Origin of the sequence: Paraburkholderia sp. Tr-20389 (assembly GCF_017104565.1) — a bacterium.
Classification (GTDB): domain Bacteria; phylum Pseudomonadota; class Gammaproteobacteria; order Burkholderiales; family Burkholderiaceae; genus Paraburkholderia.
Genome location: NZ_JAAGPD010000001.1, coordinates 572872 through 628744 on the forward strand (window position 1 = coordinate 572872; position 55873 = coordinate 628744).

At 64.2% G+C, this 55873-nt stretch carries 59 protein-coding genes (2 of these 59 running past the window's edge); 29 read left to right on the forward strand and 30 right to left on the reverse strand.

The window, feature by feature from the left end:
- The 3 genes from G3N95_RS02540 to G3N95_RS02550 all read right to left on the reverse strand — a co-directional run.
- Window positions 1-1220, reverse strand: partial view of a four-carbon acid sugar kinase family protein gene (locus tag G3N95_RS02540; RefSeq protein WP_205968368.1) — the 5' portion only. 40 nt of this gene lie to the left of the window's left edge; 1220 of the gene's 1260 nt are visible here — the first part of the coding sequence; it begins with the start codon at window positions 1218-1220; its stop codon lies beyond the left edge, outside the window.
- Window positions 1217-2215, reverse strand: a complete 999-nt coding sequence (locus G3N95_RS02545; RefSeq protein ID WP_205968369.1) for a 2-keto-3-deoxygluconate permease — start codon at window positions 2213-2215, stop codon at window positions 1217-1219. The genes G3N95_RS02540 and G3N95_RS02545 overlap by 4 nt, the downstream gene beginning before the upstream one ends.
- A gap of 296 nt (window positions 2216-2511) precedes the next feature.
- Complete coding sequence (locus G3N95_RS02550) at window positions 2512-3291, reverse strand: alpha/beta hydrolase (protein ID WP_205968370.1); 780 nt, start codon at window positions 3289-3291, stop codon at window positions 2512-2514.
- A gap of 151 nt (window positions 3292-3442) precedes the next feature.
- Here G3N95_RS02550 and G3N95_RS02555 point away from each other — a divergent pair, with 151 nt between their 5' ends.
- Window positions 3443-4915 carry an HD domain-containing phosphohydrolase gene (locus G3N95_RS02555; protein WP_205968371.1) on the forward strand — a complete coding sequence of 491 codons (1473 nt, stop codon included), beginning with the start codon at window positions 3443-3445 and terminating at the stop codon, window positions 4913-4915.
- A gap of 5 nt (window positions 4916-4920) precedes the next feature.
- Here the strand turns inward: G3N95_RS02555 and G3N95_RS02560 are convergent, their stop codons facing one another.
- On the reverse strand, window positions 4921-5253 hold the full coding sequence (locus G3N95_RS02560) for a DUF2322 family protein (RefSeq protein WP_205968372.1): 333 nt from the start codon (window positions 5251-5253) through the stop codon (window positions 4921-4923).
- A gap of 297 nt (window positions 5254-5550) precedes the next feature.
- On the opposite strand from G3N95_RS02560, the gene G3N95_RS02565 reads away from it, so the two are divergent.
- The 5 genes from G3N95_RS02565 to G3N95_RS02585 all read left to right on the forward strand — a co-directional run bounded on the left by G3N95_RS02565 (window position 5551) and on the right by G3N95_RS02585 (window position 10267).
- Window positions 5551-6099 (forward strand): RNA polymerase sigma factor, encoded by a 549-nt coding sequence (locus G3N95_RS02565; RefSeq protein ID WP_205968373.1) that lies wholly within the window; start codon window positions 5551-5553, stop codon window positions 6097-6099.
- On the forward strand, window positions 6096-7028 hold the full coding sequence (locus tag G3N95_RS02570; RefSeq protein WP_205968374.1) for an anti-sigma factor: 933 nt from the start codon (window positions 6096-6098) through the stop codon (window positions 7026-7028). Before G3N95_RS02565 ends, G3N95_RS02570 begins: the two co-directional genes overlap by 4 nt.
- A gap of 164 nt (window positions 7029-7192) precedes the next feature.
- On the forward strand, window positions 7193-8137 hold the full coding sequence (locus G3N95_RS02575) for an anti-sigma factor (RefSeq protein ID WP_205968375.1): 945 nt from the start codon (window positions 7193-7195) through the stop codon (window positions 8135-8137).
- A 52-nt stretch (window positions 8138-8189) separates the two neighbouring features.
- Window positions 8190-9242: a catalase family peroxidase gene (locus G3N95_RS02580; RefSeq protein WP_205968376.1), complete on the forward strand. Its 1053-nt coding sequence runs from the start codon at window positions 8190-8192 to the stop codon at window positions 9240-9242.
- 305 nt (window positions 9243-9547) lie between these two features.
- Window positions 9548-10267 carry a response regulator transcription factor gene (locus G3N95_RS02585; protein ID WP_205968377.1) on the forward strand — a complete coding sequence of 240 codons (720 nt, stop codon included), beginning with the start codon at window positions 9548-9550 and terminating at the stop codon, window positions 10265-10267.
- A 251-nt stretch (window positions 10268-10518) separates the two neighbouring features.
- On the opposite strand, the gene G3N95_RS02590 is transcribed toward G3N95_RS02585, so the two are convergent.
- Window positions 10519-11463, reverse strand: coding sequence for a phage tail tip lysozyme (locus G3N95_RS02590; protein ID WP_205968378.1), 945 nt, complete (start codon window positions 11461-11463; stop codon window positions 10519-10521).
- 221 nt (window positions 11464-11684) lie between these two features.
- Here G3N95_RS02590 and G3N95_RS02595 point away from each other — a divergent pair, with 221 nt between their 5' ends.
- Window positions 11685-11999 (forward strand): hypothetical protein, encoded by a 315-nt coding sequence (locus G3N95_RS02595; protein WP_205968379.1) that lies wholly within the window; start codon window positions 11685-11687, stop codon window positions 11997-11999.
- The gene (locus G3N95_RS02600; protein ID WP_205968380.1) at window positions 11996-12499 is read left to right on the forward strand and encodes a lytic transglycosylase domain-containing protein; all 504 of its coding nucleotides are present in this window, start codon (window positions 11996-11998) and stop codon (window positions 12497-12499) included. The genes G3N95_RS02595 and G3N95_RS02600 overlap by 4 nt, the downstream gene beginning before the upstream one ends.
- A gap of 54 nt (window positions 12500-12553) precedes the next feature.
- On the opposite strand, the gene G3N95_RS02605 is transcribed toward G3N95_RS02600, so the two are convergent.
- Window positions 12554-13279 carry a hypothetical protein gene (locus G3N95_RS02605; protein ID WP_205968381.1) on the reverse strand — a complete coding sequence of 242 codons (726 nt, stop codon included), beginning with the start codon at window positions 13277-13279 and terminating at the stop codon, window positions 12554-12556.
- Here G3N95_RS02605 and G3N95_RS02610 point away from each other — a divergent pair.
- The 4 genes from G3N95_RS02610 (at window position 13269) to G3N95_RS02625 (ending at window position 16059) form a co-directional block, all read left to right on the forward strand.
- Window positions 13269-13409 carry a hypothetical protein gene (locus tag G3N95_RS02610; protein ID WP_205968382.1) on the forward strand — a complete coding sequence of 47 codons (141 nt, stop codon included), beginning with the start codon at window positions 13269-13271 and terminating at the stop codon, window positions 13407-13409. The genes G3N95_RS02605 and G3N95_RS02610 overlap by 11 nt on opposite strands.
- Before the next feature lie 188 nt (window positions 13410-13597).
- A complete protein-coding gene (locus G3N95_RS02615; protein ID WP_205968383.1) occupies window positions 13598-14056 on the forward strand; it encodes an HrpB1 family type III secretion system apparatus protein in 459 nt (152 codons plus the stop codon).
- A gap of 5 nt (window positions 14057-14061) precedes the next feature.
- Complete coding sequence (locus G3N95_RS02620; protein ID WP_205968384.1) at window positions 14062-14694, forward strand: DUF3455 domain-containing protein; 633 nt, start codon at window positions 14062-14064, stop codon at window positions 14692-14694.
- A gap of 120 nt (window positions 14695-14814) precedes the next feature.
- Complete coding sequence (locus tag G3N95_RS02625; protein ID WP_205968385.1) at window positions 14815-16059, forward strand: FAD-dependent oxidoreductase; 1245 nt, start codon at window positions 14815-14817, stop codon at window positions 16057-16059.
- 22 nt (window positions 16060-16081) lie between these two features.
- Here G3N95_RS02625 and sctC read toward each other — a convergent pair whose 3' ends face one another.
- The 10 genes from sctC to G3N95_RS02675 form a co-directional block, all read right to left on the reverse strand.
- Window positions 16082-17887, reverse strand: a complete 1806-nt coding sequence (gene sctC / locus G3N95_RS02630; RefSeq protein WP_205968386.1) for a type III secretion system outer membrane ring subunit SctC — start codon at window positions 17885-17887, stop codon at window positions 16082-16084.
- 51 nt (window positions 17888-17938) lie between these two features.
- On the reverse strand, window positions 17939-19396 hold the full coding sequence (locus tag G3N95_RS02635; RefSeq protein WP_205968387.1) for a helix-turn-helix transcriptional regulator: 1458 nt from the start codon (window positions 19394-19396) through the stop codon (window positions 17939-17941).
- A gap of 245 nt (window positions 19397-19641) precedes the next feature.
- Window positions 19642-20499, reverse strand: a complete 858-nt coding sequence (gene sctT / locus G3N95_RS02640; protein ID WP_205968388.1) for a type III secretion system export apparatus subunit SctT — start codon at window positions 20497-20499, stop codon at window positions 19642-19644.
- Window positions 20496-20993: a type III secretion protein gene (locus G3N95_RS02645; RefSeq protein WP_205968389.1), complete on the reverse strand. Its 498-nt coding sequence runs from the start codon at window positions 20991-20993 to the stop codon at window positions 20496-20498. The genes sctT and G3N95_RS02645 overlap by 4 nt, the downstream gene beginning before the upstream one ends.
- A 10-nt stretch (window positions 20994-21003) precedes the next feature.
- A complete protein-coding gene (gene sctN, locus G3N95_RS02650) occupies window positions 21004-22398 on the reverse strand; it encodes a type III secretion system ATPase SctN (RefSeq protein WP_241018173.1) in 1395 nt (464 codons plus the stop codon).
- Window positions 22398-23189, reverse strand: coding sequence for a type III secretion system stator protein SctL (gene sctL / locus G3N95_RS02655; RefSeq protein WP_205968390.1), 792 nt, complete (start codon window positions 23187-23189; stop codon window positions 22398-22400). Before sctL ends, sctN begins: the two co-directional genes overlap by 1 nt.
- Window positions 23174-23956 (reverse strand): type III secretion protein HrpB4, encoded by a 783-nt coding sequence (locus G3N95_RS02660; protein ID WP_241018174.1) that lies wholly within the window; start codon window positions 23954-23956, stop codon window positions 23174-23176. Before G3N95_RS02660 ends, sctL begins: the two co-directional genes overlap by 16 nt.
- A complete protein-coding gene (gene sctJ / locus G3N95_RS02665) occupies window positions 23953-24711 on the reverse strand; it encodes a type III secretion inner membrane ring lipoprotein SctJ (RefSeq protein ID WP_241018219.1) in 759 nt (252 codons plus the stop codon). The genes G3N95_RS02660 and sctJ overlap by 4 nt, the downstream gene beginning before the upstream one ends.
- A gap of 41 nt (window positions 24712-24752) precedes the next feature.
- A complete protein-coding gene (locus G3N95_RS02670; RefSeq protein ID WP_205968392.1) occupies window positions 24753-25151 on the reverse strand; it encodes a type III secretion protein in 399 nt (132 codons plus the stop codon).
- 15 nt (window positions 25152-25166) lie between these two features.
- Window positions 25167-25760, reverse strand: a complete 594-nt coding sequence (locus tag G3N95_RS02675; protein WP_205968393.1) for an HrpB1 family type III secretion system apparatus protein — start codon at window positions 25758-25760, stop codon at window positions 25167-25169.
- Window positions 25761-26069: 309 nt separating this feature from the next.
- On the opposite strand from G3N95_RS02675, the gene sctU reads away from it, so the two are divergent.
- The 14 genes from sctU (at window position 26070) to G3N95_RS02745 (ending at window position 38448) form a co-directional block, all read left to right on the forward strand.
- On the forward strand, window positions 26070-27158 hold the full coding sequence (gene sctU, locus G3N95_RS02680; RefSeq protein WP_205968394.1) for a type III secretion system export apparatus subunit SctU: 1089 nt from the start codon (window positions 26070-26072) through the stop codon (window positions 27156-27158).
- A gap of 53 nt (window positions 27159-27211) precedes the next feature.
- Window positions 27212-29296, forward strand: a complete 2085-nt coding sequence (sctV, locus tag G3N95_RS02685; protein WP_205968395.1) for a type III secretion system export apparatus subunit SctV — start codon at window positions 27212-27214, stop codon at window positions 29294-29296.
- Window positions 29297-29304: 8 nt separating this feature from the next.
- Window positions 29305-29871, forward strand: coding sequence for a type III secretion system protein SctP (sctP, locus tag G3N95_RS02690; RefSeq protein WP_241018175.1), 567 nt, complete (start codon window positions 29305-29307; stop codon window positions 29869-29871).
- 65 nt (window positions 29872-29936) lie between these two features.
- Window positions 29937-31082: a type III secretion system cytoplasmic ring protein SctQ gene (sctQ, locus tag G3N95_RS02695; protein ID WP_241018176.1), complete on the forward strand. Its 1146-nt coding sequence runs from the start codon at window positions 29937-29939 to the stop codon at window positions 31080-31082.
- Window positions 31060-31716 (forward strand): type III secretion system export apparatus subunit SctR, encoded by a 657-nt coding sequence (gene sctR / locus G3N95_RS02700; protein ID WP_205968396.1) that lies wholly within the window; start codon window positions 31060-31062, stop codon window positions 31714-31716. Before sctQ ends, sctR begins: the two co-directional genes overlap by 23 nt.
- 29 nt (window positions 31717-31745) lie before the next feature.
- A complete protein-coding gene (gene sctS, locus G3N95_RS02705; protein ID WP_205968397.1) occupies window positions 31746-32009 on the forward strand; it encodes a type III secretion system export apparatus subunit SctS in 264 nt (87 codons plus the stop codon).
- The gene (locus tag G3N95_RS02710; protein WP_205968398.1) at window positions 32006-32968 is read left to right on the forward strand and encodes a hypothetical protein; all 963 of its coding nucleotides are present in this window, start codon (window positions 32006-32008) and stop codon (window positions 32966-32968) included. The genes sctS and G3N95_RS02710 overlap by 4 nt, the downstream gene beginning before the upstream one ends.
- 136 nt (window positions 32969-33104) lie before the next feature.
- On the forward strand, window positions 33105-34415 hold the full coding sequence (locus G3N95_RS02715) for a type III secretion protein (RefSeq protein ID WP_205968399.1): 1311 nt from the start codon (window positions 33105-33107) through the stop codon (window positions 34413-34415).
- 2 nt (window positions 34416-34417) lie between these two features.
- A complete protein-coding gene (locus tag G3N95_RS02720; RefSeq protein ID WP_205968400.1) occupies window positions 34418-34660 on the forward strand; it encodes a type III secretion protein in 243 nt (80 codons plus the stop codon).
- Between the two features lie 75 nt (window positions 34661-34735).
- Complete coding sequence (locus tag G3N95_RS02725) at window positions 34736-34957, forward strand: hypothetical protein (protein WP_205968401.1); 222 nt, start codon at window positions 34736-34738, stop codon at window positions 34955-34957.
- A gap of 85 nt (window positions 34958-35042) precedes the next feature.
- Window positions 35043-35498, forward strand: coding sequence for a CesT family type III secretion system chaperone (locus G3N95_RS02730; protein ID WP_205968402.1), 456 nt, complete (start codon window positions 35043-35045; stop codon window positions 35496-35498).
- 61 nt (window positions 35499-35559) lie between these two features.
- A complete protein-coding gene (locus G3N95_RS02735) occupies window positions 35560-36021 on the forward strand; it encodes an MEKHLA domain-containing protein (protein ID WP_205968403.1) in 462 nt (153 codons plus the stop codon).
- Window positions 36022-36247: 226 nt separating this feature from the next.
- Window positions 36248-38038 (forward strand): nitrite/sulfite reductase, encoded by a 1791-nt coding sequence (locus G3N95_RS02740; RefSeq protein ID WP_205968756.1) that lies wholly within the window; start codon window positions 36248-36250, stop codon window positions 38036-38038.
- Entirely contained in the window at window positions 38035-38448 is a 414-nt protein-coding gene (locus tag G3N95_RS02745; protein WP_205968404.1) for a DUF934 domain-containing protein, read from the forward strand. The genes G3N95_RS02740 and G3N95_RS02745 overlap by 4 nt, the downstream gene beginning before the upstream one ends.
- A 254-nt stretch (window positions 38449-38702) precedes the next feature.
- Here G3N95_RS02745 and G3N95_RS02750 read toward each other — a convergent pair whose 3' ends face one another.
- Window positions 38703-39608: a lipid A biosynthesis lauroyl acyltransferase gene (locus G3N95_RS02750; RefSeq protein WP_205968405.1), complete on the reverse strand. Its 906-nt coding sequence runs from the start codon at window positions 39606-39608 to the stop codon at window positions 38703-38705.
- 150 nt (window positions 39609-39758) lie between these two features.
- On the opposite strand from G3N95_RS02750, the gene G3N95_RS02755 reads away from it, so the two are divergent.
- On the forward strand, window positions 39759-40082 hold the full coding sequence (locus G3N95_RS02755) for a PrpF domain-containing protein (RefSeq protein ID WP_205968406.1): 324 nt from the start codon (window positions 39759-39761) through the stop codon (window positions 40080-40082).
- Window positions 40083-40207: 125 nt separating this feature from the next.
- Here G3N95_RS02755 and G3N95_RS02760 read toward each other — a convergent pair whose 3' ends face one another.
- Entirely contained in the window at window positions 40208-40912 is a 705-nt protein-coding gene (locus G3N95_RS02760) for a hypothetical protein (protein WP_205968407.1), read from the reverse strand.
- A gap of 114 nt (window positions 40913-41026) precedes the next feature.
- Window positions 41027-41389: a hypothetical protein gene (locus G3N95_RS02765; protein WP_205968408.1), complete on the reverse strand. Its 363-nt coding sequence runs from the start codon at window positions 41387-41389 to the stop codon at window positions 41027-41029.
- 21 nt (window positions 41390-41410) lie between these two features.
- On the opposite strand from G3N95_RS02765, the gene G3N95_RS02770 reads away from it, so the two are divergent.
- Window positions 41411-42520, forward strand: a complete 1110-nt coding sequence (locus G3N95_RS02770) for a hypothetical protein (RefSeq protein ID WP_205968409.1) — start codon at window positions 41411-41413, stop codon at window positions 42518-42520.
- Window positions 42521-42778: 258 nt separating this feature from the next.
- Here G3N95_RS02770 and cyoD read toward each other — a convergent pair whose 3' ends face one another.
- Genes cyoD through cyoA form a run of 4 tightly spaced genes read right to left on the reverse strand, consistent with a single transcriptional unit; the run spans window position 42779 to window position 46693 of the window.
- Window positions 42779-43156 (reverse strand): cytochrome o ubiquinol oxidase subunit IV, encoded by a 378-nt coding sequence (cyoD, locus tag G3N95_RS02775; protein WP_205968410.1) that lies wholly within the window; start codon window positions 43154-43156, stop codon window positions 42779-42781.
- Window positions 43153-43767: a cytochrome o ubiquinol oxidase subunit III gene (gene cyoC / locus G3N95_RS02780; RefSeq protein ID WP_205968411.1), complete on the reverse strand. Its 615-nt coding sequence runs from the start codon at window positions 43765-43767 to the stop codon at window positions 43153-43155. Before cyoC ends, cyoD begins: the two co-directional genes overlap by 4 nt.
- A 2-nt stretch (window positions 43768-43769) precedes the next feature.
- Window positions 43770-45770: a cytochrome o ubiquinol oxidase subunit I gene (cyoB, locus tag G3N95_RS02785; protein ID WP_205968412.1), complete on the reverse strand. Its 2001-nt coding sequence runs from the start codon at window positions 45768-45770 to the stop codon at window positions 43770-43772.
- A gap of 5 nt (window positions 45771-45775) precedes the next feature.
- Window positions 45776-46693 (reverse strand): ubiquinol oxidase subunit II, encoded by a 918-nt coding sequence (cyoA, locus tag G3N95_RS02790; RefSeq protein ID WP_205968413.1) that lies wholly within the window; start codon window positions 46691-46693, stop codon window positions 45776-45778.
- A 253-nt stretch (window positions 46694-46946) separates the two neighbouring features.
- Here cyoA and G3N95_RS02795 point away from each other — a divergent pair, with 253 nt between their 5' ends.
- The gene (locus G3N95_RS02795) at window positions 46947-48359 is read left to right on the forward strand and encodes a PLP-dependent aminotransferase family protein (protein WP_241018177.1); all 1413 of its coding nucleotides are present in this window, start codon (window positions 46947-46949) and stop codon (window positions 48357-48359) included.
- Window positions 48360-48583: 224 nt separating this feature from the next.
- Here G3N95_RS02795 and scpA read toward each other — a convergent pair whose 3' ends face one another.
- From scpA to G3N95_RS02830, 7 genes are all read right to left on the reverse strand, one after another.
- Window positions 48584-50689 (reverse strand): methylmalonyl-CoA mutase, encoded by a 2106-nt coding sequence (gene scpA / locus G3N95_RS02800; RefSeq protein WP_205968414.1) that lies wholly within the window; start codon window positions 50687-50689, stop codon window positions 48584-48586.
- Window positions 50686-51501 carry a Pnap_2097 family protein gene (locus G3N95_RS02805; protein WP_205968759.1) on the reverse strand — a complete coding sequence of 272 codons (816 nt, stop codon included), beginning with the start codon at window positions 51499-51501 and terminating at the stop codon, window positions 50686-50688. Before G3N95_RS02805 ends, scpA begins: the two co-directional genes overlap by 4 nt.
- A gap of 2 nt (window positions 51502-51503) precedes the next feature.
- A complete protein-coding gene (locus tag G3N95_RS02810; protein WP_205968415.1) occupies window positions 51504-52796 on the reverse strand; it encodes an MSMEG_0569 family flavin-dependent oxidoreductase in 1293 nt (430 codons plus the stop codon).
- A 66-nt stretch (window positions 52797-52862) separates the two neighbouring features.
- Entirely contained in the window at window positions 52863-53147 is a 285-nt protein-coding gene (locus G3N95_RS02815) for an MSMEG_0570 family nitrogen starvation response protein (protein ID WP_205968761.1), read from the reverse strand.
- 23 nt (window positions 53148-53170) lie between these two features.
- Entirely contained in the window at window positions 53171-54358 is a 1188-nt protein-coding gene (locus G3N95_RS02820) for an MSMEG_0565 family glycosyltransferase (protein ID WP_205968416.1), read from the reverse strand.
- Complete coding sequence (locus G3N95_RS02825; RefSeq protein ID WP_205968417.1) at window positions 54355-55341, reverse strand: sll0787 family AIR synthase-like protein; 987 nt, start codon at window positions 55339-55341, stop codon at window positions 54355-54357. The genes G3N95_RS02820 and G3N95_RS02825 overlap by 4 nt, the downstream gene beginning before the upstream one ends.
- Window positions 55338-55873, reverse strand: the 3' portion of a protein-coding gene (locus G3N95_RS02830; RefSeq protein ID WP_205968418.1) for an MSMEG_0567/Sll0786 family nitrogen starvation N-acetyltransferase. Its footprint extends 28 nt past the window's final position; 536 of the gene's 564 nt are visible here — the last part of the coding sequence; its start codon lies off the right edge, out of view — the gene reads right to left on this strand; it ends in the stop codon at window positions 55338-55340. Before G3N95_RS02830 ends, G3N95_RS02825 begins: the two co-directional genes overlap by 4 nt.

Below are 55873 nucleotides of genomic sequence, written 5' to 3' on the forward strand. Positions count from 1 at the left end.
GTCAGCCACGCGGCGTACAGCGCGTGATCGGTGCCGAATGCGCCCGCCTTCGTCACGACGCCGGGGCAATGCGTGCGCGTGGCATCGAGCGGCCGCGCGACGGCGACGCCCGCTTCCACTTCGGCCAGCAATTGCAGATTGCCGATACGCGCGGCCGCGAGCATCGCGCGCGCGGTCTCGCCGCCCGTCGCGATTACGCCGCCTGTCTTCGTGAAGTGCGGCTCGACGAGCGCGGCGAGCGCCGCCGACAGTTGCGCGCCTTCGGCGGGATCGAATGCATCGTCGCGGCCGATGCGCAGCAGCAGATCGACATCCGCCTTCAGCGATACGCCGATCTGGTCCTGCAGCGCGCGCCAGTCGCGATGCGTCGCGCCTTCGCGCAACACGGCGGGCGGCACGACCAGTTCTTCGACGCCGCCGCGTTCGCGCAGCATCGCGCATTGCCGCTCGCTGACGGCCGACAGGCTGCCGACCAGAATCAGGATCGGGCCACCGGGAAATGTCGTGCTGCCAAGGTCGCGCTCTGCCAGGTCGACCCGCGAATCGAGCGCCGCGATTTCGCGCGCCAGTCCGCCCGAGCCGACCCAGAAAAATGCCGCATCGCTATGCAACGTCGCACGGGCGAGCGCACGTAGCGCCCGCTCGCTTTGCGTATCGACGATCAACGCCTGCACACCGTTCGCGGCCATCGCGCCGATGCACACCGCCAGCGTTTCCGGTTCGTCGGCAAGCGCTTCGGCATCGAGCCGGTCCGTCGCCAGACCCGCTGCTTCGAGTTGCGCCGCGATGCCCGCAGGCAGCCCCGCGTGCTCCAGCTTCCAGGTCGCCGTCTGTTCCAGCGGCTCGCCGTTCACGAACACGCGGCCTTCATGCACCGTGCGCCCCGTGGCCGGAAACGCGGGCGCGACGATCGCCATGCCGGCGAGCGCCTGAAGGCCCGCGACTTCCGCAGCCCAGTTGCCGCGCAACGTCGAATCGATTTTCTTGTAGAGGCGCTGGCCGCGCGCGCTCATCTCCGCATACGCCGCCGACGTGCGCGCCGCCGCATCCTGCGGTGTGAGACGGCGAGTGTCGGTATCGACGGCGATCGTGTCCGCGCCGTCATGCGCCGGCGTGCGTGTCGCCTCCAGCGTGACGACCGTGCGATGCCCGGCGCTCGCGAAACCGATCGCGCAGTCCGCGGCACCCGACAGGTCGTCCGCAATGATCAGAATGCTCATCGTGCCAGCCCTTGGCGATTGCCTGAGCGCGCCGCCTCCTGACGCTGCTGATAGCGCTTCGCAACGGCCGACGTCAGGATCGGCGACAGAATCGCCGTCACGACGACACACGCGGCGACCAGCAGTGTCGCGCTTTGCGCCGCTGCGTTATAGACCGGGTTGGCTGCCGCCACCAGCGCGGGCACCGCGGCCGCGTTACCTGCCGTGTTGGCTGCCGCGACACCGGCTACGCCCGTACCGCCCGTCAGACGATCGGCGAAGTACAGCGGAATGCCCGTCACGATCACGACGGCGATACCGAGGCCGATGCCGAGCAGGCCAGCTTGCCACACCTTATGCAGATCGAGTCCGGCGCCGAGTGCAAGCGCAAAGAATGGAATCATCACGGGCACCGCCTTCGCGAGAAAGTCGCGCATGTCGCGGTCGAGATTGCCGAGCAGCATGCCGAGCGCGAGCGGCAGAATGCTGCCGACCAGTGTCTGCCACGGAAACGCCGACAGCCCCGCCACGCCGAGCGTCACCATCGTCAGGAACGGGCCCGATTCGAGCGACATCAGCGTGTATGCGCCCACGTCTTCCGAGCGGCCGTACTGGCCCATCAACGCCATGTAGAGGCCACCGTTCGTGTCGTTCATCGCGGCGACCACGGCGAGCGTCGAGATGCCCGCGAACAGGCCCGACGACACCGGCTGCTCGCCGATCAGATGACCCAGAACCACGCCCACGATCACGGCCGCGCCGACCTTCGTGACGAGCAGCGCGCCGCCTTTCTTCATCAGATACGGCGTCGCCTTCACGTCGATGCTCGCGCCCATGCACACGTAGAACACGGCGAGAATCGGCAGCGCGCCCGTGAACAGCGCATTGGTGAACGAACCGAAGAACTTCGGCATGCCGGGCAGGAACGTCGCCACCAGCGAGCCGATGAGCAGCGGCACGATCATCATGCCGCCGGGAACGCGCTCGATCGAGCGTTTGATGGGGATTTGAACCATGCGAGTCTCCTGGCTTTATTTGGGCAATGCGCTGGGTTCCGCGTGCTGTCGCGGTTTTGATCGAAATAATCACGATTCGATCGAATCGATCAGTTTGCAGTGTAGCCCCTCTCATCGGTTTGCGCAAACCGATCAACCATTTGAGCAAACCGATCATTTCGAGACGGCGCTAGATTGCTCGACCCCGTGGTGCCCGGTTCCGTCGCATCCGTTGCGCCACCTCCTTTCGCCCAGCAAAAGCGAAAACCGCGACGCGCCTTCCGGCACGTCGCGGTTTCTGGAAGTACAGCGTTCGATTACTGCGCCTTGGCAGCCGCCTCGATGATCGCATTCGCCACCGCTTCGGGCTTGCTCAGCATCGGCACATGGCTGCTCTCGACGTGCGTCACTTTCGCCTTGATCTGCCCCGCCATCGCGTTTTGCAAGCGCGGATCGATCATGCGGTCATGATTCGCGACGACGTAGTACGTCGGCTTCGTGTGCCATGCAGCGTCCGTCACCTTGTCGTCGGTCGCACCGGCGAACCACGGACCTTGCGTTGCCGCGACCACGCGCTTTTGCGCCGGGCTCAGATCCTGCGCGAAGTCGTCGTCGATTGCTTTCGGCGACAGCGTCAGGAAGTTGCCCGAATCCTTCTGCAACTCGCTCGCCCAGGCGGGCGCGGGTTTGCCTTTGAGCATGTCGTTGATCGACTGGCCGCTGTCGGGTGCGAAGGCGGCCACGTAGACGAGCGCCTTCACCTTGTCGTCATTGCCCGCCTGGCTGATCACCGCGCCGCCCCACGAATGGCCGACCAGCACCACGGGACCGTTCTGCGCGTCGATCGCACGCTTCGTCGCGGCAGCATCGTCGGCAAGCGAACTCAGCGGATTCTGCACGGCGACCACATGTAGGCCGCGCGCTTCGAGTAGCGGAATCACCTTCTCCCAGCTCGAACCGTCGGCGAACGCGCCGTGCACCAGCACCACGTTCTTGCCCTTCAGGTCCTGCGGCTGGGCAGCCTGCGCCGCGTGCAACGACAGCACCGAACCGGCCAGCATGACGGAAGCGATGCACTTTCTGATAAGCGAATTCATGAGCGATGTGTCCTTGATGTGTCGCCGATATCCAGCGAGAGGAGCGAAGCATCGCAAACGCCGCCGGCGCCTGCTATCGGTCAAATGACCGATCTCGCGCGCGGACACGCGGGGTATAGTGGGGCTCGACAATCGACCGCTCTACGCACTCATGCAGACTTCGCCGGCCCCCGCCGTTCGCGTGTTCGATGCCGTGAAGGCGCTCGCCTTCATCGGCGATCTGAGCATGGGACAGCCGACCGATCATTCTGTCCGCACTGCCTGGCTCGCGGTGCGCCTCGCGCGCGCCGCCGAACTCGACGCCCCCACCGTCATCGCCGTATGCGAGGCTTCGCTGCTGCGCTGGTCGGGCTGCACCGCGAATGCAGCGGGCTTTGCGGAAGCGACCGGCGACGACATCGCAAGCCGCGAAGCGATGCTCGCGCTCAAGCCCGATTGGGCAGGACCGATCGACATGCACGCCGATCTCGGCGCCGTCATCACGCCGCTCGCACGCATCCATTGCGAAGTGTCGAGCGAAGCGGCGCGCATGCTCGGTCTCGGTCAAGACACGGAGGCCACGTTGCGGCATGTGTTCGAATCGTGGGATGGCAGCGGCTCGCCCGATCACCTTGCGGGCAGCGCAGTGCCGACCAGCGTCTTCATCGTGGCCCTCGCCGGCGAGTTGGAGATCTTCTCGCGCACGTACGGCATCGAACGGGCCCGTGCGCTGATCGGCCAGCGCGCCGATTCGCGCTATCCCGACAAGCTCGCGCATCTCGCCGTCCGGCTCGCGGCGGATTGGCTCGATGAACTCGAACACGCGGACGCGGCGTCCATCGATGCCGCGCTATTGACGCCGCACATGAGCGACGTCACGCCCGTCGAACTGGTCGCCGACATCATCGATCTGAAACTGCCGTGGATGACGGGCTATTCTCGCAGCGTCGCGGCGACGGCTGCGTCGTGCGCCGCGCGCCTGGCGCTCGATGCGAACGCGCAGAATCGCCTGTATTGCGCGGGACTGGTTCACGGCATGGGGCGCGCGGCCGTGCCGAATCCGATCTGGGACACGCCGTCGCGGCTGTCGCAAGCCGCGTGGGAGAAAGTGCGTCTCGTGCCGTACTGGACCTCGCGTGCGGGCAGGCAGACGGGCACACTTGCCGAAGCCGCCGAACTCGGCTCGCACGCGTATGAACGGCTCGATGGTTCGGGGTATTTTCGTGGCGCCGCGGGTGCGGCATTGCCGGTCGAAGCGCGCATTCTGGCCGCGAGCGCGACATGGGTCGCACTGCGCGCGGCGCGTCCGTGGCGCGCTGCGCTGACGGACCACGAGGCCGCGAAGCTGATACAGGAAGAAGCAGCACAGGGACGCTACGATGCCGGCGTGGTCGATGCACTGATCGACGCAGGACCGTCGCAGCGCCGCGTCATCAATCCGCGCGCGCACAATGCGCGCCTGTCGGCGCGCGAAATCGACGTGCTGCGCGGCATTTCGCAGGGCGCGAGCAACAAGGAAGTCGCCCGCGATCTGTCGTTGAGTCCGAGCACCGTGCGCACGCATGTCGAAAGCGTGTTTCGCAAGCTCGATTGCTCGACGCGCGCGGCCGCCACGCTCAAGGCGCTGGCGCTCGGATTGCTGTGACGCGCTCAGGCGGCAGCGATGACCTCGATGCGCAGCGCCTCGCCGCCCGCCGCGATCTCCAGCAGGCGATCCACGTTCGGATGCGCGCCCGGACGATTGCGCGCGTCGGCCGTGTGCTCGGCGAACACGGCGAGACCATGCTCCGCAGCCTTCGCGTCGAGCGTGCCGAAAGCTTCGCGCAAATAGTGGTACACGGCGAGCGAGCCCTGCTTGCCCGGCTTGTTTTCGATGCTCGCGACCACGGCGCCCTTGCGGTCGACGAGATCGATACGCTCGATACCGTCGATGCCCGGCAGTTGCGCGAGGTTGTCCTTGAATACGTTGCCCGGTTGAATCACTGAAAACTCCATCGTTCGGAAAATGACTGGCGGGCCGTATCTTATCCGATTGCCCGCGCAGCCCGCGTTGTTCACCATGTCATGGCCCGCTGCATGGGATTTTCACGCAGCTTTCCATTTCGGACACCAATGGAAAAACGCGCGTCGTTTACCTCGTCAGCAATATTGTCAGATCGAAGTTAAAATTGCCCGCTTGAATTCCGTCCGTATAGCGAGTGCGCCCGACAGTTGCCGCGCACCGGCCGCATTGCCTTCATCGAGGGCAGATCACCGAGTCAGTAGCAAGGAACGACGTCAATGACAGGCGCAGACTTGTCCAGCATGCTGCCCGACATGCTTCCGAGGTTATGGGCTTTCGCATTGCGCATTTCCGGCGATCAGCACGACGCCGAAGATCTCGTGCAGCGCGCGTGCGTGCGCGGGCTGGAACGCGCGCATCAGTTGCAGGCGGACACGGCGCCCCTCAGCTGGATGTTTTCGATCGTGCATTCCACGTGGATCAACGAGCTGCGCGCGCGTTCGGTGCGCAGCCGTTCAAGCATGGAATGGGACGACGACTTCCTCGAAACGGTTGAAGACCCGTCGGCGCGCACGCCCGAACAGATCACGATGAACGCGCAGATCATCGAGGCCGTGCAGCGTCTGCCCGAAGCGCAGCGCGTGGTGATGCTGCTCGTGGCCGTCGAGGGCCTCAGCTACAGCGAGACGGCGCAAGCGCTGGACGTGCCCATCGGCACCGTGATGAGCCGGCTGTCGCGCGCGCGTCAGGCGATCGGCGCGCTGTTCGCGGGCAAAGCGGCCCCGTCGCTGAAAATGGCCGCACTCGGCAAGGACTCGGCGTCATGAAAGTAGACGACCTCATGCTGATGGCCTACGTCGACGGCGAACTCGATATCGAGGAACGCCGCGAGATCGAACGCGAGCTGGATGATTCGCCGGAACTCGCGGAGCGCATCGAACTGTTCCGTGCATCGAGCCTGCCGTTTCACGACGCCTTCACGCAGCAGAAGCTGCCGCCCGTGCCCGAATCGCTGACGCGCAAGATCGCCGAACTTTCACGCACGCATGCAAGCGCAACATCGCCCGTGCCGCCCGGCCCCGCCGCCGATCCGGCCGCGAACGATGCCGTCGCACCCGCCAGCGCCGGCACACCGCCGTCCGCGCCGATCCGTTCACGCATGCGCTTTTCCGCGCCGTGGCTCGCGGTCGCGTTCGTCGCGGGCGTGTTCTGCTGCGGTATCGGGTTGCGTCTGACGCCTGGCCTGCTGCTGGGAAGCGAAAGCACGACGGTTGCGTCCGCACAGCCCGCTTCGCCATGGGTGATGGCGGCAGCGGGCTACCAGGCGCTCTATTCGCGCGACACGGTCGCCGCCACGACGGACCCGTCCGTCTCGGCAAAGACGGTCGCCGATATCCACGAGATCGACGGGCTGCCCGTGCGCGTGCCCGATCTCAGTGCGCAAGGCCTGACGTTCAAGCGTATCCAGCGTCTGCGCTTTCACGACAAGCCGCTCGTGCAGATCGTCTATCTGCCGAAATCGGGCGGCCCCGTCGCGCTGTGCGTCGTGAAGGATGCGAAGCCGGATCAGTCGATCGCGCAACAGAAGATCGACGACATGAACGTCGTCACATGGCGGCAGTCGGAACTGAGCTATGCGCTGATCGGCTCGCAGGGGCAGGTCGATCTCGACAGGCTCGGCAAGATGATCGCCAATCGCGATGTCGACGCGATGTTCAGCCGCGTGTCGGTGCCGGAGCATTCCGTGGCGAGCTGACATTGCAGCGGCGCGCGGATTTGCCTTCGCGCGCACGCACGTCAAATCGGCACATTGACCCTATTGGGCGAGCAGAACGTTATACTGGATAGCCAGCTAGCTGTGACATCGCCGTGACATGATCCCCATTCGTGTTGCGGCACTTCCGACCAGGGCCCGAGCGTATGAATGTCGACGATACCGTGCTGATGGCGTATGTCGACGACGAACTGTCGCCGCAGGAACGTCAGCAGATCGAAGACGAACTCCGCGCACACGCGGAGCTCGCGGACAAGGTCGCCCTCTTCAAGGCGTCGCGCCTGCCGTATCGCGAGGCATTCGCCGAACAAAAGCTGCCGCCTGTACCCGACAGCCTCGTCAAACGTGTCGACGATCTGCTGCGCGCGCATACGGAAGCGGCGAAGCGCGTCACGGCGCCGTCGCCAGCCGCGCAAGACACGAACGAATCCGTAGCGAACGACGCCGTCATCGGACACAGCGCGCAATTGCCGCCGTCCGCGCCCGTGCGTTCGCGTCTGCGTATCGCACCTGCGTGGCTGGCCGTCGCGTTTGTCGGCGGCGCATTCTGCTGCGGCGTCGTGCTGCGGCTTGCGCCCGGCGTCGGCTTCAATCCGGGCGGCAACGCGCCAAGCAATGCGGCCACGGTCGCGTCGTCGACGATGGGCTCGCTGCCGTGGGTGCAGGTCGCGGCGAGCTACCAGCAACTGTATTCGCGCGACACCGTCTCGCACATGTGGCCCGATGTATCCGACGCGCAAAGCACCGTCGACGAAATCCGCACGGAAGACGGCATCGCGCTGCGTGTGCCCGATCTGAGCAAAGCGGGACTGCGCTTCATCCGCGTCCAACGCCTGAAGTTTCATGGCCGTCCGCTCGTGCAGATCGTTTATCTGCCGCAAAAAGGCGACCCCGTCGCGCTGTGCGTGATCAAGGAAGACAAGGCGGACCAGTCCGTCGCATCGCAGCGCATCGACACGATGAACGTCGTCACGTGGCGCGAGTCGAAGCTGGGCTATGCGCTGATCGGCGCATCCAGCAACGGCGATCTTGCACCGCTTGGCAAAGAGATCGCCGGCCGTCATTTCGATCCACTCTTTGGTTCCGTTTGATGCAGCGTGCGCGATGGTGTGTCGTCGCGCGCGCCGCATGTGCCGTCGATTCATGTCCAGATTTCCCTTTCGCACTGTCGCGGGCGGCGCGCTCGCCGTCGTTACGCTAGGCACCTTCGCGGGCGCTTACGCCATCACGCATGGTTTCGCGGGCCTGCTCGGCACGCAGCCTTCGGCGACGCAGATCATCGACCGCTTCGAATCCGTGTCGGGCAAGCACGCCGGCTTCCGGCGCAATCACGCGAAAGGCGTGTGCGTCACCGGCTATTTCGACAGCAACGGCAACGCCGCGCCGCTCTCGCGCGCAAGCGTGTTCGCAGCGGGCCGCTCCCAGGTGGTGGGACGTCTGTCGATCGGCGGCGGCAATCCGGCGCAGGCCGATGGCGCGTCGAACGTGCGCAGCCTCGCGCTGCGCATCGTGATGCCCGACGGCAGCGAGTGGCGCACCGCGATGAACTCCGCGCCGATCTTCCCCGTGCGCACGCCCGAAGCGTTGTTCGACATGCTCGCGGCGTCGCGCCAGGCGCGCGAAACGACCACGTACGGCAGCGACGCAGGCATGGATGCCTTCATGAAAGCGCATCCCGAAACCGCGCGCTTCGAGCAGTGGCAGCACGAGCATCCGCCGTCGTCGGCTTTCGGCAATGCTGCCTATTACAGCGTGTCGGCGTTCCGGCTGATCGATCGCGACGGTCGCGTGCAGAACGTGCGCTGGCGTGTCGAACCCGACGATGCCTATGTACCGCTCGCCGATGCGCAGAAACACGACAGCGATTTTCTCGAACGCGGCCTCGCTGAACGTCTGCAACAAGGCTCGCTTCGCTGGCATATGGTGATCACGCTCGCGCAAGCGGGCGACGTCACCAATGATTCGACGCGTCAATGGCCCGCAAACCGCACCCAGATCGACGTGGGAACGCTCGTCGTGCAACGCGAAGAAGCGCAGATCGACGGTCCATGCCGCGACATCAGCTTCGATCCGCTGACGCTGCCTGACGGTATTGCGCCGTCCGACGATCCATTGCTCCACGCACGTTCCGCTGCGTATGCGGAATCGCATGAACGGCGCGTGCGTGAAGAGCAACACTACACGGCACGACGATAGCCGCAGATCGCCCACATAGTGAGCGGCCTCGTTTTATCGAACGCCGCTTCGTCCTCGCAGAGTATTTTCTTCACGCATGAGCGCAACACGATGCCCACCGCATCGTACGTCGTGCCGCAACCGCTTGTCCCGCAAGCGTTTTTCGCATGCCATCCATCTTCTTCGCGCGATTGGGAATCGGATGGAATAGTCCCTTGCTATCAGGTGTTGTGTATTGGAGAGCGCTACAAACGAAACGGCGCCCACGACCAGAACCACGGGGGATATCGGCGCATCGGCCGCGCCGCGATGGCTATGGAGTACACATGCGAATTGCCTTATTCACTTTCAGCGACGTACTGTTCAAGCAGATCAGCGAAGGTTTCGAGCAGAACGGCACGTCATGCACGCGTTTCACCGACGAGCTTTCGCTGATCCGATTCCTGCAACGCGACTCGGCGGCGCTCGTCATCTTCGATGCAACGCAGAGCCAGATTCCCGCGCTCGCGACGCTCGAGTGGCGCAGTTGCCATTTCCGCACCGATCTGCCCGTGATGATGATCGGCCGCGCGTGGGACAGCGCGGCGGTGATCGATGCGCTGGATGCGGGCGTCGATGAAGTCGTGATCGGCACCGCGAACGTCGACGAGATCATGGCGCGCGCGCGGCGCGTGATTACGCGCTGCCGCGGCTCGCGCATGGTCGACCGGCTGACGGTGGCGGGCTATACGATCGACCGGACGGCGCGCACGGTGAGCTTCGGCGGACGAAAGGTTTCGCTGACGGCGCGCGAACTGAGCCTCGCGTGGTTGCTGTTCATGAACGCGGGCACGCTGATGAGCCGCGAACAGCTGGCGCACGCCGTGTGGGGCAAGGACGCCGATCTTGCGGGCCGCTCGCTCGAACAGCACATCTACAAGCTGCGCTCGAAGCTCGCACTGGACAATCGCGACGGGTCGCAGCTGAAGACGGTGTACTCGCTCGGCTATGTGTTCGTCGCGCGCTCGCAGGAAGCCGTCGAGTGTCAGGAACCCGTCGCCGCGTGAAGCGGTTGCGCGCTCATGCGAAGTCGACGCAATCATGGAAAGATCACACGGAGTGGACGAATGCGGCCCGCGCGGCACACGATGCACGCGCCCGACGATGCGGCAACCCGCCCGCAACGAATGCCCGTTCGCCATGCCCGCAGTATCCCGTGCACCTTGCAGCGCCCGGTTCGCCTCGCGCCCGTTCACGCATGCGAAGCGCCACTCGAGCCCTTCGCGCATGCGTCAACGGCGTGCGAAAGCGGCAGTGCTCACGCGAGAATCTGATTCAGATAGCCGAGACGCGACGCCATCTGCGGATCGGACGGCTGTTCGAACGCGTTGCAGAATGCCTGCGTCGCGGCCTGCGCGCTGTTCGTGCCCTTCACGGCGGCGATTGCGCCCGCTTGCGACGTCTGCAATTCCTGCTTCAGGTAGCCGTAGTTCGCGGCCTCGCTCGACGGATCGAGATTGTGCTGGCGCGCATAGTCGATCAAGCCCTGCTTGCGCGTGCCGCCCCATTGCGCGATACCGTAGCCGTTCGCGTTGTCGTCGGCCATGTTGGAGCCAGGCGAGCCGATCTTGCCGCCCTGGTTGATGCCCGAGTTCATGCCACCGCTCTCGTGCCACAGATTCGCGACGATGCCCGCCGCCTGGTTCTTCGTGAGCCCGAAATCCTTTTGCAGATTGCTGACATAGGCATCGGCGACCTGCTTGCTTTGCGCGGACGACAGCGCCTGCGTTTGCGGTGCGGTGCTGAGACCTTCGGGTGCTGCGCCGGGTGACGATGTGCCGCTGTTCGCCGACGGCGCCGTCGACGTGGATCCCGGCGTGCTCATGCCGCCGTTGCCCGCTTCACCACCCGCAGGCGCTGCATTGCCTGGCATCGCCGTGAAATTGTCGTAGCCGCCGAGGGGCGAGCCCGACGCTGCACTCGCAGATTGCCCGCCTGCACCGCTTTGCGCGCCCGTGCCTTCAGGATCGCCGAGCATGGCGGCGAGATCGGCGAGGAACTGCGACACCGGGTTGCCGTTGCCCGCCGCCGCGCCCGATGTCCCCGCGGCTTGCCCCGCGCCGTTGCCGTCGATCAGCTTCGCAATGTCGTTCAGCAGATTCGCGATCGACGCATCCTGCGACGAGCCGTTGCCCTGCATGCCCGAAACGGGCGACAGCCCCGATACACCACCCACGCCGTTGAAAAGAGAAAGAGAGTTCATCCGAGTCCTCTGAAGAGATGGCCGTCCAGGTAGCGTCACGATACGGGCCACGCCGCCGACGTATCGCGCAGGGTACGAAGCCAGATGCGCAAACGCGAAAGCGCGATTCACCGCCGCGTGCTTCGCATGCCGGTAGTGCTGCTTCGCGTTGCGTGGGCATCGCATGGATGACGGAACGTATCCTCGTTCGCATCGCCTTTCGCTCGACAAGGAGCACGTTCATGCGCCTATCCCGACGCGCCATCGTTGCGCTATCGATCGCGCTTTCCGCCATCGGCGCTCACGCGCAGAGCAACGTCAGCGAGGGCTTGCTGCGCGTGAATGCCGACGACGACCGGATCGCGGCGCGGCGACTGGACGAGGCACGCGCGGAACAAAGACGCCTGGACGAACATCGTGAAGAAGCACATCGAGAAGACGCGCATCTCGAACAGGAACGGCTCGCGGAAGCACGGCGCGAAGCGCGCATCGACGCATATAACGCGTGGCTGCAGCGCTGGCACGAATCGCGAACGATCGAAGCCACGACGCCATGACGATCGACCACGCACGTCTTCGTGCAGCGCGCGTCGCAGGTTCGTTGCTGCTCGCATCGTCGGCACTCGCGGCGCTTCCCGCGCACGCCGACTGCTTCGACGACGCAGCAGCGTGGCAGCATCTGAATCCTCTCGTGCTGCGCGCGATCGCGTGGCAGGAATCGCACAACAACGCCGACGCGACGCATGCGAACGCAAACGGCTCGATCGACTATGGCGTGATGCAGATCAATTCGATCCACCTGCCCGAACTCGCACGCTACGGCATCCGCCGCGATGCGCTGATGGTGCCGTGCAAGAACGTCTATATCGCAGCGTGGCATCTGCGCAAACAGGTGGTCCGCTATGGCAACACGTGGACAGCCGTAGGCGCTTATCATTCGGCGACGCCCGCACTGCGCGACGATTACGCGCGCCGCATCGCCGCGATCATCGACGGCTGGTTGCGCGATCCCGCGCGCTCGGTGCCTGTGACAGCGGCATCGCTTGCCGCACGTTGAGTCCGCGACACGGCGCGCCCGACGTATCTCGCGCGCCGCATCGCCTTGCATCGATCAGACGTCGTTCTTCTGATTCAGGTCGCCCGACGACACCGACACCTGCGACGCATCGAACACCTGGTTGCCGCCGTCGCCCGTTTCCGGCTTCGTGAAGCCGCCCTTGCCGAACACCTGCGCGAGGCTCATCTTGCCGTCGCTGCGTCCTGTTTCGAGAATCGCCGCTTCCTTCGTTGCGCCGGAGTTGAGCGAGACCGAACCGTCCGCGCCCATATGGCCGACGTTGTTGCCGCTCGCGTTGTACAGGTTGCCTTGCGAGTCTTCCTGCAGATGCAACGCGTCCCCGCCCGCCTTGCTGTTGATCTTGATGTTGTGCATGCCCTGGCCGGCAGCGCCGAGACCGTTGTCGCCGGCCGTCGTGCCGACGGGCGAGCCGCTCGTCGAGCCAGTCGGAGCGCCCGCCGAAGGCATGCCGCCCGGCTGACCGCCCATCGACGTCGCCGGGTTTTGCGCTCCTTGCGCTCCTTGCGCTCCTTGCGCTCCTTGCGCTCCTTGCACGCCTTGCTGTCCGCCCAGCACGCCGGCCAGATCCTTAAGGAACTGGCTGACGTTATTCGAGCCGCCTGCGTTGTTCTGCTGGCCGTCGATCAGTTGCGACAGGTCTTGCAGCAACTTGCCGACATCGCCGCCCTGCCCCGGCACCGCTTGCGCCGAACCGCCCGTCATGCCGCCGACGGGCGTGTAATTCACCGGGTTGAGAAAGGATTGGGTAATGGAGTTCATCGAATTCTCTCTGGTTAAAAAAGAAGACGAACCGGCGATCTTTGCCCGATCCCGATTCAGTGTCGACGATAGAGCGATGCGGGCAAGCGTCGCCCGCGCAGCGCGAAGCTGCGTGGCGCGTCGCGAATGACAGCGTGAATCGCCGCATGCAGCGCATCGAAACGTCACGGGCGTTCTTCATCGACACAACAAAACGGCACGCTTCGGCAAGCGGCACGACGCTTCGCGCATGCAAAGCCCAGAAGGCACTGGCGTACGCAGAATGCAGTGTCGGGCATGTGCCCGCTATCGTTCGTCAACTGTTCATGCGAGGCCGCCATGTCGAATCTTCAATGCAGTCCATCCGTGCTCAACGCGATGATGTCCGTGTTCTCAGGCGGCATGCGCATCGGCGCCATGCCGGAGCTGCACGACGTACTCGGCGCGTTGCGCGCATGGCAGCCGGACAGCCCGCTCGCCGACGTGTGCGAAGCGCGTCTGCTGATCAATCAGACCGAGTGGCGCGAAGCGGCGAACCTGCTGCGCCATGTCACGAGCCGTCATGCGAATCTCCCCGTCGTGTCGGCGCTGTACGCACTGTGTCTCTACATGCAGCATGACGACGAGTGGCGCCGCGCCGCAGTGGAAGCCGTCGACACGAACAACGACACGGCCATCGCAATCGTCGCGCGCTTTCTGAACGTGCCCGGCGACGACGCCGCGAGTGTTCACGGTCCCGATCTGTCGACTCGCGTGCTGTCGGCGATCGAAACGAGCCGCGCGCTCGAACACAGCTGATCGTGATGAATGCAGTTTCATTCACACGCGCAGCGACGACAGCCGGCGCGTCGGCGCTGATTCTGCTGGGTGCGGGATGCGCCACTGCACCGCAAGCCGTGCCTCAAACGGCCTTGCCGCCTGCGTTCGAACCTGGACAAGGCGAGTTACCCGACAGCACATTGCATGCACAGGGCGACATGCGCTACGTTTGCTCGCGGATGGACTCAAGCGCGCCACCGGCCGATTTCTCCGCATTGACGTGGCAGCCCGTCGGCACGCTCGCGCGGCTTTTCGACGACACAGGTCACGCCGTCGCGCTCGTCACACCCGAAGGCTATTACTCCGCGTATGACGGCAGCTATGTCGTCGCACGCGTGACAAACACCGTGCAGCCCGATCCGCAGACACTGCCGTGGACACGCGAAACGATCCGCTTCACGGCGGCATCGTCGAAGGGAGACGGACGTTTCGCACGAACGGCAGCGATCGTGCGCGCGCATACGATCGGCGGTCTGGCACCCGGCAGTTCATGCGATCAGGAAGGCACGAGCCTCGCGGTGCCCTATTTCGCGACGTATCTGATCTATCGGCATGCGGATGCAGATACCAGCGCCGCAGCCCCTCGCACGACGCCCATCGGCATCACGGCGCCGTAACGCAATCGCCGCTCACATCGAAGACAGAAGAAAAACCCAGCGCCGTTCGTTCCACCGAACTACACTCGAATCCGCATCCCCACCCAACGGCTCATTCCCCTAACGAGGAGCACGCCCGTCATGGATACGGACCCGAAACGGATCGTCGTGATCGGCGCCGGTTTTGCCGGCCTGTGGAGCGCGCTCGGCGCCGCGCGCAAGCTCGATGAACTGCGCGTGCCAAGCGATCACATCGAAGTGGTCGTCATCAACGGCACGCCGTATCACAGCATTCGCGTGCGCAACTACGAGCAGCCGCTCGACGACACGCTCGTGCCGCTTGCCGACGTACTCGATCCCGCCGGTGTGCGGCACATCCCGGGCACGGTCCGCTCGATCGAGCCGCACAACCGCCGCGTCGGCTACGACACCGACGAAGCACCTGCGCAATGGCTCGAATACGATCGCCTGATTCTTGCAGCGGGCAGCGCGCTGGTTCGCCCTGCGATCCCCGGATTGCACGAGTTCACTTTCGATGTCGACACGTTTCAGGGCGCGGCGCGCCTCCACGCTCACCTGCTCGAACTATGCGACCAACCGCCGTCGCCGGGACGCTTCACCGTCGTCGTGGTCGGTGCAGGACTGACGGGAATCGAACTGGCCGCCGAATTGCCCGCGCGCTTGCGCAGCGTCGCAGGCGAGCATCAAAGCGACACGATTCGCGTGATACTTGCCGACCGTTCGCCCAGAATCGGCCAGGCGATGGGCGGCGCGCAGCCTGTGATCGAAGAAGCGCTCGTCGCCCAAGGCATCGAGTTGCTGCCCGGCGTGTCGCTGGATCGCGTGACGTGCGACAGCGTGCAATTCGCGGGAGGCAAGCTAATCGATGCAGGAACGGTCGTCTGGTGCGGCGGCATGCGCGCAAGTCCATTGACGGCGCAATTCCCGGTGACGCTCGATCCGTTCGGACGTGTTCCCGTCGATGCATTCCTGCGCGTCGACAATGTGCCGGGCGTGTTCGCAGCGGGCGATTGCGCGCGCCTCCTGATCGACGGCGAACGGCCATCCGTGATGTCGTGCCAGCATGGCCGTCCGATGGGGCGTTTCGCGGGCCACAACGCCGTCTGCGATTTGCTCGGTCTCGACATGCTGCCGCTCGGCATTGACTGGTACACGACCATTCTCGACCTCGGCCCCTGGGGTGCCGTGTACACGGAAGGCTGGGAGCGGCGCCTCGCCTCGCAGGGCGCCGCCGCCAAAGCGACCAAACGCACGATCAACTGCGAGCGCATCTATCCACCGCGCAACGGCAGCCGCGCCGACCTCTTCGCAGCCGCGGCGCCCGTCGTGCAGGCGCCGCCGTACACGGTTCGCGACGCGGACTGAGATCGACTGGAACGCGCCGCGCTCAGAACTCGATCACGCGCGGCGTGAGCAACACGAGCCGCTCCATATGGCTGCTTTGATGCGTGCGCGAGCGGAACAGCGCGCCCAGCACGGGAATCTTCGACAGCACGGGCACGCCCGTATTCAGATTCGAGTCGTTGTCGACGCGATAGCCCGCGATCAGCAGACTCTGTCCTTCCGACACGACGGCCTCGGTGTTGATCTCGCTCGTGCGGATCTCGGGAATGTCCTTCACGCTGTTGCCGGTCGGCTGGCCGTCTTCGACGTGCACCTGCAGCTTGATCTGCTGCGCGCCGTTCGCATCGACGACCATGGGCAGCACGCGCAGCGTATTGCCGACCTGCACGCTGAACAGATTGCTCGACGTGAAGCCCGAGACCGGGATGAAGAACTGCGTCTTGTTGTTCATCACCGCTTCGACGTTGTCGAGTGTCGCGACCTTCGGGCTGGCATCGATGCGCGCGAGGTTGGTCTGTTCCAGCGCATCGATTCGCGTGAGCAGATAGCGGCCCGCGTCGCCGACCACGGCCGTCAACGAGCCCCCCGTCGGCGTCGCTGTCGCGACCAGATTGCCCGCCGTATCGATCGACGAAAACGTCGGGCTCACGGTGCCGTTGAAGTTGTTCGCGTTGTTGCTGCCGCTGCCCGTCTGGAAATCGAAGTGGCTCGAATGCGCGTGCCAGTCGACGCCCAGCTGCTTGAGCGCGCCGTCGTCGATTTCGATGATGTGCGCTTCGATCTCGACCATCCTGCGCTTCACGTCGAGCCGGTCGATCAGTTGCTGATACTGGCCGACGCGATCGGGCAGATCGCGGATCAGCACGGAATTGGTCCGCGCGTCGGCCTGGATCACGGGCAGCGACCCAGCGCCGTCCGGCACGGCCGCCGTCGCCGAACGGCCGCCGCCCTGACCGCCGGATCCGCCGCCCTGATTGCCGCCTGACGTGCCTCCATAGCCGCCGCCCGGCATCGCGCCGACCGGCCCGCCGCCCGCCGCCGCCACGCCGGCGAACACATCGGGCAGCGGCGGATTCACACCATTGCCGTTATACGGCGAGCCGCCGTTCGTGCCGCCCTGCACGTCCGCGTAGGGACTGACCTGTTGCAGGTTCGCCGTGCCGTCCGTCGAGCCGCGCGACGTGCCCTGCTGGTCGCTGTCGCGCTCCGGGTGATAGAGGCTCGCCAGCACGTGGGCGACGCCCGGCACGACTTGCGTCTTGCCGTTCACGGTGATCGTATGGTCCGCCGCCCAGCCGTAGCGCAACGCATAGGCGCGCACTTCGCTGCCCGTGCGGCGGTTCGCGTTCTGGTCGAGGCGCGCGGCCACTTCGTCGACGAGCTGGATCAGCCGGTGCGGCCCCGTGATCAGCGCGACGCCTTGCTCGGGGTCGTAGACGATCGGGAAGCGGTCCGTGTCGAGTCCGATCTGCTTGAGCGTCGCGCGCAGGCTCTGCGTGCCGGCGAAGTCGAGCTTGATCACTTTGGTGGTCACGTCGTCGGCGGTGCTGATGGACAGCACGCTGCCGTCGTAGAACCACACGAAGCCGAAGGTGGCCGCCATCGTGTCGATGAACCTGCGCGGCGGCAGATCGAAGCGTCCCGACACCGTCCCCTGCACGTTCGGCGCGATCGTCGCGATGATGCCCTGGCTCGCGGCGAAGTCGCGCAGCACGTCTTTCAGGTCGCGGCTTTCGACCGAAATATGCACTTCGCCGGGCCGCCACGAGATCGGTGCGGCATGGCCCGCGTTGAGGCTCATCATCAACAGGGCGGCCGCGATCGCGCGGCGACGGAAGGTGAGTTTCATGTTCGACGCTCAGGATAGGTGTAGTTCTGGCGATGTATGTTCACAACGGGCTCAGCGATTCAACGTATCGGAAGGCGACTCGTTGAACTCGCGGCGATAGCTGTTGACGAGCGTCGAGCGGTTGCTGACGCCCCACTTCACGGCCGTCGCGAGGATGCCCTGTTCGTGCGCGCTGTCGTCGGCTTCGAGGTCCGCGCGAATGCGCTCCATGCGCAGCCGGCGGATGATCTCCGTCGGCGTCGAACCGAGGCTGGCCTTGAATGCGCTTTGCAGCGCGCGATCCGTCACGCCGATCTGCGCGGCGATCTCGCGGATCGACAGATCCTTCCGTTCGAGGTTGTCGAGCAGATAGCGATACGCGCGGCGGTAACGCGCGGGCAGACGCGTGCCGATATCGTCGAGTTGTTCCGGCGCTCGCGCGATGCGCTGGCCGTAACGTGCAAGCGCGCCCGCTTCGTCGCGGATGCAATTGACGGCGGCCAGCGCATAACGCGTGTACACCTCCAGCGATTCGCTGCTGCGCCCCTGAACATGACGCAGCTTCGCGAGGCAGTACAGATACTCGAGTTGCCGGTGGCTCTGCGGCATGCGCACTTCGGCCGTCAGCAGCGTGAGCATCGACTCCGCCAGCGACGACGCACCGCCCGCGAGACTCGCAAGCACGATCTCGATGCGCACCGCGCTCTGATAGTTCTGGATGCCCTGCTTGCCCGCCCAGTCGGCGTGCGCGAGCATCTGCTGCTGCGCGTCGCGTTCGCCGCCCGCGAGTTGCGCCAGCCGATCGAGAAACTCGACGCGCCCACGCAAGAGCGGATCGACGATCGCGCCCGTCAGCATGCGCAGCGCGGCGGGCCGCTGCGGCGCCACACGCGGCGCGGCGTCGCCCGTCAGGCCCACTTGCCAGTAGATATGATCGGAGAGCGCCGCGCGCGAACGCAGCGTGCTTTGCGCCTCGACATCGAAGCGCACGGTGCTCAGCAGGCGCTGCCAGCCGTCGGCGTTGGGCAGCGTGTCATCGTTCGAGGTCGCCTCGTCGAGCAGGTCTTCGAGCGTATCGAGCACGGCATCCGCATCGCGCAGACGGCCCACGCAGAACAGCACGCCGAACGCGCCGAACAGCGCGTCGAGCCGCAGCGCCGCGCTCGCCTGCGGATGATCGGCGATCTGCATGAAGCACGACATCGCCGTGCCGTAGCGGTAGCGAAACAGCGCCTGCCAGCCGGCATTGCGGCACGACGCGAAGCGCATGCCGTCCTTGTCGTCGCGCATGCGCTTTTGCGCTTCGCGGAACGAGTCGTCGGCATCGACCTCCATGCCGAGCGACAATTGCAGGTCGCCTTGCAATTGCAGCAGCGTGGCGGGCGTCGCGTCGTCGTGCTGATCCACGAGGCGCTGCACGTGCGCGGCGGCGACCTGCACATTGCCGTTGCGGATCAGGTCGACGACATTGGCAGGCGCCGACGCCGCATTGAGCATCGACACGTACGGGAAGTAGTAGGTAACGAGCATGGCTGGTTCCGTCGGAAGGCTCGCGCAGCGATTTTGGCGACGCTGCTGCATGAGCACGTTGAAACGATCGCGACGCTTTCGAACGAAATGTCGCGGCGACGGAATGCACTGTAGCCAAACCGGAATGTGAAATTCTCAATAATCAGAGGAAAGAGTTGAGGCTTGAGTAAAGTTGAGAATGTGCGTTCGTCTCAGACAAGGACTCTCAACAAAACTCAGTTCCTTCGTGTGAGTGCGCGGGGACATCACGGCGTCACATCGTGGGGACGAGGCGTTGCGTCCCGCTTCAGATCGGTGTCGCGATCGCTCATTTGCGCAATCGCACGCACCTGTTCCTTGAAGAGCCGCAGATCGAGCTGGTCCTGCACCTGATGCACGAACAGCCCCGCGAACACGGCGAGCATCAGCACCGTCACTGCTCCCTTGATCGGCTGGCTGAGGGCGCTCAGATCGAGTTTTTGCGCAGCCTTCGACGCGAGGTTCGCGCCGAGGTCGATCAGCAGCAGCACGAGCAGCATCGGCGCGGCGAGCTTCGCGATGGTCTGCATCAGCGTATCGGTCTGATGCATCGCGAACACGCCGAGAAAATCCGTCGACATCGGCTTGGTCGACGCAACGGGCCACCAGCGATACGACTCGTACAGCGCCTCCAGCAGAAACTGCATGCCGCCGAGCGACCAGAACGCGACCGTCGCGATCTGGCCCAGCAACGTTGCCGACGGGGTCGATTGCTGCGAGAGCATGGGGTTGCTCAACTGTGCGTTGTTGAAGCCCGTCAGATTGTCGAGGTAGATGCCCGCGCCTTCCGCGACCCAGAATACGGTCGCCGCCGCGAAGCCCATCACCACCCCGATCAGCGTTTCGCGCAGCGCCGTCATCATCAGCGTGAAGCCCGTGAGCGAATCGGCGAACGACGGCGGCTGCGCAAGCGCGACGAACAGCGTGAAGCTCAGCGCGACACCGTTGCGCAAGCGCCCTTGCAGCACGCCTTCCGCCGTCGGCGGGAAGAGCGTCATGATCGCGTAGAGCCGCAGCGAGCACACGCCGAGCACGGCGAGATGCTTGAGCAGCCACGGGCCATACAGTTGCAGCAACTCGGTCATGCGCGTGCCAGGCGCGCGAGCGCCGTCTCCTCGACGTCTTCGTCTTCCGCGTCGGCGGCGATGCCGTCGAGCACGCGTTGCAGCTTGCCGATGCGCGCCTCGCACAGGTCGATGCGTCCGCGGTTCTTCGCGATCTCGCCGCGCGTGTTCGCGATCGTGGCATCGTGTGCGGCGAGTGCTTGTTGCGCCGACTTGAGTGCGTCGAGCGCGGCAGCGTGCCCGCGGTCCACTTCGTCCGCATACAGGCGAATCGCCGTCAACGTATCGATTGAAAACGGCTCGGCGCCCGCCATCATTGCGCTGATGCGCTGCCGGTACGAACGCGCCTGCGCTTCAAGTACCGACGCACGGTCGCGTGCCTGCCTTTCGCTGTCGACGAGCGGCACACGTGCCGCAATGAACTGCGCGAGCCGCGCGCGCAAGTCCTGATCGACGCGTTGACGGCGCGACACGGCACGAGACAACGCCGCTATCTGTCGCTTCGGTGCGCTCATTGCGGTGTGCTCATTGCGCGTCGCCTTGCGCCAGTTCGTGCAGCGCCGCTTCCGTTTCAGCGGGGTCCGCGTACGAGTCGGTGGGTTGCGACAGGAACGCCTTCAATGCATCGATCTTCGCGATCGCTTCATCGGCAAGTGCATTCGTACCCGGCTGGTATTCGCCGATCTGCAACAGCATGTCCACCTCGCGATGCTTCGCAAGCAGCTTGCGCAGCCGCGCAGACGACGCCATGAACTCGCGCGGCATCACCTGCGACATCACGCGCGACAGACTGCCGAGCACGTCGATGGCGGGATAACGGTTCTGCGCGGCGATCTCGCGCGACAGGATCAGGTGGCCGTCGAGCACGCCGCGCACCTCTTCCGCGATGGGGTCGCTGCCCGACTCGTCTTCGGCGAGCACCGTGTAGAGCGCTGTGATCGAACCGCGCTCGCCCATGCCCGCGCGCTCAAGCAGACGCGGCAGCTCGGCGAACACGGACGGCGGAAAGCCGCGCCGCGCGGGCGGCTCGCCCGCCGCAAGGCCGATCTCGCGGCCCGCGCGCGCAAAGCGCGTCAGCGAGTCCATCATCAGCAGCACACGCTTGCCCTCGTCGCGGAAGTGCTCGGCAATCGCCGTCGCCACATACGCGGCCTTCGCGCGCTCGCTCGATGAGCGGTCGGACGTCGCACACACGACCACGGAACGCGCCATGCCCTTCTCGCCGAGAATCAGCTCGACGAATTCGCGCACTTCGCGGCCGCGTTCGCCGATCAGCGCGATCACGTTGATGTCGCATTGCGCGCCGCGCGCGAGCATGCCGAGCAAGGTACTCTTGCCGACACCGGCCGGCGCGAAGATGCCCATACGCTGGCCCTCGGCGAGCGTCGTCATGGCGTCGATCACGCGCACGCCGGTCACCATCGGCAGCTCGATCATGCGGCGCGTCATCGGGTTCGGCGGATCGGCGAAGATCGGCCGGCTGTCTTCCGCATCGATCGGACCGCGTCCGTCCATCGGCTGCCCGAGTGCATCGATCACGCGGCCGAGAAGCCCATCGCCGACGGGCACCGACAAGGGCCGCTGCAACCCGATCACATGTGTCGCGCGCGACACTTCCGACAACTGCGCGAACGGCGACACAACGGCATGCTCGCGCGTGAAGCCGATTACCTCGCCATGCTGCAACAGCTTGCCTTGCGGCGTGCGCAGTTCGCACAGTTCGCCGAGCTTCAAGTCGATACCCGCGACCTTGATCAGCGTGCCGACCACTTCGGCGATCTTGCCCGTCTGACGCACGGGCAACAGCGAGCGGATTTCGCGTTCGATCGCGCCGCCGAGTTCGCGCAGCCCGTGTTCATGCAGACCGAACACGTCGGTCAGCGGCCTGTCTTGCAGTGAGTTCGAAACGGTGGTGTTCATCAGGTAGTCTCTGCTGGCTCGGCTTGTCCGGCCTCGATAACAGTCTGCGTTTTCAGCGACGCATTCAGCGCGCGGACGATAGCCGCACGCATCGAATCGAGTTGCGTGGACAGGCTCGCATCGACGATGCCGAGGTCCGATTCGCACACGCAGGCGCCCGGCTCCAGACGCGGATCTGCCGCGACGGCGAGCGGCACGGGCCGCCCCAGCAGGCGCAGCCTTGCTTCGAATTCGCCGAACGCCGCGCGCGCCGCGTCGAGATCGGCGGGATGCACGCTGACGCGCAGGTTCGCCGAGCCTTCGACGATACGGTCTATCGTGTCCGTCGCGCGCGCGAACAGGGCCTGCGCGCTTTCGGTGCGCACCAGTTGCTCGACAGCGAGCATCACGAGTTCGGCCATCCGGTTGCGCATGCCCATTTGCAGGCGCCGTGCGTCGGCGCTCAACGCGGCAATGCGTTCGAGCCATTGCGCCTCGCCGCGCACGACGCCTTCCGCGTAGCCCCGCAGCGAGGCTTCCTCGCGTTCTCGCGCCGCCGATGCGACGAGCGCCGCCGCTTCTTCTCGCGCCGCTTGAAGGATCTGTTCGCGTTCGATGTGCGCGGCGGCGAGTATCGCCTGTCGTTCGGCTTCGACGCGTCCATAGACGTCGTCGATGGTCGCGAGCATGCCGAAGGTCTCGCGCGGCACAATGTCGCCGACGAGGCCGACGCGCGGTTCGTCCTTGCCGTTGCCTTTTTTCGCGTCGCGCGTGGCGTGTGCATCGCGCGGCCGGCTCAGCCAGATAACCATGCGTACTCCGGCAAAAGAGGTCCGAGGCGTTCGCGCAGCAGCGCGAATGCGCCTTCGCATTCGTGTTCCGAAGGCGCTGCCGTGGTTGCGTTTGCATAAGGCAGCGCAAAGCGCAGCAGCATTCGCTGCCCGCCGACGCGCGGCAGCAACGCCAGCCCTTCGAGCGCGAGTTCATCCGCATCCAGCGAGCCGAGCGCGCGCATGCCGGCAAGCTCGCGGGTCGCATCGGCGAGCGAAGGCGCTTCCGGTACGGACTTGCCCAGCAGATCGTCGAGCGCGCAGCCGGTCCATTCCGCGAGCCGCTTGCGCGTCGTGCGATCGACGAGCCTTCGCACTTCTGCGCGGCGCGCGAGCAGCGCCAGCATCCGCAGCACCTGCAAGCCGGATGCAATGGGCAGCGCGTCGAGCCGCGCGGCAGGCGTGACGCTGAAAATGTCGAGCGTCGGCGGTGCGGGCAGCAACACACGCAACACCGCGAGCGAGCACGCTTCGTCGCAGCGCGAACGCAACGCCGCTAGCGCGTCTTCCATGTGCGTTTGCGTGTGCAGCATCGCGCCGATACCCAACGCCAGCGCGAGCCAGTCCCGATGCAGCCATTGCAACGCGCTGCGCGCATTGCGTTGCCAGCCGAGCAGGATCTGCGCAGCGTCGGCGCAAGCGAGCGGCGAGCCGTTCGCGGGCTGTCGGCGCGGCATGGCTGCGGCGGCGCGTGTCGTCGGCGGCGCGGACATCGCGACAACCGGACTCGCAAGCGCGGAATCAGTCATGCGGACTTCTGCCTGCGTCCGGGCAGCCGCTGCGCAAGCGAGCCGAAGCTGGCTTTAAGCGGCGCGATCAGCCCGCCGAGCCGCACGCGAAACGCGTAGCCTGCTGCGCCGCCCGCCACGATCAACGCCAGCAGCCCGCTCAGCACGAACGGCCACACAGGCGCATGCGACGGCACGCGGCTGTCGATATCGACCTGATCGGCGGGCACACCCGTCACGCTCACCTGGTCGTACGAGAGCCCTTCGACGCTATGCACGACGAGGTTCTTGATCTGCGGCACGAGCGCATCGAGTTCAAGGCCGGGCCGGTACTTGATGAAAACTGCAGCGGACGACGGCTTGATCGTCTGCGCGAGCGGATCGTTGTTCGGAATCACGATCTGCACGCGCGCGACCAGCACGCCGTCGATATGCGACAGCGTGCCCGACAGTTCCTGCGACAACCCGTAGATGAAGCGCACGCGCTCTTCCGTCGGCGTCGACACCAGCCCGTCCTTCTTGAACAGACTGCCGAGATCGTCGAACTTGCTATGCGGCAGGCCTCGTTCGCGCAGCACCTGCATCGCGCGCACCATGTCGCCGTCGTCGACCTGCAGCGTATAGGTCTTGCCGCCGTCGGGCGTGCTCTTCTCGGCGGACACGCCGCGCTCCAGCAGCGCGACCGTCATTTCGTTGACGTCCTCTTCGGCGAGCCCTGTATACAACTCCTTCTTGCAGCCCGCCAGCAGTGCGCACGCGACGAACAAGCCGCCCATCAAGGCGCGCCTCGCGGGAGGAAGCAAAGTTCTCGTATTCATCACTGGTTCTTCATCAGCGTTTCAGCCGACGACTTCGACGCCGACACCACCGCCATCTTGGTCTGGAAGTCGAACTGCGCGAGCGACAGGTTCAGCGACACCTGTGCAGCCGCCGCGATCTGCTGGGTCGGCGACAGCGATGCCGCGTTCGCGCTCAGCGTCTCGACCTGCTGGAGCGCCGCTTCCATCTGGCCGTCCTGCTTGCGGATCGCGTCGACGAGATTGCCCGCGTGTTGCGACGCATCGCCGCCCGGTGCGGCAAGCGGCTGCTGCATCAGATCCTCGAAACGGCTCACGGATTCGGGCGCGGGCATCTGCGGCAACTGCTCTGCGTTCGTGGCCCTGGCGGCCTCGGCGGCGGCATGCATCGCCGTTTCGGCTATCGTTGAAATGGTCATGGCTGTGTCCTCGAATCAGGCGCGCAGAAACGCATGCGATGCGAACGCGGACGCTTCGCCGGAAGGCAGCCGTGTGTTCTTCGACGGCCCGCTCTCCTGCTCTTCGGCGAGATCGCGATACGACTCCGGCAGCACGAACTCGCCGCCGCGATGATTCGCGCGTGCCGCATCCAGATCGGCACGTACGCCGAGCGCGCGCACCAGCGCGCGCGTCTCCGGACCGGCATCGCCTTCGAGCGCCTGGTCGGCCCATTGACGCCAGCCGGCGTCGTTCTGCGACGCGAGGCAGTACGCATACATCGCCTTCGCATACGCGAACGACGGCGCCGCGTCGATCACGTCACGCAACGTGCGCGACGCTTCGTCCCAGCGGCCGTTGGCGATCTGCAGCACGCCCGCGAGCGTTTCGATCTCGGCGACCTTCGGACGGAGTGCACGCAGCGCATCGAGCACCAGTTCGATGTCGGTGGTATCGGCGGACGCTGTCGGGAAGTGCCGGAAGAGACCCGCCGACGCGATCTCGATCAGCGCATTCAAGGTGGCGTCGCCGCATTGCAGGTAGTTCGGCGCGGTCTGGGCGGAAGCAGGTTGTGACGGTTTCGCGAGCATGGCGTGGACCCTCTTGATGAAAACGGGACGCGGGGCGTCATCCGTCAGCAAGGTATCAAGCCGATTGCACTGAACTCGCGTCGCAGCCGAAGCGAGTCGCGCGAAAGCGAACCTCGAAGCTCGCTTGCGGCGCATCGCATGTCGCGTGCTGGCGCGCTTCGCAAGCGTGCGCGGGGCTTCGCCTCGGTCGACAGCGCGCCGCGCCGCGCGCCCTACACTGCGCCAGCACGGTCCGCGTGAAGCGCACCGCATTCCAGCATCGCGCGCCCGCTTGACGCTTCACGGGACGTGCCGCACGAGGAGCGCCCGATGAGCGACGACAAGACCGAACAGCCAACCGAGAAACGCCTGCGCAAGGCGCGCGAGGACGGCGAGGTCGCGAAGAGCACGGATCTCGTCGACGGCGCGCTGCTGGCCGTGGGCGTCGGCATGCTGATGGCGACGGGCGACAAGATCGTCGAAGCGTTGCGCTCGTGCATCTCGATCGCGCTGAAGTTCGTCGCCGGTCCGCACGACATGACGACGCTGATGCTCGCCGTCGATCAGATCGGCTCGCGCATGACGGGCGCGATCCTGCCCGTGATCGGCGCGGCGATACTCGCGTCCGTTGCCGCGCTGGCGGGACAGACAGGTATCGCGATTTCAATGAAAGCCGTCGGCCTCAAGTTCGAGAACGTCAGCCCGATGGCGGGCATCAAGCGCATCTTCTCGCTCAAGTCGCTGCTCGAACTCGCGAAGATGACGATCAAGGGTATCGTGCTCGCGCTCGTGATGTGGAAGACGATCACAGGCCTGCTGCCGCTCGTCACGGGGTCGCTGTTCCAGTCGCTGCCTGAACTGTCGAAGCTTGCGAGCTTCGTCGTGATCCGGCTGCTCGCGGTAGCGGCTGCGCTGTATGTCGTGTTCGGCGGCATCGACTTCAAGCTGCAGAAGTTCCTCTTCATACGCGGCAAGAAGATGAGCAAGGACGAGATCAAGCGCGAGTTCAAGCAGGACGAAGGCGATCCCGTCATCAAGGGCGAGCGCAAACGCCTCGCGCGCGAACTCGCTACATCTGCGCCGCGCAAGGTCGCGACGGCGAGCATGGTGGTCGTCAATCCAACGCACTACGCAGTGGCTGTGCGGTACGCGCCCGACGAATATCCGCTGCCCCTCGTGATCGCCAAGGGCATGGACGAAGCGGCACTGAAAATGCGCCGCGACGCGCAGTTCGCGGGCGTGCCGATCGTCGGTCATCCGCCCGTCGCGCGCGCTCTCTACAAGGTCGAACTCGACGAGCCGATCCCCGACGAACTGTTCGAAGCCGTCGCCGCGATCCTGCGCTGGGTCGATTCGCTTGCGCTGCCGCGCAATTCCGCAGACCCGACAGCGCCCGTCACACCGACGCTGTCAGGCTGAAAACACGCGTCGCGCCTCATCCACGCAATCCGCTTCGCTCACCCACCACGCTCATGTTCAAGACACTCAAACTGCCCGCCGGCGGCGAGATCGGCATCCTCGTGATGATCATCGCGATCGTCTCGCTGATGATTCTGCCGCTCCCGTTCTTCATGATCGACATCCTCGTCGGCCTGAACATCGCGACGGCCGTCACGCTGCTGATGATCACGCTGTATGTGCCGAGCGTGGTGTCGCTGTCCGCGTTCCCGTCGATCCTGCTGTTCACGACGCTCTATCGTCTGTCGCTCAGCATCGCGTCGACGAAATCGATCCTGCTGCATGCGGAAGCGGGCGACATCATCGACAGCTTCGGCAAGCTCGTGGTGGGCGGCAACCTGGTGGTCGGGATGGTCGTGTTCATCATCATCACGCTGGTGCAGTTCATCGTGATCGCGAAAGGCTCGGAGCGCGTCGCGGAAGTCGGCGCGCGCTTCACGCTCGACGCGATGCCAGGCAAGCAGATGAGCATCGACGCCGATCTGCGCGCCAATCTGCTGACGGCCGACGAAGCGCGCCACAAGCGCGCGACGCTCGCGCTCGAAAGCGCGCTGCACGGCGGCATGGACGGCGCGATGAAGTTCGTCAAAGGCGACGCAGTGGCGGGACTGATCATCACGATGATCAACATCGTCGCAGGTCTCGCCGTCGGCGTGCTGTATCACGGGATGACGGCCGGCGAAGCGGCAAACCGTTTTTCGATTCTCTCCGTCGGCGATGCGATGGTCGCGCAGTTGCCCGCGCTGCTGCTGTCCGTCGCGGCGGGCGTGATGATCACGCGCGTCGCCGACGACCGCGACGAGAAACCTCGCTCGCTGGGTGCGGAAATCGGCAAGCAGCTGATGGGCAGCGCGCCCGCATTGGGCTTCGCGTCGCTGCTGCTGGTCGCGTTCGCCGCCGTGCCCGGCTTTCCGTGGCCGCTCTTTCTCGTGTTGAGCGGCATTCTCGGCTTCACCGCATGGAAGCTGAAAAAGCGCGGACCGGCGCGCGCCTTCGAAGACCTCGAAGCCGTGCGCTCGATGCAGCGTGCGGGCGCGAAGAGCGAAACGCCCGCTATTTCAAGCGTGCCGCCCGCGTTTTCATGCGCGCTGGGCGTGCGGCTTTCGCCCGATCTGCGCGGCCGGCTCGCTGTCGACCGGCTCAATCAGGCGTTCGAAGCCGAGCGCGCCGCGCTGCAAGAAGAACTGGGCTTGCCGTTTCCCGGCATCCACATGTGGATCAGCGACAAGCTGGCGCCGTCCACCTGCGAGTTTCTGATGCACGACGTGCCGTCGTTCACGCTTGAACTGCCACCAGGCAAGGTGCTGCTCGCCGATCTGCCGCAGCGCCTTGCCGCCCAGACTGAGGACGCGGAAGCGCAAGCGCTCGCCGGACGCTGCGAACAGCGCGAGTCGATCGACGGCAGCGGGCAGCCTGGCTACTGGCACGACGAAGCCACGCTCGGCAGCAAGACATCAGGCTGGCGCGCCGAGCAGGTGATCGCGAATGTCAGCGTGCAACTGCTCAGACGCAACGCGTCGCTCTTTCTCGGCGTCAACGAAGTGCAGTGGATTCAGGAACAGCTCGGCATCGAATATCCGGGCCTGCTCGCCGAAGTGCAAAAAGTGCTGCCGCCGCAGCGTATCGCCGACGTGCTGCGGCGTCTGCTCGAAGAACAGATTCCGATCCGCAATATCCGCAACATCATGGAAAGCCTGATCGCGTGGGGGCCGAAAGAGAAGGACGTGCTGATGCTGACTGAGTATGTGCGCGGCGACCTTGCCCGCTTTCTCGCGCATCGGGCCGCGCTCGGCGCACGCATCCTGCCCGCGATCCTGCTCGACGGTCCCGTCGAGCAGCACATCCGCCAGGCGATCAAGCAGACGCCGACGGGCAACTATCTCGCGTTGCCGCCCGATCAGATCAGCTTTCTCGTCGACAGCATCGAATCGTTCGCGGGTCTCGCGCCGCGTCCCGGCATCGCGCTCGTCACGTCGATGGACATCCGGCGCTACGTGCGGCGCATGATCGAAGGAAGGCTCGGCTGGCTGTCCGTCTATTCGTATCAGGAACTCGGCGGGCATCTCGAGTTGCAGCCGATCGGCCACGTCACCGCCTGAGGCCGCGCATGTCGAGAATCACATCGCGTCCCGTGCGCGTGATCGCGGCACCTGTGCAGGCGTCGAACGCTTCGTCGGCGGCAGCACGCGTCCGGCGCGCGCGCCATGCGGATTTCGCTGCGCTCGTGCGTCGCGACGGCAAGCCTTCGTCCGACGGCGATCTGCTTACCGTGGCGCCAGACGATGAACACGAACACGAGCGCCATGAAGAAGACTCGCTCGCGCAACGCATCGGCAGCGCGAGCCAGCGCATCGTGGCCGCCGTGCTGCGTCGCGAACAACAGATGCTCGAACTCGCGCATGTGCTCGCGCGGCATGTCGGCGATTTCGCGTCGAACCCCGCGATCCACCAGGCGGGCCACTGGGAAGTGACGCTGCGCATCGATCCGCAGCGCCTGCCCGGCACGCAGTTGCATCTGACGCTTTCGCCCGCTGTTCTCTTGCTTCGCTTCGACGTCGAGACCGCCGACACACGCCAACTACTCTTGCAGCATGCCGGCCTGCTCGAACGCGAACTGCGCCAGCTGCTCGCGATGCAAGGCGAAGCGCGCACGCTCGAACTGACGGTTTACTAGCCGGTTTGCAGCGGAGCCGCGAACGCCCCGCGCGGGTTTTACGACACGCTTATTCCGCAGCCCGTATGTCCACTGTGTCCAATGAACGACCGTATGCAGAGCAGTTGCGCCACGTCACGCCCGATGCGGCGCGCGCGGCGCGCTTTCTCTGCGATGCGCGCCACCTCGATGCGTTGCGCCAGATCGGCGCGATCGACGCGATCGAAATCGCGCCTGCCACCGCGCCGGCGGTCGCCTTCGACGAGCCCGGCCGCATCGTGCTCGCGCATCTGGAAGGCACCCTCGACGTCGATCTCGATCTCGCGCGCTATCCCGCGTTGCAGATCGTCGCGGCCAGCGCGGGCGACAGCACGCGCCACGCACTGCGCAGCACGCTCGCCAACACGCTGCTCGATCCGCTGATGCAGCGCTTTCAGGCCGCCGGGCTCGGACGCTGGCGCGTGACAGCGGTCGAACGCACAACCGTTCTCCCGCATCGCGAACGTTTCGACGTCGCGTTGCTGCATGACGGCGTCGTGCACCGGTTTTCGATCTGCGCCGCCGCTGCAACGCTCGACGTACTGCAAAAGAGATTCGCTGCGTTGTCTTCGGTATTTGCAACGCAGGCCTTCGCCACGGCATCGACGTTGCACGTGCCGGGCGCCATCGCGCTCGGCGCGCGTCGCGTGCCGCTTGCTGCACTGCAGTCCCTGCGTCCCGGCGATGTGTTGCTGCGCACCTTCGCGCCCGGCGTCGCACGCGCATTGAACAGCGGCGCTCCATTCGCCGCGCGCGCGACGTGGGGCGCAGCGGCACCGGAGATGCGGCGCATCCATGCGCGTGTCGTGATCGACGGCACGCTGGTCACTGTAGAAGAGAAACCCATCATGAACGAAGAACCCTTGCAGGCCGATTCGCCCGATACGCTGCCCGGCGACGGCGAAGCGCTGCACGACGTCGAAGCCGACGCAGAGGCCTTCGACGCCCCCCTCGACATCGGTCTGCTCGATCTGCCCGTACAGTTCGAAATCGACAGCGTCGCGCTGCCGCTCGCACAGCTCGCCGCGCTGCGGCCGGGCTACGTGATCGAACTTGCCGCGCCCGTGCTCGATACGCCCGTTCGGCTCGTCACACATGGGCAAACGGTCGGCTATGGCGAAATCGTCTGCGTCGGCGAACATCTGGGCGTACGTATCACGAGGATGGCTTATGCCGGCGATGCAGACAGGTGACATCACCGGGCTTCTGATCGTCGTGCTGGCGATCAGCGTGATCCCGTTCATCGCGATGGTGGTGACGTCGTATATGAAGATCGTCGTCGTGCTGGGGCTGCTGCGCAATGCGCTCGGCGTCCAGCAGGTGCCGCCGAACATGGTGCTCAACGGTATCGCCATCATCGTGTCCGTGTACATCATGGCGCCCGTCGCGTTCTCCGCGATGCAGGGCATGCAGGCGAACCAGGCGCCCGGCAACGTCACGCAGAACGTCACGGCGGGCATCGCCGCCGCGCGCGAACCGTTCCGCACGTTCCTGGAAGCGCATGCGCAGTCGCGCGAACGCCAGTTCTTCCTGCGTTCGGCGACGGCCCTGTGGCCCGCGCAGGAAGCGAAGGCGCTCAAGGACACCGATCTGATCGTGCTCGCGCCAGCGTTCACGCTGACGGAACTCACCGATGCCTTCAAGATCGGCTTTCTGCTGTACATCGGCTTCATCGTCGTCGATCTGGTGATCGCGAACGTCCTGATGGCGATGGGCCTGAACCAGGTGCAGCCGACCAACGTCGCGATTCCGTTCAAGCTGCTGCTGTTCGTCGCGATGGACGGCTGGTCCGCGCTGATGCACGGCCTCATTCTCGGCTACCGGTAGGCGCCGCGTTTATCCACGATGGACTTGTCATGACTCTCGATACGCTCGTCGGACTCGCGACGCAAGGTCTGCTGCTGTGCCTGTACGTGTCGCTGCCGATCGTCGTCGTCGCGGCCGGTGTCGGGCTGCTCGTGTCGTTCCTGCAGGCGATCACGTCGCTGCAGGATCAGACACTTTCGTTCGGCATCAAGCTGATCGCCGTGGTGGTGGCGCTGGTCGTCGTTGCGCCGCTCGGCGCGTCGGCGATACTGCGCTTCGCTAATCAGTTGCTCCTGACAGCGGTGCAGCGATGAATTCGATCCACTCGCGCGCCACAGGGGGCACTTCAGCCACACAGGAAGCCACGCAGACGCAACGAGGCACGGTCGAACCGGCGCGGCAGCAGACCCGCGCGCGCTTCGCCACGACGCTGCGCAACAACGTGCGCTTCGCGCATGCGCATCACGCGCATCTGCAAGGCCAGGCGCGGTCGGCCAATGCACGGCGCCTTGCGAAAGCACTGGCGAAGAAGCGTCAAGGCAAGGCCGTAGCGACGCGTTTCGCCGCGACACGCCGCCCGACTTCCATGGCCAACGCGAGAACTGCACAGAGTGCGCGAAGCGCCGACCGTCAGCGCGCCGCGCAACAGCGTGTGACGCGCGACGGCGGCAATGGTGGTTCGAAAGGCGGCGGTCAGCAACAGCAAGGCGGCCAGCAACAGGAGCAACGCCAGCGCAAGCACGACGCACGCGACGACGATCTTGCGATCACGAGCGTGGACGGCGCGACGCGTGCGGTGGCCGCCTTGCCGATGTTCGCGGGCTCGCCTGCGCTGACGCTGCAAGGCGCGTCGCGTCGCGATGCGTTGGCCCGCGCGTGGTGCGATGCGTTGCTCGCACCCGACCGTTCGCTGCACGATGCGATGAAACAGTTGCGTACGCTCCGGCAGCATGAAGGCGCGTTGACGCTCGCGTCGCTCGCACAGGTCCGGCAATCGCTGATGGATGCAACCGCTCGCGTAAAGACACAGGCGGTCCAGGCATTGCCTGAAGCGGCGCATGACCAACCAGGTTCGACCCGTCGGTTGAGCACCGCAAAGGCCACCCGCAACGCGCTCGCGCCCTTGCTGGCCCTCGTCGCCGGCAGCCCGACGCTGCCTGGTCGCGAAGGCCGCGCAGCAGCCGCGAATGCGACGCTCGACGGCATCGCTCACGCGCGCATCACGCGTCCCGCCGAAACCTCAGCGCAGCCAGCCTCGCCGCCGGTCGACTGAAGTCGCTTCGCGTTCGCGCGAGTGCCTTCGCAAAGCCGGCGGATCGCGCTTCATGCGTCCATTAATCTGCGACTCATCGAAGGAAACGGAACAGCGCGATGGCTGCACCCGCTTCCTTGCTTGATCGACGGAACTCATGAAACAACTGCGCATCCTGACGGGTATTCATGCTGGCGCGACCGCCCCGCTCGGTCCCGGTCTGCACCGGATCGACGCGGACGACGACGCCGACATCCGCATCACCGACTGGACCGGTCCGTCCGCGATCGTCGAAGTCGGCGACAACGATGTCGTAACCGTGCGGCGGCTCGCTGTGCGAGCGGCCGATGCAGCCGCAAGCGACGCCGCGCCTCTTGACGAGCAAACGCAGCAGGACGACGCCAGCGAGCCCGAAACGCAAGCGCCCTCCGACGAAGCCGTCGAAGACACCGCGCCCGTCTTCATGCTCGATTTTCTGCCGATGCAGTTCGATCAGAGCGTGATCTGCATCGGACCCGACGACGTCGAGTGGCCGAGCGATCTCACGTTGCTGTCGACGCTGCTCAAGCCCGGCCAGTCCGCCGAAGCAGACAGCAACAAAGCGCGCTCGCGGCGCCGCACCTTCGTCGCGCTCGGCGCGGCGTGTGTCGCGCTGGCGGTGATCGCGAGTGTCGGTGCGCTGTCGCTGACGACGCGCGCCAAGGCGTCGATGCTGCCCGGCGATGTCGCCGCGATGGAAAACGTCAATCGCGAATTCGCGAGCGCGCATCTGAACGAGCTGCGCGCGTCGCTCGACGGACATGGCGGCGTGCTGGTGCGAGGCCTCGTCGCGAACGAGGCGGAGAATCTCGCCGCGCGGCGATTGCTCGCGACCATCACGTCGCCGCGCATGCAGGCGCAGTACGGCATCGCGGAAGTGATCCGCCGCAGCATCGGCGAAAGCCTGCCCGTTGCGGGCATCAGCGTGCATTACGACGGCGGCGGCGTGTTTTCGATTGCGGGAAAGGACGTCGACATGGACGCGTTGCAACAGGGCGTGAAGCGTATCCGCCCCGATCTGCCCGCCAACGTGAAGGACATCCGTATCGACGCGACGGGTGCCGAGCAGGCGGATGCGCCTGCGGGCGCGAGCTACATCGCGATCGTGTCGTCGGATACGGTGCGCTATGCGCAAACGCCCGACGGCGTGAAGCACATCTTCATTCTCGACAACGAGACGGCGGCCAGCGGCGCGAGCGGTGCCACTGCCGCCAGCGACACAGCCTCGTCCACGGGCGCAGCCGCGCCGCAACCCGCAAGCGATACCGCGCAGCCCGCCGCCTCGGCAACCGCGAGTGAGGTATCACAAGCCATGCACGAATCGCAGGCATCGATTGCGAAACAGCTCGCCGGGCCTGCCACGGCCCGGCACACCCTCGACCTGCCTCACACGTCCGTCGCGCAGACGGCCGACACGTTACGGAGATGACCATGTACGAAACCATTGAACGCCACGCGCAACACTTCATGGAGTTGCAGAACGTCGTGACGGGTGCGAACGCCGACACCCGCGTCGCGGAACTGCGCAAGGCACTCGAAGAGAGCGCAGAACAACTGAACCACGCCGCCGACGGCACGCCAGCCGACCGCGACGCGCGCGCCCGCATCTATCGCGGTCTCGTCGCGGCGAGCCGCATCGTCGGCCAGTTGCGCGAGGACGCGATGCGCGGCTAAGGCTGCATCGCGTCGAACTTCTTTTCAACCACCCGACCGGCATCGTGTCGGCCGGATCATTCCAGGAGAGCAACCATGCCCGGTATAGCAGCAGCAGGACAAGCCGCACTGAGCGGCATCACGCAAGGCATCAATTCGGGTGGCGCAACGGCAGCCGCCGAAGCCACGATCAACAACAACGCGCAGCAGCAGCTCGAGATCGCCCAGGCACAGTCGAATGCGAGCCTGCTGCAAGCGCTCGGCGAAGCGATGAAGTCGGGTGCGTCGAGCATCCAGAAGGCCGCGCAGGCATCGTAATGCGTGCTGGCTGGCCGTCCGCGCGACGGTCAGCCACTTTTGAAACCGCACGCATGATTCAATTCTTTGAACGGGTATCGGCACCGTGAGTGAAGACCGCTACGTAGAACTCGTCGCATCGCTGTGCGAGGCGGTCGGCTTGCCGGACGTCGAGCACGTGCTGGAGACGCATTCGATCGAAGTGGGCGGACTCGATGTGCGCCTCGACTGCTTCGACGAAGATCCGTATGCAATCTATCTGAGCTTCGACTTCGGCGCGGTGACGGCAGGACGGGTATCGACCGTCTACCGGCTCATGCTCGAAGCGAATCTGCTCGTGTATGCGCAGGATCAGGCTCAACTCGGACTCGATTCCGACTATGGCAACGTCGTGCTGCTCGTGCGCGTGCCGTTCGACGATGCGCCCACGGGCGACACTCTCGCCGACCTGCTCGCGCATTATTCGGAGCACGGCGCATACTGGAAGCAAAGCATTCTCGAAGCCAGCGACGAACGTTTCGAAGCGATCGTGACGGGCAACTTCTCGTGGATCCGCGCATGACATGTTCGCGCGAAGCATCGTCACGCTAGAATGTCGCGACCGCCTGGAGAGACGACTACCGATGGATTTACGCACCGATCTGAACTTCTTCAACCTGCTCACGAGCAGCTATGCGCGCCTGCTCGGCACGGCACTCGTTCCGAAATGCGAGCGCGCGGAAGACGCCGCTGCATGGCTGTATCGCGACGCGCCCTTCGGACTGCTCGCTCACAATACGGCTGACGACCCTGTGTTCGTCTACGGCAACCGGCGCGCGCAGACTTTGTTCGGCTACGACTGGGACGAACTCACGGCCCTGCCTTCCCGCCTCTCCGCAGAAGCGCCGGAGCGCACCGAACGCCAGGCGTTTCTCGACCAGGTGACGCGCGACGGCTATGTGTCCGGCTATCGCGGCGTGCGCATCGCGAAGACGGGCCGGCGTTTCTGGATCGAACGCGCAACCGTGTGGCAACTCATCGACGAGCACGGCAAGCTGCACGGCCAGGCCGCGATGATTCCGCACATCACGGCGTTGGCCGAGTAACACCCCACCCTTCCTCCGCTCTTCGACCGGGGCAAGCCGCTGCCTCGGCTTTCTCATCTGCTGCCGTCATTTTCGCGTCATCTGCGTCTTGTCGGCTGCTGCCACCGCCGTTAGATTCGAACATACATGTCCCCGCCGGAACGCGAGGCCGATGGACTCGGCCGTCGTTCCGCATCCCCAAGGCGCGAGCGTCGACAGGATGCTTGCGCCGTCCTCCAGGTTAGCCATGTATCAGTACAACGAGTTTGACAAAGCTTTTCTGCTCAATCGAGCCGCGCAGTTCCGCGACCAGATCGAACGCTGGCAGGACGGCCGATTGAGCGAAGATGCCTTTCGCCCCTTGCGGCTGCAAAACGGCTGGTACGTGCAGCGGCATGCGCCGATGCTGCGCGTGGCCGTGCCGTACGGCGAGCTGTCGAGTGCGCAATTGCGCGTGCTCGCGCGCGTGGCGCGCGAATACGATGCGCCCGAGGCGGACGTCTATCGTCAGGCGCTGGACGCCCAGCGCAAGCTCGGCACCGTTCGCCTGCCGACCCATCACGCGCACTTCACGACCCGCACCAACGTGCAGTTCAACTGGATTCCGCTCGCGAAAGCCGCCGACGTGATGGATCTGCTCGCCACCGTCGACATGCACGGCATCCAGACCAGCGGCAACTGCATCCGCAATATCTCGTGCGACGAGCGGGCCGGTGTCGCGCCGGATGAAGTCGCCGACCCGCGCCCCTTCGCCGAAATCATGCGGCAGTGGACGACGCTGCATCCCGAGTTCGCCTTTCTGCCGCGCAAGTTCAAGATCGCGATGACGGGCGCCGACGACGACCGCGCCGCGACGCAATGGCACGACGTCGGCCTGCGGCTGCGCCACGGCGAGAACGGCGAACTCGGCTTTCGCGTGACCGTCGGCGGCGGCATGGGGCGTACGCCCGTGATCGGCACGGTGCTGCGCGAGTTTCTGCCGTGGCAGCACATCATGAATTACATCGAAGCCGTGGTCCGCGTGTACAACCAGTACGGGCGGCGCGACAACAAGTACAAGGCGCGCATCAAGATTCTCGTGAAGGCGGAAGGCCAGAAATATATCGACGAAGTGGAAGAAGAGTTTCGCCAGATCGTCGAGCATGACGGCGGCCCGCATACGATTCCGCAAGCCGAACTGGCGCGCGTCAGTGCGTATTTCGTGCAGCCCGTGGTGGACTCGGTCGGCAAACCTGTCGATCCCGTCGCGCGCCAGGCGATTCACGATGCCGCGCTGCATCACCCGCCTTTCGCACGCTGGCTGCAGCGCAATGTCGCGCGTCACAAGAATCCGTCGCTGTGCATCGTCACGCTGTCGTTCAAGCGCCTGCTCCAGGCACCCGGCGATGCATCCGCCGATCAGCTCGATCAGGTCGCCAATCTCGTCGACCGGTTCTCCGCGGGCGAAGCACGCGTCACGCATACGCAGAACATCGTGCTGCCCTGGGTCCACGAAAACGATCTGCTTGCATTGTGGGAGGCGGCACGCGAAGTGGGACTCGCGAGCGCCAACGTCAACCTGCTGACGGACATGATCGCGTGTCCGGGCGGCGATTTTTGCGCGCTTGCGAATGCGCGCTCACTGCCCATCGCGGAAGCGATCACCGAGCGCTATCAGGACATGGACGAACTCGAAGATGTTGGCGAAGTGGATCTGCATATCAGCGGCTGCATCAATTCGTGCGGCCATCACCACAGCGGACATATCGGCATTCTCGGCGTCGACAAGGACGGGAGCGAGTGGTACCAGGTCACGCTCGGCGGCTCGGACGGATCGCGGGCAAGCGGCGCTGCACAGGCGGGCAAGGTGATCGGGCCTTCGTTTTCCGCACACGAAGTCCCCGATGTGATCGACGCAGTGCTGCGCACGTATGTCGATCAAAGAATGCAGTCAGGATCGCGTCGCGAGACGTTCATCGAAACCGTGCGGCGTATCGGACCCGATCCCTTCAAGGCGGCGGCGAATGCCGTGCGCACGCCCGTGGAGGTGTCGGCATGAACGGTCGAACGCGTATTCGCATACTCGCTGCCGATCATTCCAGCGATGCCGTCGAACGTGTCGTCGCGCTCGTCAACGACGCCGATCCGTTTGCTTATAGCGACGCCATCGCTAGCGCGGATCGCGTCGAACTCCACTTCCCGAACTTCACCGACGGCCGTGCATTCAGCCAGGCGTATCTGATCAGGCGGCGTCTGGGCTTCACGGGCGATCTGCGCGCAACGGGTGAGGTGCTCGCGGATCAACTGATCCAGATGGAACGTACGGGTTTTTCAAGCGCGGTGTTGAGTGCCGATGTCGATTGCGCAGATGCGCAGCGGCAACTGGATCGCTTCGCGGCGTTCTATCAGGGCGATGTGGCTCGCGATGCGCCGTTCAGGCAACGCGATAGGGAAGCTGGAAAACAGTGAGGTAATCGGCGGCGCTTCGGGTCGACGACCCGAAGCGAAAGCGTCTGCAAGAAAAGGAGGCGAGGATTTACGTGGAATGTGAGCAATAACGGCTGGAGGCGGGCCATCTACGGACATTCACTCAGGTATTCTGATGGACACTCAAACGTCAGGTCCACTCGGATAGCGGACCTGCGGCAGTCAGTTTGTCAGCAGGCGACCGGCAAACTCACAAGAATCTGCAGGCCGGGTCGGACGCTCCACAGACGGCGTATTCAATACACGCCTGACACGCCGGGTGGACGATTCTTGAAGCGTCGATGCACCCAGTAATATTGCTCCGGACATTGCCGGATCTGGGCTTCAAGAAATTCATTTATTCGACGCGCGTCAATCGTGTCGCTCTCTGATGGAAAGTCGCGAAGCGGCTCGAAGATCGTCAGCTTGTACCCGTGGTAATCCGGCAGGACTTCAGTCACGAACGGCACAACCCGCGCACGGGCCAGTCTGGCAAGGCGCGAAACCGAAGTAAGCGTGCATGCGGGAACACCAAAAAACGGTACAAAAACAGAGTTCTGTATGCCGTGATCCATGTCCGCCGCGAGCATGACCGGAATGCCTGAACGCAGCAACGCCACAATTTTCTTTGCACTTGTCGAGCGTTCGATCATCTCGGCACCAAATCTGCCGCGTTGCCGCCTGGCCAGGCCGCAAAGGCGCGTGTTTGACATGCGTGTGTACAGTGAGGCGGCGGGCTGGCGCGTGGAATACAGGATGCAGCCGACCTCGATGCTCACGAAATGAAAGCCCAGATAGATAGTCGGTGGTGCATTCCTGTCTTCAAGATCGATTCTACTTTCGATACGGACCAGCTTCCGTATCGACTCCGCGCTGCCGAACCATTGAACGCCTCGTTCGAGATAGCTTCGGATGACGTGTCGAAAGTGGTTCTTCGCAAGGTCATCGTACTCGCGCTCGCTCTTCCCCGGAAAGCAGAGGCGCAGGTTGACGAGCGCTATGCGTTTCCGGGAGCTTGGGATCGCGTACAACATCGCGCCAAGAGCGCTGCCTAGCCGTGCGACCAGAGCATAGGGAAGGACTGAGAAGATGCGCAGCAGCGCTACCACGAGGACAAAGCCTAGTTGCCCCAGGAGTCCCCCCTGCTTGTGAGAATCGCTCATCGTCACTCGAGAAAATATCGATACCTACGGATAGCTAGCATCGGCATGGACGACGCACAGCGAATTCCGGAGTTTCGCACGTACGACTTTGTGATGGGCCACCCGGTTGGGCGCAATAGGGTATCTCCTTAGCGAAAGCGGCTATGCAGGGTGATTGTCAGAAAACACGAGACGCCTGAGTCGCACGTCACACGCAGGGTCTTTCCGGGTGCCGGATTGGCGCCCGGTGAGCCCACCAATTTCGTGCCGTGCTCCAGCATCTACGCAAAAATCATCGCCTATGTGCCGATTAAAATCCGCGAAATTATCGAGGTCGGTGACTTCGAACTCGATGGCGTGACGTTTCCTGTTGCAGAGATTCGAATCGAATTTCTTGACCCCGGTGACGCGGAAGAAAGTGAGGAAACGGCTCGCGGCATGTTCCCAACCGGTAACGCTGTCGCGTCTCGTCACCGACCGGATACGTCGCGTTGAACGGCAAGCGCGTCCATCCGCAACGTGTCGATATCGACGTGCGCATTCTGTCGATGGGCACGATGGCCGTCGGTGCAGAGGCCATCGACAGCGTGCGAGGCAACACCAGCGTGTGACCCTGGCAATTAGTCAACCCGATACCAGCAACCAGATTCTGGGCACACAGCGGCTGGTGCGCCATTGAGCCAAACTTGCTCTTCGTCGGGTTGCGGCGAGGCCGAACAGGCGACGTCGAAGACCACTTTAAGTGCTTGCCCAACATGCGGATCTTCAATTGGAAGTTCCCATGTAAGGAAGATCTGGACGCAATCCTGTTCCGGCGCGAAGTCGGTCACACTGAAACTATTGCTGTTGCGCGGAATGACGCCATGGGGCTGTCCAGTGTCGAATATCACAGCGGTTCCGCGCGTAAGGGGAATGCGATGGCCCGTTGAGGGAAAATGCAGGTCCAGCCCCTTATCCTCGCTCAGGAAGAGATTGCAAAAGGCCGCACCGCCGTATTGCGCGCCGTCATGGTGATACCTCGCGCCACGACAGGCCATCAGCGCTACGTCGCTCGAGGTAAGCACGTTGGACAGGCCGAGCGCGTACGTCCAGTCGGACATCGCCTGCACGCAGCGCTTGTAGTCCGGCCAGCGCGCCTGGGTTCGCGCCAAAGGCATTGCCTCGACATCCCCGGGTTCCAGGACGAGCCGCGACGATGTCTCTCTTTGCCAGTCCGCAAGCACGCGCGCAGAGGGCACAGGCACGTCGAGCGAGGCTGATAAAACGACGTCACTTACGCGACGACTGCGGACGGCGTCGCCGCTCCAGAAGTAGGAAGTCAGCATGTCTCGCATTCGATGGTATCGATTGTGGAACTCATCCGGGCATTGTAATGATTCAGCCAGATCGCATGGGCGACGATCGACCAATAGTTGCCTTTCGCGCAACAGAGACTGCCGTCATTCCAATGGCTGGTTCACTTCATAACCAGCCGGATGCCCGGTGGAAGCAGGTCGGCCATTGCTGATGTTCGGCGAAGGGCGGCTCGGTCGACTACCGGTTGGTTTGCTGCCATTCGCAAACCGGTGTCGGCGAAACGGCGCTTCATACTGCGAATGAATCAGTCCTCCCGGCCCGTTTGAGTACTCGGACAGCACAAACACCCCGGCGTGGACAGTTGCACCGTCGAATCCTGCAGCCAGCAGAGGAGCTTCGCTGATTTCGCTCATCGATCCGGTGACTGCTATCCGCTCACCGTGACGAAAATTCTTGATGTTCGTCACAAAAAAACTACCATCCAGACTCGGGGTGACGAGGCGCATTGCCGACTTCAAGGAGCTGCCATGGGATGGACCTACAGCATAGAAAGGGAAGATAGTCCTACACCTCCAAACGTGGACGTCGATGCGCTGATTTCCGAACTCTATGATGTCGATTCGCGGGTCGATGTCGCTTATCAAGGGTTGGCACAAAAGACGGTGTTGCGCGACTGTGCCACCAGAAAAGCTGCCCAATATGGATGCGTCCTCAAACCGTCTTTGAAGAAGGACCAAAAGGCCTTAAAGCAGGCTAAGAAGGAGAAGTTCGAGGCGAAGAAGGCGGGGTTAACGGTCGCAAAGAAGGTGAACGACGCGTTCGATATGAACGAAGAATGCTTCGAAATTTGCGCAAAGGGCGTGCCGAACGGGCTATTACATCTCTTGACGCTCAGGTTCAGATTTCAACTCTATCCCGACCTGCCACAAGGGCCAACTACTTGTCCCGCATGCAGGCGCACGTTCATTCCCCAAAGCGGCGACACTTCATCGAAATGGACCGAAGCACACAATGTCATTCCAGCCAGTTTGTGGTTCAAGATCGTGCCCGAAGCGTTACTCGAATTCGTCGGGAATTTGACGGTAACAGGAAATGATGTGCAACCCCGTGCCAATGCGATCGTCTATCTCAAGGACCTCATCGGAAAATATAAGCGCACGGGTTTTGCTGACAGCGGGGAACGGTCGGGCGCAACGATCGATCTCATGATTGCCAATATGTGCCGCGCCGGCGCGGAATGCGGCGGACCGGGGACGAGTGGCAATCATCCTTACACGGGAGCGCAGTGCCCCGCCTGTGAAAAGCTGCACGGCCCCTACAGCCTTATCTGCCGTTTGAAGACGGTTGGCGAGCGCAGCGATCTGAACAGCCAGGCGAAAGAGTTTGTGGGCTGGCAATTTCTTGACTACCTCCAACGCACGAAGACCGCATTGGGTAAGGACAATACGGCGGAAATCCTGACGGTCAAAGTGGCCGACATGGTCCTCGATGAAATGCAAGTCAGGATGATGGCACGGGGCGTCACCGATGAACTGGGCACTTGGCTCAAAGATAAGCTCGATAGAGGATGGAGCGATTTTGCGAATTATGTGAGGGTATGGGCCGTGCGCGCGTGCGCCGATCAAATCTATGTCTGAAGCGACGGCGCCGCCCGCGATTGATTTTTCGCCCATCCTCCGTCGCGCGCCGCGCCTTGACTATCTGAAGCGAACGAGCACCGGCCCAGTGTCGGTGTTCCGAATCCAGACCGAGCCGTTCGTGCTTGCAGCAGGCGTCGGTCTATTTTTTCGTCTATGAACTGCCGTGTCGAGCGACGGAGCTGTCTCTTTCCCCGACATTCCGCGAAGAACCCAATCAGGGCGAAACGACAACTCGAATCGCCCTATTACCGAAGTTCAATCGCGCGCCAATGCACGTTCGACGGAAATCTGCGTCGGCATCATGTTCACGTTCGCGTTGTGAATCACCCAAAGCGAACCTGCGACAATGATCGCGATCAGCAACGCCGTGCACACGAAAATCCCCGTATTCGAGCGCTGATCCGCGGATGAACCCAGGTGCAGGAAGTACCGCAACTGCACGATCAACTGCACGACGCACAGCACGACCACGGCCGTCAGTCCCATCGAGCGCGGCACGACATGCGTCATGACCACGCCGAACGATGCAAAGGTCAGCACCAGCGACAGCAGCATGCCGACAACATAGCTCTTCACGCTGCCGTGCGAAGCATCGTGAGCGCGCGCCGGATTCGATTCAGATGTTTGGCTCATAGAAATTCACGCAGATAGACAAGGCTGAACACACAGATCCACACGAGATCGAGGAAGTGCCAGAAGAGGCTCAGGCATGCGATACGGCGGCGTGTGACGGGCGTGAGGCCGAACCGGCCGATCTGATGCATCATCACGCCGATCCACAGCAGCCCCGTTGTCACGTGCAAGCCGTGCGTACCGACGAGCGTGAAATAGCCCGACAGAAACGCGCTGGTCGACGGGCCCGCGCCATCGCTCACCAGCTTGGCGAACTCGTAGACTTCCATGCCGATGAACGCCGCACCCAGCACGAACGTCGCGGCGAGCCACCCGATCACCTTGCCGCGCTGATTCGCGTACACGCTCAGCATGCCCATGCCGAACGTGAAACTGCTCGCGAGCAGCAGCAGCGTTTCGCCCAGCACGTAGGGCAGTTCGAACAGCTGGCGGCCCGAGGGCCCGCCCGCCGTCGCGTTGGCGAGCACGCCGAACGTCGCGAACAGCGTCGCGAAGATCAGGCAGTCGCTCATCAGGTAAATCCAGAACCCGAGTGTGGTGCGGGTTCCGTCGTCGTGATGGCCGTGCGCATCGTGACGATCGCCGGCCTCATACGTTGATACGTTTGCCATGATCAGGCCATCTCCGCAAATTGCTCGTGGTCGTCGCTTTCCAGCAGTTCGAAGCGCGCGTTCTCAATGCGCTCCACTTCGGCAGCGGGCACGTAGTAATCGACATCCTGGTCGTAAGAGCGCGCAATGAACGTCGCGATCATCCCGAGCAGGCCGGCTAACGCGAACAGCCACATGTGCCACACCATCGCGAAGCCGAACAGCAGGCTGAACGCGGCAATGATGAAGCCCGCCGCCGTGTTGCGCGGCATGTGGATGTCTTCGTATCTCGCGGGCCTTCTGTACGCGCGTCCCGACTGCTTGTCGTCCCAATGCTGTTCGAGCGACGTGATGACGGGAACGTGCGCGAAGTTGTAGAACGGCGCGGGCGATGCCGTCGACCATTCGAGGCTGCGCGCATTCCACGGATCGCCCGTGACATCGCGGTTCTGCTCGCGATTGCGGATGCTCACCGCGAACTGGATCAGCAGCGCGAGAATACCCATGCCGACGATCACGGCGCCCACCAGCGCGACGACCAGCCACACATGCCACTCGGGCACATCGTAGTGATTCATGCGCCGTGTCATGCCTTCAAAGCCGAGGATATAGAGCGGCGTGAACGCAAGCCAGTAACCGACCAGCCAGCACCAGAACGCGACCTTGCCCCAGAATTCGTCGAGCGTGAAGCCGAACACTTTCGGGAACCAGTAGCTGATGCCCGCGAGGCAGCCGAACACCACGCCGCCGATGATCACGTTATGAAAGTGCGCGACGAGGAACAGGCTGTTGTGCAGCACGAAATCCGCGCCCGGCACCGCGAGCAGCACACCCGTCATGCCGCCGACGGCGAACGTCACCATGAAGCCGATCGTCCAGAGCGTGGACGTGTGATAACGGATGCGGCCGCGATACATCGTGAACAGCCAGTTGAACAGCTTCACGCCCGTCGGCACCGAAATGATCGACGTCATGATACCGAAGAACGCGTTGACGTTCGCACCCGAGCCCATCGTGAAGAAGTGATGCAGCCAGACGAAGAACGACAAAATGCCGATCGACGACGTCGCGTACACCATCGACTTGTAGCCGAACAGCGGCTTGCCCGAGAAGGTCGCGATGATCTCCGAGAACGCGCCGAACGCGGGCAGAATCAGGATGTACACCTCGGGGTGACCCCAGACCCAGATCAGGTTGATGTACATCATCGCGTTGCCGCCCAGCTCGTTCGTGAAGAAGTGCATGTCGAGATAGCGGTCCATCGTGAGCAGCGCGAGCGTGCCCGTCAGCACGGGAAACACCGCGACGATCAGGATGTTCGTGATGAGCGCAGTCCAGCAGAACACAGGCATCTTCATCAGGTTCAGACCGGGCGCGCGCATGCGCAGGATCGTCACGATGAAGTTGATGCCGCTCAGCGTCGTGCCCAGGCCGGAGACCTGTAACGACCATATGTAGTAGTCGACCCCGGTCGTCGGACTGTAGCCAAGCTCGGACAGCGGCGGATACGCAACCCAACCCGTCGCCGCGAAATCGCCGACGAACATCGAGATCATCACCAGCACTGCGCCGACCACCGACAGCCAGAAACCAAGCGAATTGACGAACGGATACGCGACGTCACGCGCGCCGAGTTGCAGCGGCACGACCACGTTCATCAGACCGAGAATCAGCGGTGTGGCGACGAAGAAGATCATGATCACGCCGTGCGCGGTGAAGATCTGATCGTAGTGATGCGGCGGCAGGTAGCCCGCTGCGTCGCCGAATGCAATCGCCTGCTGCGCGCGCATCATGATCGCGTCGGCGAAACCGCGCAGCAGCATGACGAGCGCGAGAATGATGTACATCACGCCGATCCGCTTGTGATCGACGGACGTGATCCACTCCTTCCACAGATACGACCACTTGCCCACGTAGGTGATCGCGCCAAGCAGCGCCAGACCACCCAGGATGACGACGCCGAGCGTGCCCATGATGATGGGCTCGTGATACGGAATCGCATCGAGCGTAAGTTTTCCAAACATTTCCACTACTCCGATACCAAAGCTGCGTGTGAAGGCAGGCGTGCCGGCTTGACGTACATGTCCGCATTGGCCGTCGTGCAGATCGGGCGGCCGCTTGCATCGCGCATGTACTGATAGACGATGCCGTCGAACAGTCCCGGCGCGACGTTGCTGTACAGCGTCACCGCGTTCTTTCTGCTCGGTTGCTGAAGCACGTCGTAGGCGGCGACGTCGAGCGTTTGCGGCGACGCTTTCGCGCGCGCCACCCAGGCGTCGAACTCGCCGCGGCTCGTGACGACCGTGTTGAAGTCCATGTCAGAGAAGCCGGGGCCGCTGAACGCCGACGAACGGCCCGCATAGGTGCCCGCGCTGTTTGCAATCAGATGCAGTTGCGTCTGCATGCCGGACATCGCGTAGACCTGGCTGCCCAGTTGCGGAATGAAGAACGAGTTCATCAGCGACTCCGCAGTCAGCCTGAAATCGACGGGCGTATTGACGGGCAGCGCGAGCTGGTTGACGGACGCGACGCCGTAGTCCGGGTAAATGAAAAGCCACTTCCAGTTCAGCGCGACGACTTCCACGCGCACGGGCTTCACGTCGGATTCGATCGGCTTGTATGGATCGAGGCTATGCGTTGTCTTCCAGATCAGCACAGCAAGCGTCGCGACGATGATGCAGGGTATCGTCCACACGACGACTTCGATCGCGTTCGAATGCGCCCACGTCGGCGCGTACTTCGCCTTCGTATTGGATGCGCGGTAGCGCCACGCGAAATACAGCGTGAGCGCGATCACGGGAATCACGACCAGCAGCATGAGGCCGAGTGCGATCAGGATCAGGTTCTTCTCCTGCTCGCCGATCGCGCCTTTCGGATTGAACAGCACCATGCTGCAGCCGCCGAGCAGGCTCAGCGCGCCGGTTGCGGCGACGCGGCCAGCGCGCACGAGATGTCTTCGGAATGGATGTGAGCGGGGCCAGCGTCCCGCTGTATGGGGAGAACCCCCGGGTGTAGGTGGGTTGCGCATGCTTTCAGGTTGGTTGCCGGGTTATATAGCTCCATGCATCTATCCCCCAACCCTTCGCTCAGGCGCGAGCTTCCCGCTATGGCTATGGGCCTTCCAGCGGATACATACATAGGCTATGGCGGCGCATGCTAGAGTAAGACATATGCCATACATGCGCGACAAGATGCCACACATGCCTTCCTCTTCATCATCTTCACGCAAGCGCGCCGCGCGGCGTCCCGACTGGATCGCGGACTTCACGGAGAACGGCAAGGCGCGCTATCTGCAGATCGTCGATCTGATCGAGCGCGCCGTCGCGGACGGCAAGCTGAACCCCGGCGACCGGTTGCCGCCCCAGCGCAAGCTCGCGGAGATGGTCGGCGTGGATCTGACCACCGTGACGCGCGGTTTTGCCGAAGCACATCGGCGCAACCTGATCGAATCGCGCGGACCGCTCGGCACCTTCATTGCGCCGCCCAAGGCGACGTTTATGCAACAGGTCGATCTGAGCATGAACATTCCGCCGCCGCCCGCCGATCTCGATCTTGCCGTGCTGCTCAAGCGCGGTCTTTCGCAGGTGCTGGTGCGCAGCGATATCGATCTGCTGATGACATACCAGCTAGGCGGCGGCAGCGATACGGACCGTCAGGCGGGTGCCGCGTGGCTCGCGCCGATATTGGGACGAGTGGACCCGTCGCGCGTGGTCGTGACGCCCGGTGCGCACTCGGCGCTCGCCGCGCTGATCCTGGCGCTCACGAAGGCCGACGCGCCCATCTTCACCGAGCAGCTGATCTATCCGGGTCTGCCGCTGATCGCGCGGCAACTGGGACGCAAGCTCGACTCGATCGCCTGCGACGAATACGGCATGCGGCCCGACGCGCTGGACGAAGCTTGTGCGCGTGCGAGCGGCGGCCTCATCTACCTGAACCCGACCATTCGTAATCCGACCGCGCACACGATGCCCTCGCAGCGCCGCAAGGACATACTCGCCGTCGCGGCGCGCCGGAACATTCCCGTCGTCGAGGACGATCCATACTGGCTCTTCGCCGACGATCCACCCGCGCCGCTTGCAACCCTCGCACCACAGCAGGTGTATTACCTGTCGACGCTGTCCAAATGCCTCTCGCCGGGTTTGCGCGCCGCGTTTCTCGTACTGCCTGCCGCAAGCGCGCAAGAGCCGTTTCTGAAGGCACTGCGCTCGCTCTCGCTGATGTCGCCGCCCTTGACGACGTCACTGGTCACGCAATGGATACTCGACGGCACCGCTACAGAAGTATTGACGGGCATTCTGAAGGAGTCGAGAGAACGTCTATTGGCTGCCAGTCAGATACTGTCGTCCGTCAGCATGGCGGCATCCGGCGGCGCCATCCATGTGTGGCAGCCGCTGCCCGCGCATTGGGCCGCGCAAAGCCTCGCGGCGGCGGCTCGCACGGAAGGTCTCGTCGTCGCGCCCTCTTCCGCGTTTTGCCAGAGCGGCGACGTGCCGAACGCGATCCGCATCTCGCTTGGCGGCTGCACGCGGCGTACGGAATTGACGTCGGCGCTGCGCAAGCTCGCGGAACTCGTCGAGCGCAAGCCATCGGACGAAGACCGCTTGCTGATCTAGCGCGTGACCGTCGTGCGTCGTCGCATCTGCTGCGCCAAATTCTCCGTCAACTGCTGCTGTACGAACGAAGGCCGCGCGAGAATAATTCGCTTCGACGTCGCTTCGGGCATTTCCTTCCTCCTTTCAAGCGGAGCGCGTCGGGGATCACTGCGCGAGTGCCCGCGGCCTTGGGCCAACAACCCGCAGAGCTTGCAGCAGCAATGTTGTATTGCGCGTGGCAAACACTAAACCTCGGCATCCACAAGGTGCCGAGGTTTTTTCATTGCAGTGCGACTGGCAAGCGCCGCGAGTTCGGTGACGATCGTGCTGATGCTCGTGCCCGTGGGAAAGCAGCCCGCGACGCCTTGTGCCTGCAACGCAAGCTGGCTGGCGTCGTCGAGGTTTCCGCCCGTCACGACGGGAATGCCTGCTTGCCGCGCGCGCAGTTCGGCGACTAGACCCGACACCAGTTCCCTGTGCGCGCCCGCCAGCGACGAAATGCCGATCACGTCGACGCCCTGCGCCAACGCCAGCTCGCAGGTTTGCTCGGCGGACGCGAACATTGCGCCCGTCGTCACCGCAAAGCCCGCGTCCGCCAATGCCGCCGCGACGACGCGTACGCCGCGGTCGTGTCCGTCCTGGCCGAGCTTCGCCAGCAGAATGCGAGGTGCACGCCCCAATCGACGGGCCGCTTGCGCCACGGCATCGCGCGCCGCCAACCATGGCTCGTCGGACGACAGCGCCTCGCCGTACAGCCCAGCCGAAAGCGGCAAATCGACGGATGGTCGCGGCCAGACGGATTCGAGCGCCCGCGTACATTCGCCCACTGTCGCGCGCGCCCTTATGCATTCGATGGTCAACGCCAGCAGATTGCGGCTGCCGTCGCGCGCTGCATGGCGAAGCGCGGCGAGCGCATCGCTCACGCGCCTTGCGTCACGCGTGCGCTTCGTCTGCTCGATGCGGCGCGTTTGCAGCGCCCGAATCTGCGCCGCGTCCACTTGCTGCGAAGCGACCCGCTCTTCGCCGTCATCCGCTGCGAAGCGGTTCACGCCGACGATCACGCGCTCTCCACTCTCGATCTCCGCCTGCACGTGCAGCGCCGACGCGTGAATGCGCTCGCGTACCCAGCCCGACTCTATCGCCTCGATCACACCGCCGCGCTGATCGATTTCATCGAGTATGGCTCGCGCGCGGTGCGCCATGTCCGCCGTGAGTGCTTCCATCATGTATGAGCCGGCCCACGGATCGGCCACATCGCACACGCCCGTCTCATGCTGCAACACCAGTTGGGTGTCGCGAGCGAGTCGCGCCGATTGCGCGGACGGCAGCGCCAGCGCCTCGTCATACGCGTTGGTGTGCAGCGACTGCGTACCGCCGAAGATAGCGGCGAGCGCCTCGACCGTCGTTCGCACGACGTTGTTCATGGGCTTTTGCGCGGTCAGCGACCAGCCCGAGGTCTGACAATGCATCCGCAACGCGCGTGCCTTGTCCGAGGTCGCGCCGCCTTGCGCCGCGATCTCCGACCACAGCAAGCGCGCGGCTCGCAGTTTCGCGACCTCGACGTAGAAGTCCGTACCGACGCCGAAGAAGAAACTCATCCGCTCGCATGCATCGTTCGCGGGCATGCCGCGTTGCACGAGCGTCTCGACATAGGTGCGCGCGTTGGCCATCGTCAGTGCAAGTTCGAGCACGGCGTCCGCGCCTGCTTCCTGAAAGTGATAGCCCGATACCGACAACGCGTTGAAGCGCGGCACGTTCTGCGCGAGATAGCTGGCAACGTCGGCGGCGATGCGCAACGACGGCGCGGGCGCAAAGATGCCCGTATTGCGCACCATGAACTCTTTAAGGATGTCGTTCTGAATCGTGCCTCGCAGCCGCGACGGATCCACGCCGCTCTCTTGCGCAGCGACCATGAACGCGCCGAGCACGGGCAACACGGCGCCATTCATCGTCATCGACACGGAAACGCGCTCAAGCGGAATGCCTTCGAACAGACGGAGCATGTCCTCCACGGTATCGATCGCCACGCCCGTCATCCCCACGTCGGCGCTCACGGCGGGATCGTCCGAATCGTAGCCGCGTTGCGTGGGCAAATCGAACGCGACGGACAAGCCTTGTGCGCCTTCGGCCAACGCCGTGCGGAACGCGAGGTTCGTATCGGCGGCCTGCGCATAGCCAGCGTACTGACGTATCGTCCAGGGCTTGTCCGCATACATCGAAGCGAACGGGCCGCGCACGAAGGGCGCTTCGCCGGGCATGCTGTCGAGATGCCCAATGCCGCCGAGATCCGCCCGCGTGTAGACGCGTTTGAGCGGCACCGCACGGCGGCGCTGCGTCGGCTTCGTGCTCATCGGCACCTCCAGCGCTTTTCCGTCGTCACGTCGGCGATCTTCATGCCGTCGCTCTTGCGCCGCACTTCCGTCCAGTGGCGCAGGCCCTGTGCGTCTTCCGACCGGCCGATCATCCGCACGCTCAATGTATCGCCCACATCGACGTTGCCGTAGTAGAACAGCGAGCGGCTCGCGACGACGGGCGGTTCGTCGTCGCGCCGCCACTGCCACTCGGCGCGATCGACAAAAGCCTGGAAGCTCGCGAAGTACAGAAAGTCGGCGCCGTTGAAATCGCTATTGGGGCAAGGCAAGAACTCGATCGGCTCGCTCGTTGCAGGCGCGAGATCCGGCAGCGCGGCGCGGTCCGACGCACGCAGACGCTTGCTCATCTGTGTCATCTGCAACGCCCGCTCGGGCATCGGCACGACATCGCCTGTCAGTCCCGCGAGCGCAGCGCGCGCGACGCGGCGATTGCTGAGCGCGTCGCCACGCGTGACGAACGCCGACGACATCGACAGCTCCGCGATCTGTGTGCCGCCGCGCACGATGCGGTGCGTGCTGAAATGACGAACGGGCCCGGTTCTGCACAGCGTGCTATCGATGTCGAACGCGTCGTGTTCGGCGACGGCGTCCAGCCCGCAGGTCTGCAACCGGATCGCTGTAAAGGCCGCATACGAGCGGCCGCCGTTGTCGTCGTGGAAGTCCGTTTGCTGGCGGCCCGCGTGTGCAGCGAGCGCCTCCCAATGACGATGCCCGCACTCCTTGAGCAGCCAGTTCTCAGACAGTCCCGTATAGCTCAGTTGCGGCATACCCGCGCGATAGCGATGGATCATGCTCACGCCGCGAGACTCGTCGATGACGCTTCGAGTGCCGCGCGAATCGTGCCGACGACATGGCCGGCATCGCGCGCAATGCCGGAGAAGCGCCCCGATCCCCATGTGTGCAGCCACGGCAGGCCGATGAAATACAAGCCGTCTTGCGGCGTGATGCCGCGAACATGCGCGGGATAGCCTCGCCCGTTGAACACAGGTGCATCGATCCAGCTGAAATCGGGCCTGAAACCAATGCACCAGATGATCGATGCAATCCCGCTCGCGGCAAGGTCGAGCGAAGCGCGCTCGCCGCCCGGCTGCCAAACGGGTGCATACGGCAGACCCGCGGGCGCATCGATGCCCTGCTTGTCGATGAATGCGTCGATGCTCGCATTGATACGGTTGTAGGTATCGTCGGCGCTATCCAGGTTGTCGATCAGGTTCGGCGCGAAATGCAGGCGGCCTTCGCGCAGATCGTCGAGCCTGCCGTACAGTTCCATGCCTTCCAGCGCGAAGCGGCGCAGATCGATATCACGCCCGCCGTCGCGGCCCGTCACGTAGTGGTTCGTGTTATCGCGCACGCCTTCGCGCAGCGGATGCTGATCGACGGGCATATCGTAGTAGCGCATGTCCGCGAGCCAGTCGACCACGTCGCGACCCCGATAGAAGCGCGCGCAACGCGGCGCTTCGCCGACGGCGAGATACACCTTGCGCCCCGCCAGATGCAGATCCTCCGCAATCTGCGCGCCCGACTGCCCCGACCCCACGACGAGAACGGCACCTTCTGGCAATGCCTGCGGATTGCGGTAGTGCGACGACTGCATCTGCACGATCTCCGATGGCAGCCGTTCGGCCATGCGCGGCACGATGGGCGTGTGATACCCGCCCGACGCGACCACGACGTGATCGGCCGTGAAGTCGCCGTTCGACGTGGACACGAGGTAACCGCCCGACGGCCTGCGCTTGACCTTGCGGACCTCCGTGTGTTCGAGGACGGGTGCATCGACCATGTCGATGAAGCCGTTCAGGTACGCAATGATCTCGTCCTTCTTCATGAAGCCGTGCGGATCGTCGCCGGTATACGGATAACCCGGCAGCGCGCATTGCCAGTTGGGCGTGACGAGACAGAACGCATCCCAGCGCTGCGAGCGCCACGTATGCGTGACCGTGTGCTTTTCGAGCACGAGATGATCGATGCCCGCCTCTTTCAGGTAATAGCTGATCGACAGTCCGGCCTGGCCGCCGCCCACCACGATGACCGTATGGTGCGGCACGCCGTTCATTGCGTCGGGAGCAAGGGTGTTCGCGTTCGACATGATTCGTTCCTGCGTTCGATCTGACGGCGGGCGTACGCGGCCTTGCGCGACGCGCCGTCCAAGGGTTCACAAAAGTTCGACGACCTTGACCTCGGCCTGCGGGTCGATCGCGAAACGACTTGCCTGTGCTTCGATCTGCGCGAGCTGATCCATGGCGGCCGAGCAAGCGAAGCCGTATTTCTCGCGCACGCGTTCGGAGCCGATATGCAGTGCTTCGCGTGCGCGCCCGACAAAATCGGCGAGCGCGTAGCACTGCCCGGCGACGAAGAATTCCCCCACTACCGTCGAAGGGGAATAGCAATTGGCCTCACTGCCGTCCGGCCACTGGACCTTGAAGTGCATGACTGGCATCACGTTTCCTTTGAATGAAAAATTCAGACGCTGAGCGCTTGCGATAAACGCTGCATATGACGCGCATACAGCGTGATATGACGTCGCCCGCTTTCGCGCCAACTGAAGCGCGCCAACAGTTCAGGCACCGCGCATTCGAAGTCGATGCCGCCGCGTTCGTGCAGCGCGTGGCGCAGCGCATCGGCAATACTGTCGGCGTCGTCAGGTCGAGCCCAGCAGCAGACGCGTTCGTCGAGATAGCCCGTGAACGGTTCGATTTGCGACACGACCACAGGCTTGCCGGCCGCCAGCGCTTCGAGCGTGACGAGCCCAAAGCCCTCCCGCACCGACACCATTGCGACGACGTCCGCCGCATGCATCAGCGCAACGATGGCCGCGTCGGCGAGCGGACCGGTAATGACGATCGGTTCGCGTTGCCCGATACGCAGACCGAGCGCCGCAGCGCCCGCCATGAAGCGCTGCGTATAGGCATCGTGGTCGAGCAGACTTGCGCCGCCCGCAATCACGAGTTGCGCGCCGGGATGCGTGTGAATCAGCAATGCAAACGCGTCGAGCAGTTTCAATGTGTTCTTGCGTTCTTCGATACCGCCCACGGCCAGCACGACGGGACCGCTGCCGCCGACGCCCAGCTTCGCGCAGACCTCATCACCGTTCGCTTCGCACGAGCAATGGAAGCGCTGCCCATCCACGCCGTTATTGACCGTCGACGCTTCGATACCGAACGCGTCGCGCATCGTGCGGGTCCACGCATCGCTCACGCAGAGCACGGTGTCGGCATCGGCAAACGCGCGCCGTTGCCATTCACGCAGACGGGGATCGCTGAACGCATCGAGATGATGAACCGTGCGCACATAGCCGCGAATCGCGCCCGCTTCGCGCAATTCCGCAAGCGCATTCCCGCTGATACTGTCCTGTGCGTGCAGAACGTCGAAACCCGACGCATCATGTTCGAGCAATGCCGCTTTCAATGCCGCGATTCGGGTCTGAACCATCGCGACCGTGTCGTTGCCGTGCGCGGCGACAGGCGCGAGCACGACGCGGCAAGGCGACGCGCGAAACATCGGCGCGCCGCCGACGGATGGCGCGAAAACCGTCACGTCCTGCCCGGCTTCATGCAACGCGCGCGCAAGTTCTAGCGTATGCACGACGCCGCCGCGCGGATTGACGGAATGGGTGAACAGCGCAATGCGCATCGAGGTGCCGCCGTTCATGCTTCCACCTCCGCAGGAGCGCCGATGAAAGCACGGTCGTGGAAGCTCCAGAGCAATGCCGATTCGCCCTGCTGCGTGAGCATCACTTCACGCGAAGCATCGACCTTCCCTACCGCTGCGCACGCGAGGCCGCGCTGCGAGAAGCGCGACAGCACTTCATCCACGTGCCCGCTTCGCACCGACAGCAAAAAGCCATAGCTCGGAAACGCGCTGAGCCAGCGTTCGAAATCGATCTGATCCGGACGAGGAATCGCGTCGAGATCGATGCGCGCGCCGACGCCCGAGCATTCGAGCAGCATCAACGCGGTGCCGAGCACGCCCGCCATGCTGATGTCCTTCGCGGCATCGCACAGACCGCTTTCCGCAAGCTGCGGCAGCAGGTCGAGATCGTCGCGCAGGCGCTGCGCGGGCGCGCCAACCGATGCATTCCAGAACGGATACGGATCTTCGAAGCGGCCGCGCAAGTCGACGGCCATCACCAGGCTGTCGCCGGGACGCGCGTTGAAGCTCGACAGCAACGCACGCGCGCGGCCCATGATCGACACGGCGAGTTGCGCCTGCGCGCTGCGCGTGTTGCTGTGCCCGCCGACGACGGGCACGCCATACGCATTCGATGCGGCCGCCATCCCTTCGAGAATCAGCGCTGCCGGATCGAGCCCGTCGCTCCACAACGCATCGACGACAGCGAGCGGTCTTCCGCCCATCGCATACACATCGCTGACATTGACCATCACGCTGCTGTAACCGGCGAACCAGGGCATCGTTTCGACGAAATCGCTGACCAGTCCTTCGATCGCGAACAGCAGGTAGCCATCGCCGTCGGCCAGCGCCGCGCAGTCGTCGCCCAATGCAACGGCTTGTGCGAGATCGCGCGTGCCGTTCGGCAAGCCCGACGCCAGCGACGCCACCACGCCCGCAATATCGGTCTTATGATGAAACCCGCGGCTTTCACGGATGCGTTGGGCAAGCGCGTGCAGACTCATGAGCGGCCTCGCGCCGACGTCACGAACCCGCTCTCCGGCGTGAAGCACGGCGGGTAATGTTCGAGGTCCGCTTCCATCAGATGATGCGGCCGCCCGAACAGCGTTTCCTCCGCGACCGTTTGCCAATGCAGCCGCCGGAACAGCGGCACGTTCTGGTTCTGCACATGCGCGAGAAACGTCTCGCACCCCAGTGCATGCGCGCTGCTCACGGCAAGACGAATCAGCGTCGATCCCAGCTTGCCGTGCGAACGGAACGCCGCATGCACGGCAAGCCGCGAGCCGAGCCATGTGCGCGGGCGCGTCTCGTGAATCCGCACCGTGCCGACCACCTGCTCCGGCATGCCCGCAATGCAGCTCAGTGCAACCAGCAGTTTTGCGTCACGGTCGATCTCGTCGCGGTCGTCGCCGACGAAGATGCCCTGTTCGACGCAGAACACCGCGCGCCGCAGCGCATACGCTTCCTTGCTTTCCCACGGCAGCGTCGCCCACTTGACGCGGTACTCGGCGGGTGTGAAGGCGAGCGGCAGTGCGT

Coding starts and splice junctions, on each gene's coding strand:
- G3N95_RS02635 (WP_205968387.1), bottom strand. CDS start 19,396: ATGCTCGTTACCTACTACTTCCCGTACGTGTCGATGCTCAATGCGGCG.
- G3N95_RS02660 (WP_241018174.1), bottom strand. CDS start 23,956: ATGACTGATTCCGCGCTTGCGAGTCCGGTTGTCGCGATGTCCGCGCCG.
- G3N95_RS02550 (WP_205968370.1), bottom strand. CDS start 3,291: ATGAATTCGCTTATCAGAAAGTGCATCGCTTCCGTCATGCTGGCCGGT.
- G3N95_RS02610 (WP_205968382.1), top strand. CDS start 13,269: ATGGAGTTCATCGAATTCTCTCTGGTTAAAAAAGAAGACGAACCGGCG.
- G3N95_RS02625 (WP_205968385.1), top strand. CDS start 14,815: ATGGATACGGACCCGAAACGGATCGTCGTGATCGGCGCCGGTTTTGCC.
- G3N95_RS02580 (WP_205968376.1), top strand. CDS start 8,190: ATGTCCAGATTTCCCTTTCGCACTGTCGCGGGCGGCGCGCTCGCCGTC.
- sctC (WP_205968386.1), bottom strand. CDS start 17,887: ATGAAACTCACCTTCCGTCGCCGCGCGATCGCGGCCGCCCTGTTGATG.
- G3N95_RS02715 (WP_205968399.1), top strand. CDS start 33,105: ATGAAACAACTGCGCATCCTGACGGGTATTCATGCTGGCGCGACCGCC.
- G3N95_RS02645 (WP_205968389.1), bottom strand. CDS start 20,993: ATGAGCGCACCGAAGCGACAGATAGCGGCGTTGTCTCGTGCCGTGTCG.
- G3N95_RS02825 (WP_205968417.1), bottom strand. CDS start 55,341: ATGAGTCTGCACGCGCTTGCCCAACGCATCCGTGAAAGCCGCGGGTTT.
- sctP (WP_241018175.1), top strand. CDS start 29,305: ATGTCGAGAATCACATCGCGTCCCGTGCGCGTGATCGCGGCACCTGTG.
- G3N95_RS02725 (WP_205968401.1), top strand. CDS start 34,736: ATGCCCGGTATAGCAGCAGCAGGACAAGCCGCACTGAGCGGCATCACG.
- G3N95_RS02720 (WP_205968400.1), top strand. CDS start 34,418: ATGTACGAAACCATTGAACGCCACGCGCAACACTTCATGGAGTTGCAG.
- cyoB (WP_205968412.1), bottom strand. CDS start 45,770: ATGTTTGGAAAACTTACGCTCGATGCGATTCCGTATCACGAGCCCATC.
- G3N95_RS02570 (WP_205968374.1), top strand. CDS start 6,096: ATGAAAGTAGACGACCTCATGCTGATGGCCTACGTCGACGGCGAACTC.
- G3N95_RS02585 (WP_205968377.1), top strand. CDS start 9,548: ATGCGAATTGCCTTATTCACTTTCAGCGACGTACTGTTCAAGCAGATC.
- G3N95_RS02615 (WP_205968383.1), top strand. CDS start 13,598: ATGTCGAATCTTCAATGCAGTCCATCCGTGCTCAACGCGATGATGTCC.
- G3N95_RS02820 (WP_205968416.1), bottom strand. CDS start 54,358: ATGAACGGCGGCACCTCGATGCGCATTGCGCTGTTCACCCATTCCGTC.
- G3N95_RS02555 (WP_205968371.1), top strand. CDS start 3,443: ATGCAGACTTCGCCGGCCCCCGCCGTTCGCGTGTTCGATGCCGTGAAG.
- G3N95_RS02575 (WP_205968375.1), top strand. CDS start 7,193: ATGAATGTCGACGATACCGTGCTGATGGCGTATGTCGACGACGAACTG.
- G3N95_RS02740 (WP_205968756.1), top strand. CDS start 36,248: ATGTATCAGTACAACGAGTTTGACAAAGCTTTTCTGCTCAATCGAGCC.
- sctT (WP_205968388.1), bottom strand. CDS start 20,499: ATGACCGAGTTGCTGCAACTGTATGGCCCGTGGCTGCTCAAGCATCTC.
- G3N95_RS02670 (WP_205968392.1), bottom strand. CDS start 25,151: ATGACCATTTCAACGATAGCCGAAACGGCGATGCATGCCGCCGCCGAG.
- G3N95_RS02595 (WP_205968379.1), top strand. CDS start 11,685: ATGCGCCTATCCCGACGCGCCATCGTTGCGCTATCGATCGCGCTTTCC.
- sctV (WP_205968395.1), top strand. CDS start 27,212: ATGTTCAAGACACTCAAACTGCCCGCCGGCGGCGAGATCGGCATCCTC.
- sctU (WP_205968394.1), top strand. CDS start 26,070: ATGAGCGACGACAAGACCGAACAGCCAACCGAGAAACGCCTGCGCAAG.
- G3N95_RS02605 (WP_205968381.1), bottom strand. CDS start 13,279: ATGAACTCCATTACCCAATCCTTTCTCAACCCGGTGAATTACACGCCC.
- G3N95_RS02805 (WP_205968759.1), bottom strand. CDS start 51,501: ATGATCCATCGCTATCGCGCGGGTATGCCGCAACTGAGCTATACGGGA.
- sctJ (WP_241018219.1), bottom strand. CDS start 24,711: ATGGGCGGCTTGTTCGTCGCGTGCGCACTGCTGGCGGGCTGCAAGAAG.
- sctS (WP_205968397.1), top strand. CDS start 31,746: ATGACTCTCGATACGCTCGTCGGACTCGCGACGCAAGGTCTGCTGCTG.
- G3N95_RS02770 (WP_205968409.1), top strand. CDS start 41,411: ATGGGATGGACCTACAGCATAGAAAGGGAAGATAGTCCTACACCTCCA.
- G3N95_RS02765 (WP_205968408.1), bottom strand. CDS start 41,389: ATGCGCCTCGTCACCCCGAGTCTGGATGGTAGTTTTTTTGTGACGAAC.
- cyoD (WP_205968410.1), bottom strand. CDS start 43,156: ATGAGCCAAACATCTGAATCGAATCCGGCGCGCGCTCACGATGCTTCG.
- sctR (WP_205968396.1), top strand. CDS start 31,060: ATGCCGGCGATGCAGACAGGTGACATCACCGGGCTTCTGATCGTCGTG.
- sctN (WP_241018173.1), bottom strand. CDS start 22,398: ATGAACACCACCGTTTCGAACTCACTGCAAGACAGGCCGCTGACCGAC.
- G3N95_RS02810 (WP_205968415.1), bottom strand. CDS start 52,796: ATGTCGAACGCGAACACCCTTGCTCCCGACGCAATGAACGGCGTGCCG.
- G3N95_RS02815 (WP_205968761.1), bottom strand. CDS start 53,147: ATGCCAGTCATGCACTTCAAGGTCCAGTGGCCGGACGGCAGTGAGGCC.
- G3N95_RS02620 (WP_205968384.1), top strand. CDS start 14,062: ATGAATGCAGTTTCATTCACACGCGCAGCGACGACAGCCGGCGCGTCG.
- cyoC (WP_205968411.1), bottom strand. CDS start 43,767: ATGGCAAACGTATCAACGTATGAGGCCGGCGATCGTCACGATGCGCAC.
- G3N95_RS02590 (WP_205968378.1), bottom strand. CDS start 11,463: ATGAACTCTCTTTCTCTTTTCAACGGCGTGGGTGGTGTATCGGGGCTG.
- G3N95_RS02750 (WP_205968405.1), bottom strand. CDS start 39,608: ATGAGCGATTCTCACAAGCAGGGGGGACTCCTGGGGCAACTAGGCTTT.
- G3N95_RS02795 (WP_241018177.1), top strand. CDS start 46,947: ATGCCTTCCTCTTCATCATCTTCACGCAAGCGCGCCGCGCGGCGTCCC.
- G3N95_RS02745 (WP_205968404.1), top strand. CDS start 38,035: ATGAACGGTCGAACGCGTATTCGCATACTCGCTGCCGATCATTCCAGC.
- G3N95_RS02735 (WP_205968403.1), top strand. CDS start 35,560: ATGGATTTACGCACCGATCTGAACTTCTTCAACCTGCTCACGAGCAGC.
- sctL (WP_205968390.1), bottom strand. CDS start 23,189: ATGGTTATCTGGCTGAGCCGGCCGCGCGATGCACACGCCACGCGCGAC.
- G3N95_RS02710 (WP_205968398.1), top strand. CDS start 32,006: ATGAATTCGATCCACTCGCGCGCCACAGGGGGCACTTCAGCCACACAG.
- G3N95_RS02545 (WP_205968369.1), bottom strand. CDS start 2,215: ATGGTTCAAATCCCCATCAAACGCTCGATCGAGCGCGTTCCCGGCGGC.
- G3N95_RS02760 (WP_205968407.1), bottom strand. CDS start 40,912: ATGCTGACTTCCTACTTCTGGAGCGGCGACGCCGTCCGCAGTCGTCGC.
- scpA (WP_205968414.1), bottom strand. CDS start 50,689: ATGAGCACGAAGCCGACGCAGCGCCGCCGTGCGGTGCCGCTCAAACGC.
- sctQ (WP_241018176.1), top strand. CDS start 29,937: ATGTCCACTGTGTCCAATGAACGACCGTATGCAGAGCAGTTGCGCCAC.
- G3N95_RS02565 (WP_205968373.1), top strand. CDS start 5,551: ATGACAGGCGCAGACTTGTCCAGCATGCTGCCCGACATGCTTCCGAGG.
- G3N95_RS02600 (WP_205968380.1), top strand. CDS start 11,996: ATGACGATCGACCACGCACGTCTTCGTGCAGCGCGCGTCGCAGGTTCG.
- G3N95_RS02675 (WP_205968393.1), bottom strand. CDS start 25,760: ATGCTCGCGAAACCGTCACAACCTGCTTCCGCCCAGACCGCGCCGAAC.